The 55,676-nt window shown below is 64.7% G+C and carries 56 protein-coding genes (2 of these 56 cut by a window edge); 30 read left to right on the forward strand and 26 right to left on the reverse strand.

Annotated elements, in window-relative coordinates; translation table 11 throughout:
- A protein-coding gene (locus SPR01S_RS03255; RefSeq protein ID WP_066585020.1) for a GH92 family glycosyl hydrolase crosses the window boundary here: on the reverse strand, positions 1-605 show its 5' portion. Its footprint begins 1,687 nt before the window's first position; the window shows 605 of its 2,292 coding nt (coding positions 1-605); its start codon is at positions 603-605; its stop codon lies off the left edge, out of view.
- A 214-nt stretch (positions 606-819) separates the two neighbouring features.
- Here SPR01S_RS03255 and SPR01S_RS03260 point away from each other — a divergent pair, with 214 nt between their 5' ends.
- From SPR01S_RS03260 to SPR01S_RS03270, 3 genes are all read left to right on the forward strand, one after another.
- Entirely contained in the window at positions 820-1,218 is a 399-nt protein-coding gene (locus SPR01S_RS03260; RefSeq protein WP_084250905.1) for a cupin domain-containing protein, read from the forward strand.
- Positions 1,215-2,657 carry an MFS transporter gene (locus tag SPR01S_RS03265; RefSeq protein ID WP_066585023.1) on the forward strand — a complete coding sequence of 481 codons (1,443 nt, stop codon included), beginning with the start codon at positions 1,215-1,217 and terminating at the stop codon, positions 2,655-2,657. The genes SPR01S_RS03260 and SPR01S_RS03265 overlap by 4 nt, the downstream gene beginning before the upstream one ends.
- An 84-nt stretch (positions 2,658-2,741) precedes the next feature.
- On the forward strand, positions 2,742-4,247 hold the full coding sequence (locus SPR01S_RS03270; protein ID WP_066584862.1) for a tryptophan halogenase family protein: 1,506 nt from the start codon (positions 2,742-2,744) through the stop codon (positions 4,245-4,247).
- A gap of 172 nt (positions 4,248-4,419) precedes the next feature.
- Here the strand turns inward: SPR01S_RS03270 and SPR01S_RS03275 are convergent, their stop codons facing one another.
- The 3 genes from SPR01S_RS03275 to eno form a co-directional block, all read right to left on the reverse strand.
- Entirely contained in the window at positions 4,420-6,192 is a 1,773-nt protein-coding gene (locus SPR01S_RS03275) for a DUF885 domain-containing protein (RefSeq protein WP_066584864.1), read from the reverse strand.
- An 87-nt stretch (positions 6,193-6,279) separates the two neighbouring features.
- Positions 6,280-6,597, reverse strand: coding sequence for an FtsB family cell division protein (locus SPR01S_RS03280; protein WP_066584866.1), 318 nt, complete (start codon positions 6,595-6,597; stop codon positions 6,280-6,282).
- Positions 6,598-6,876: 279 nt separating this feature from the next.
- Entirely contained in the window at positions 6,877-8,157 is a 1,281-nt protein-coding gene (gene eno, locus SPR01S_RS03285) for a phosphopyruvate hydratase (protein ID WP_066584869.1), read from the reverse strand.
- Between the two features lie 188 nt (positions 8,158-8,345).
- Between eno and SPR01S_RS03290 the strand changes: the two genes are divergently transcribed.
- Genes SPR01S_RS03290 through SPR01S_RS03310 form a run of 5 tightly spaced genes read left to right on the forward strand, consistent with a single transcriptional unit; the run spans position 8,346 to position 10,258 of the window.
- Positions 8,346-8,834 carry a hypothetical protein gene (locus SPR01S_RS03290; protein ID WP_066584871.1) on the forward strand — a complete coding sequence of 163 codons (489 nt, stop codon included), beginning with the start codon at positions 8,346-8,348 and terminating at the stop codon, positions 8,832-8,834.
- A 51-nt stretch (positions 8,835-8,885) separates the two neighbouring features.
- Positions 8,886-9,203 (forward strand): phage holin family protein, encoded by a 318-nt coding sequence (locus SPR01S_RS03295; RefSeq protein ID WP_066584873.1) that lies wholly within the window; start codon positions 8,886-8,888, stop codon positions 9,201-9,203.
- Positions 9,200-9,487, forward strand: coding sequence for a DUF3618 domain-containing protein (locus SPR01S_RS03300; protein WP_066584874.1), 288 nt, complete (start codon positions 9,200-9,202; stop codon positions 9,485-9,487). The genes SPR01S_RS03295 and SPR01S_RS03300 overlap by 4 nt, the downstream gene beginning before the upstream one ends.
- 32 nt (positions 9,488-9,519) lie before the next feature.
- Positions 9,520-9,987 carry a hypothetical protein gene (locus tag SPR01S_RS03305; RefSeq protein ID WP_157081899.1) on the forward strand — a complete coding sequence of 156 codons (468 nt, stop codon included), beginning with the start codon at positions 9,520-9,522 and terminating at the stop codon, positions 9,985-9,987.
- A 40-nt stretch (positions 9,988-10,027) separates the two neighbouring features.
- The gene (locus tag SPR01S_RS03310) at positions 10,028-10,258 is read left to right on the forward strand and encodes a DUF4170 domain-containing protein (RefSeq protein WP_066584883.1); all 231 of its coding nucleotides are present in this window, start codon (positions 10,028-10,030) and stop codon (positions 10,256-10,258) included.
- Positions 10,259-10,420: 162 nt separating this feature from the next.
- Here SPR01S_RS03310 and SPR01S_RS03315 read toward each other — a convergent pair whose 3' ends face one another.
- From SPR01S_RS03315 to carA, 5 genes are all read right to left on the reverse strand, one after another.
- Positions 10,421-11,056: a rhomboid family intramembrane serine protease gene (locus SPR01S_RS03315; protein WP_066584885.1), complete on the reverse strand. Its 636-nt coding sequence runs from the start codon at positions 11,054-11,056 to the stop codon at positions 10,421-10,423.
- Positions 11,057-11,061: 5 nt separating this feature from the next.
- Entirely contained in the window at positions 11,062-11,538 is a 477-nt protein-coding gene (gene greA, locus SPR01S_RS03320) for a transcription elongation factor GreA (protein WP_066584887.1), read from the reverse strand.
- 82 nt (positions 11,539-11,620) lie between these two features.
- A complete protein-coding gene (gene carB / locus SPR01S_RS03325; protein WP_066584890.1) occupies positions 11,621-14,944 on the reverse strand; it encodes a carbamoyl-phosphate synthase large subunit in 3,324 nt (1,107 codons plus the stop codon).
- On the reverse strand, positions 14,944-15,192 hold the full coding sequence (locus SPR01S_RS03330; RefSeq protein WP_157081901.1) for a hypothetical protein: 249 nt from the start codon (positions 15,190-15,192) through the stop codon (positions 14,944-14,946). Before SPR01S_RS03330 ends, carB begins: the two co-directional genes overlap by 1 nt.
- Entirely contained in the window at positions 15,189-16,352 is a 1,164-nt protein-coding gene (gene carA / locus SPR01S_RS03335) for a glutamine-hydrolyzing carbamoyl-phosphate synthase small subunit (RefSeq protein WP_066584897.1), read from the reverse strand. Before carA ends, SPR01S_RS03330 begins: the two co-directional genes overlap by 4 nt.
- Positions 16,353-16,457: 105 nt before the next feature.
- Between carA and SPR01S_RS03340 the strand changes: the two genes are divergently transcribed.
- A complete protein-coding gene (locus SPR01S_RS03340; protein ID WP_066584899.1) occupies positions 16,458-16,910 on the forward strand; it encodes a GatB/YqeY domain-containing protein in 453 nt (150 codons plus the stop codon).
- A gap of 275 nt (positions 16,911-17,185) precedes the next feature.
- Here SPR01S_RS03340 and SPR01S_RS03345 read toward each other — a convergent pair whose 3' ends face one another.
- From SPR01S_RS03345 to SPR01S_RS03355, 3 genes are read right to left on the reverse strand one after another with little or no spacing between them, the layout of a single operon-like run.
- A complete protein-coding gene (locus SPR01S_RS03345; protein ID WP_066584902.1) occupies positions 17,186-17,812 on the reverse strand; it encodes an ATP-dependent Clp protease proteolytic subunit in 627 nt (208 codons plus the stop codon).
- A 44-nt stretch (positions 17,813-17,856) separates the two neighbouring features.
- Entirely contained in the window at positions 17,857-18,216 is a 360-nt protein-coding gene (locus SPR01S_RS03350) for an SRPBCC family protein (RefSeq protein WP_066584905.1), read from the reverse strand.
- Positions 18,213-18,545 (reverse strand): ArsR/SmtB family transcription factor, encoded by a 333-nt coding sequence (locus tag SPR01S_RS03355; RefSeq protein ID WP_218016694.1) that lies wholly within the window; start codon positions 18,543-18,545, stop codon positions 18,213-18,215. The genes SPR01S_RS03350 and SPR01S_RS03355 overlap by 4 nt, the downstream gene beginning before the upstream one ends.
- Before the next feature lie 89 nt (positions 18,546-18,634).
- Between SPR01S_RS03355 and dnaG the strand changes: the two genes are divergently transcribed.
- Both dnaG and rpoD read left to right on the forward strand, forming a co-directional pair.
- Positions 18,635-20,497 carry a DNA primase gene (gene dnaG, locus SPR01S_RS03360; protein ID WP_066584909.1) on the forward strand — a complete coding sequence of 621 codons (1,863 nt, stop codon included), beginning with the start codon at positions 18,635-18,637 and terminating at the stop codon, positions 20,495-20,497.
- Positions 20,498-20,531: 34 nt separating this feature from the next.
- Entirely contained in the window at positions 20,532-22,565 is a 2,034-nt protein-coding gene (gene rpoD / locus SPR01S_RS03365) for an RNA polymerase sigma factor RpoD (protein ID WP_066584911.1), read from the forward strand.
- Positions 22,566-22,651: 86 nt separating this feature from the next.
- On the opposite strand, the gene SPR01S_RS03370 is transcribed toward rpoD, so the two are convergent.
- From SPR01S_RS03370 to SPR01S_RS03385, 4 genes are all read right to left on the reverse strand, one after another.
- Positions 22,652-23,536 carry an AraC family transcriptional regulator gene (locus tag SPR01S_RS03370; protein WP_066584912.1) on the reverse strand — a complete coding sequence of 295 codons (885 nt, stop codon included), beginning with the start codon at positions 23,534-23,536 and terminating at the stop codon, positions 22,652-22,654.
- A 124-nt stretch (positions 23,537-23,660) separates the two neighbouring features.
- On the reverse strand, positions 23,661-25,016 hold the full coding sequence (locus SPR01S_RS03375) for a DUF3443 family protein (protein ID WP_066584917.1): 1,356 nt from the start codon (positions 25,014-25,016) through the stop codon (positions 23,661-23,663).
- Positions 25,013-25,492, reverse strand: coding sequence for a DUF2844 domain-containing protein (locus SPR01S_RS03380; RefSeq protein ID WP_169803366.1), 480 nt, complete (start codon positions 25,490-25,492; stop codon positions 25,013-25,015). The genes SPR01S_RS03375 and SPR01S_RS03380 overlap by 4 nt, the downstream gene beginning before the upstream one ends.
- Before the next feature lie 142 nt (positions 25,493-25,634).
- A complete protein-coding gene (locus tag SPR01S_RS03385) occupies positions 25,635-27,326 on the reverse strand; it encodes a M28 family peptidase (RefSeq protein WP_066584924.1) in 1,692 nt (563 codons plus the stop codon).
- A 204-nt stretch (positions 27,327-27,530) separates the two neighbouring features.
- On the opposite strand from SPR01S_RS03385, the gene SPR01S_RS03390 reads away from it, so the two are divergent.
- The 5 genes from SPR01S_RS03390 to SPR01S_RS03410 all read left to right on the forward strand — a co-directional run bounded on the left by SPR01S_RS03390 (position 27,531) and on the right by SPR01S_RS03410 (position 31,958).
- On the forward strand, positions 27,531-28,196 hold the full coding sequence (locus tag SPR01S_RS03390) for a DUF6975 family protein (RefSeq protein ID WP_066584927.1): 666 nt from the start codon (positions 27,531-27,533) through the stop codon (positions 28,194-28,196).
- Positions 28,197-28,294: 98 nt separating this feature from the next.
- The gene (locus SPR01S_RS03395; RefSeq protein ID WP_066585027.1) at positions 28,295-29,152 is read left to right on the forward strand and encodes an AAA family ATPase; all 858 of its coding nucleotides are present in this window, start codon (positions 28,295-28,297) and stop codon (positions 29,150-29,152) included.
- Positions 29,153-29,223: 71 nt separating this feature from the next.
- Positions 29,224-30,099: a DUF817 domain-containing protein gene (locus SPR01S_RS03400; protein ID WP_439646721.1), complete on the forward strand. Its 876-nt coding sequence runs from the start codon at positions 29,224-29,226 to the stop codon at positions 30,097-30,099.
- 50 nt (positions 30,100-30,149) lie between these two features.
- On the forward strand, positions 30,150-30,719 hold the full coding sequence (locus SPR01S_RS03405) for a CHAP domain-containing protein (protein ID WP_066584930.1): 570 nt from the start codon (positions 30,150-30,152) through the stop codon (positions 30,717-30,719).
- Positions 30,720-30,779: 60 nt separating this feature from the next.
- Entirely contained in the window at positions 30,780-31,958 is a 1,179-nt protein-coding gene (locus tag SPR01S_RS03410; RefSeq protein ID WP_066584934.1) for a vWA domain-containing protein, read from the forward strand.
- Between the two features lie 26 nt (positions 31,959-31,984).
- Here SPR01S_RS03410 and SPR01S_RS21435 read toward each other — a convergent pair whose 3' ends face one another.
- The 4 genes from SPR01S_RS21435 to SPR01S_RS03425 form a co-directional block, all read right to left on the reverse strand.
- Positions 31,985-32,131 carry a hypothetical protein gene (locus SPR01S_RS21435; RefSeq protein ID WP_157081903.1) on the reverse strand — a complete coding sequence of 49 codons (147 nt, stop codon included), beginning with the start codon at positions 32,129-32,131 and terminating at the stop codon, positions 31,985-31,987.
- Between the two features lie 138 nt (positions 32,132-32,269).
- Positions 32,270-33,466, reverse strand: coding sequence for an exo-beta-N-acetylmuramidase NamZ family protein (locus tag SPR01S_RS03415; protein ID WP_066584937.1), 1,197 nt, complete (start codon positions 33,464-33,466; stop codon positions 32,270-32,272).
- A 101-nt stretch (positions 33,467-33,567) separates the two neighbouring features.
- Positions 33,568-34,128: a DOMON-like domain-containing protein gene (locus SPR01S_RS03420; RefSeq protein WP_245661850.1), complete on the reverse strand. Its 561-nt coding sequence runs from the start codon at positions 34,126-34,128 to the stop codon at positions 33,568-33,570.
- Positions 34,125-34,421 (reverse strand): GIY-YIG nuclease family protein, encoded by a 297-nt coding sequence (locus SPR01S_RS03425; RefSeq protein WP_066584944.1) that lies wholly within the window; start codon positions 34,419-34,421, stop codon positions 34,125-34,127. Before SPR01S_RS03425 ends, SPR01S_RS03420 begins: the two co-directional genes overlap by 4 nt.
- A gap of 100 nt (positions 34,422-34,521) precedes the next feature.
- Here SPR01S_RS03425 and rimO point away from each other — a divergent pair, with 100 nt between their 5' ends.
- Complete coding sequence (rimO, locus tag SPR01S_RS03430) at positions 34,522-35,850, forward strand: 30S ribosomal protein S12 methylthiotransferase RimO (protein ID WP_066584946.1); 1,329 nt, start codon at positions 34,522-34,524, stop codon at positions 35,848-35,850.
- 84 nt (positions 35,851-35,934) lie between these two features.
- A complete protein-coding gene (locus tag SPR01S_RS03435) occupies positions 35,935-36,936 on the forward strand; it encodes a hypothetical protein (RefSeq protein WP_066584949.1) in 1,002 nt (333 codons plus the stop codon).
- On the opposite strand, the gene SPR01S_RS03440 is transcribed toward SPR01S_RS03435, so the two are convergent.
- Entirely contained in the window at positions 36,933-37,775 is an 843-nt protein-coding gene (locus SPR01S_RS03440) for a LysR family transcriptional regulator (protein ID WP_066584954.1), read from the reverse strand. The genes SPR01S_RS03435 and SPR01S_RS03440 overlap by 4 nt on opposite strands.
- 85 nt (positions 37,776-37,860) lie before the next feature.
- Here SPR01S_RS03440 and SPR01S_RS03445 point away from each other — a divergent pair, with 85 nt between their 5' ends.
- Genes SPR01S_RS03445 through SPR01S_RS03455 form a run of 3 tightly spaced genes read left to right on the forward strand, consistent with a single transcriptional unit; the run spans position 37,861 to position 41,415 of the window.
- Positions 37,861-38,520: a hypothetical protein gene (locus SPR01S_RS03445; protein ID WP_066584956.1), complete on the forward strand. Its 660-nt coding sequence runs from the start codon at positions 37,861-37,863 to the stop codon at positions 38,518-38,520.
- Positions 38,521-38,579: 59 nt separating this feature from the next.
- On the forward strand, positions 38,580-39,983 hold the full coding sequence (locus tag SPR01S_RS03450) for a serine hydrolase domain-containing protein (protein ID WP_066584958.1): 1,404 nt from the start codon (positions 38,580-38,582) through the stop codon (positions 39,981-39,983).
- Positions 39,984-40,026: 43 nt separating this feature from the next.
- Entirely contained in the window at positions 40,027-41,415 is a 1,389-nt protein-coding gene (locus SPR01S_RS03455; RefSeq protein ID WP_066584960.1) for a leucyl aminopeptidase family protein, read from the forward strand.
- 54 nt (positions 41,416-41,469) lie between these two features.
- Here the strand turns inward: SPR01S_RS03455 and SPR01S_RS03460 are convergent, their stop codons facing one another.
- The 3 genes from SPR01S_RS03460 to tpiA are packed head-to-tail and all read right to left on the reverse strand — an operon-like array spanning position 41,470 to position 43,430.
- Entirely contained in the window at positions 41,470-42,090 is a 621-nt protein-coding gene (locus SPR01S_RS03460) for a DUF937 domain-containing protein (RefSeq protein WP_066584961.1), read from the reverse strand.
- A 33-nt stretch (positions 42,091-42,123) separates the two neighbouring features.
- Positions 42,124-42,681, reverse strand: coding sequence for a cupin domain-containing protein (locus SPR01S_RS03465; protein WP_066584962.1), 558 nt, complete (start codon positions 42,679-42,681; stop codon positions 42,124-42,126).
- Positions 42,678-43,430 (reverse strand): triose-phosphate isomerase, encoded by a 753-nt coding sequence (gene tpiA, locus SPR01S_RS03470; RefSeq protein ID WP_066584964.1) that lies wholly within the window; start codon positions 43,428-43,430, stop codon positions 42,678-42,680. The genes SPR01S_RS03465 and tpiA overlap by 4 nt, the downstream gene beginning before the upstream one ends.
- Before the next feature lie 166 nt (positions 43,431-43,596).
- Here tpiA and SPR01S_RS03475 point away from each other — a divergent pair, with 166 nt between their 5' ends.
- Together SPR01S_RS03475 and SPR01S_RS03480 are read left to right on the forward strand one after the other, a co-directional pair.
- Entirely contained in the window at positions 43,597-45,573 is a 1,977-nt protein-coding gene (locus tag SPR01S_RS03475) for a peptidylprolyl isomerase (RefSeq protein ID WP_066584966.1), read from the forward strand.
- A 4-nt stretch (positions 45,574-45,577) separates the two neighbouring features.
- Complete coding sequence (locus tag SPR01S_RS03480) at positions 45,578-47,086, forward strand: anthranilate synthase component I family protein (RefSeq protein ID WP_066584968.1); 1,509 nt, start codon at positions 45,578-45,580, stop codon at positions 47,084-47,086.
- Between the two features lie 2 nt (positions 47,087-47,088).
- Here the strand turns inward: SPR01S_RS03480 and SPR01S_RS03485 are convergent, their stop codons facing one another.
- A complete protein-coding gene (locus tag SPR01S_RS03485; RefSeq protein WP_066584972.1) occupies positions 47,089-47,511 on the reverse strand; it encodes a hypothetical protein in 423 nt (140 codons plus the stop codon).
- 144 nt (positions 47,512-47,655) lie between these two features.
- Between SPR01S_RS03485 and SPR01S_RS03490 the strand changes: the two genes are divergently transcribed.
- The 6 genes from SPR01S_RS03490 to lexA all read left to right on the forward strand — a co-directional run bounded on the left by SPR01S_RS03490 (position 47,656) and on the right by lexA (position 52,683).
- Complete coding sequence (locus SPR01S_RS03490) at positions 47,656-48,240, forward strand: anthranilate synthase component II (RefSeq protein WP_066584975.1); 585 nt, start codon at positions 47,656-47,658, stop codon at positions 48,238-48,240.
- A gap of 115 nt (positions 48,241-48,355) precedes the next feature.
- Complete coding sequence (gene trpD, locus SPR01S_RS03495) at positions 48,356-49,351, forward strand: anthranilate phosphoribosyltransferase (RefSeq protein WP_066584977.1); 996 nt, start codon at positions 48,356-48,358, stop codon at positions 49,349-49,351.
- Positions 49,348-50,136, forward strand: coding sequence for an indole-3-glycerol phosphate synthase TrpC (trpC, locus tag SPR01S_RS03500; RefSeq protein ID WP_066584980.1), 789 nt, complete (start codon positions 49,348-49,350; stop codon positions 50,134-50,136). Before trpD ends, trpC begins: the two co-directional genes overlap by 4 nt.
- Positions 50,137-50,181: 45 nt before the next feature.
- Entirely contained in the window at positions 50,182-50,700 is a 519-nt protein-coding gene (gene moaC / locus SPR01S_RS03505) for a cyclic pyranopterin monophosphate synthase MoaC (protein WP_281178762.1), read from the forward strand.
- Positions 50,701-50,767: 67 nt separating this feature from the next.
- A complete protein-coding gene (locus SPR01S_RS03510; RefSeq protein WP_066584983.1) occupies positions 50,768-51,955 on the forward strand; it encodes a molybdopterin molybdotransferase MoeA in 1,188 nt (395 codons plus the stop codon).
- A gap of 56 nt (positions 51,956-52,011) precedes the next feature.
- Positions 52,012-52,683, forward strand: coding sequence for a transcriptional repressor LexA (lexA, locus tag SPR01S_RS03515; RefSeq protein WP_066584986.1), 672 nt, complete (start codon positions 52,012-52,014; stop codon positions 52,681-52,683).
- Here the strand turns inward: lexA and SPR01S_RS03520 are convergent.
- On the reverse strand, positions 52,574-54,910 hold the full coding sequence (locus SPR01S_RS03520; RefSeq protein WP_084250901.1) for a ComEC/Rec2 family competence protein: 2,337 nt from the start codon (positions 54,908-54,910) through the stop codon (positions 52,574-52,576). The genes lexA and SPR01S_RS03520 overlap by 110 nt on opposite strands.
- Positions 54,911-54,938: 28 nt before the next feature.
- Between SPR01S_RS03520 and gltX the strand changes: the two genes are divergently transcribed.
- A protein-coding gene (gene gltX / locus SPR01S_RS03525; protein ID WP_066585035.1) for a glutamate--tRNA ligase crosses the window boundary here: on the forward strand, positions 54,939-55,676 show its 5' portion. Its footprint extends 699 nt past the window's final position; the window shows 738 of its 1,437 coding nt (coding positions 1-738); its start codon is at positions 54,939-54,941; the stop codon falls past the right edge of the window.

Raw genomic sequence — 55,676 nt, forward strand, 5'->3', positions numbered from 1 at the left:
CCGCGCGTCTCGCGCCCGCCGGTCAGCGTGCCGTCGGCGCGGAGGCGGACCGACGACCAGGACACCTTGCCGGGATAATTGTACAGGCTGGAGCGCAGGTCGAGCACGAGGTGGGCGGGATTAACCCGCTCGAACGTATAGCGGTGGACGCCTATCCGTGTCCCGGCGGTCAGCTCGGCACGCACGCCGGCATCGGTCAAATTGACCGCATAATAGCCGGGCGACGCCACCTCGCCCTGATGGCTGAAGCGCGATCGGTAGCCGCTGCCCGGCTTGGCGGGATCGCCCGGTTCGAGCGGCACCGCGTCACCCGACACCGGCATGACCAGAAAGTCGCCCAAGTCGGAATGACCCGATCCCGAAAAATGCGTCTGGCTGAAACCCTGGATAGTCGGGTCGTCATAGCGATAGCCTGCAGCGTGGCCGTAACAGGTGCGGATCACGCACGTCGCGTCGGTGTCCGGCGATACCTGCATCATCCCGAACGGCGACACCGCGCCCGGGAACGTATGCCCTTCTCCCCCCGTCCCGATGAACGGATCGACCGCGGCGACGGCGCCCGACGGCGCGGCCTGGGCGATCGGGGAGAGGAGCAGCCCGCACATGGCGACCATGGCAGGAAGACGGCGGGGGAGGAGCATCGGCATGCTCAGCTTCAAGCACAGCGCGCGCCTCGCGCCAAGGTTGCCGGTGAAATCAGATCATTAGCACAAGCCCTCTCCCGTTTACGGGAGAGGGCAAGCGCATGCGACGTTTGCTCCCGACCAATAGCCATTTTGGGGTTGTCCTGACCCGATCCCCGGGAGCATGGACCGGCGCATGCCGCATCCGCTCGTCGCTCGCCTGAACCTCGCCCCGCATCCCGAGGGCGGGTGGTTCCGGGAGACGATGCGTACGTCCGATCCGCACGGCGGCCGCGATCTCGCCACGGCGATCCTGTTCCTGCTCGATTCCGGCGAACGCTCGCACTGGCACCGGGTCGACGCGGCCGAATTGTGGATCTGGAACGATGGCCAGCCGCTCACGTTGCTGATCCATGACGATGGCGAAACGCGCGACCACCACCTGGGCCCCGACAATCCGCAAGTGCTGGTTCCGGCCAATGCCTGGCAGGCGGCCGAGCCGCGCGACGGCTGGGCATTGGTCAGCTGCGTAGTGACGCCGGGCTTCGATTTCGCCGGGTTCGAGCTGGCGCCGCCCGGATGGAGCCCGGCATGAGCGAGCATATCGACCTCCACGACCCCGAAATAGAGCCCGCGCACAGCGATGGCGTCGCCCTGCCGCGGCGTTATCTCGCGATCGGCGCCCTATGCTGCGGGACCGCGCTGATCATCATCGACGGCGGCATCGCCAATGTCGCGCTGCCCTCGATCGCGCGCGACCTTAAGGTCGATTCGAGCTCAGTCGTCGCGATCGTCACCGTCTACCAATTGATGCTCGTCATGCTGCTCCTGCCCTTCGCCGGGCTCGGCGAACGGATCGGCCTGAAACGCATGTATCAGGTCGGGCAGCTGATCTTCACGGTCGCGACGTTGCTCTGCTTCTTCGCCAAGAGCCTGCCCTTCCTGCTCGTCGTCCGTGCAGCGCAGGCGATCGGCGCGGCGGGCGCGCTCAGCGTGTCATCGGCGCTGATCCGCTCGACCTATCCGTCGCAGCAATTGGGCCGTGGCTTGGGCATCAACTCGGTGATCGTGTCGAGCTCGGCGGCCGCCGCGCCGACGATCGGCGGGTTGGTGCTGGCCGTCGCGCCATGGCCCTGGGTATTCGCCTGCGCGATTCCGTTCGCTCTCCTCAGCTTGCTGCTTGGCCGCGCGCTGCCCGATCCGAAGCCGCGCCACGCCAATTTCGACCTGCTCGGCGCGGTGATGTGCGCGGCGATGTTCGGGCTGATCATTGGCGGCGCGGAAAGCGCGGTACACGGCGATAGCCCGATCGTGTCGGCGGCGATCGTCGCGACCGGCGCGCTGATCGGCTATTATTTCGTCCGGCGCGAACGCGGCGACGCCAATCCGATCCTGCCGCTCGATCTGCTCGACCGCCCGGTCATCGCGCTGTCAGTGATAGGCGCCTACACCGCGTTCATCGCGTCGATGACGTTGCTGTTGTCGACGCCGTTCCGCCTGACGCAGGAATTCGGCTTCAGCGCGGCAATGGTCGGCGCGGCGATCGCGCCCTGGCCGCTGACCAACATGATCGTGGCACCGATGGCCGGCTGGCTGTCGGATCGCATCCCTGCCGGGCTGCTCGGCGGCATTGGCATGTGCATCAGCATCACTGCATTGCTGCTGATCGCCTTCCTGCCTGCCCATCCCAGCTATTTCGACATCGCCTGGCGGATGGCCTTGTGCGGATCGGGGTTCGGTACCTTCATGCCTCCCAATGCGCGCCTGATCATCGGCAGCGCCCCACGCGAGCGCGCGGCAGCGGCGGGCGGGCTGATCTCGACCGTGCGTCTGACCGGGCAGACCACCGGAGCGACATTGGTAGCCCTCCTGCTGGCGCTGGGCGTCGGATCGGGCCGCGTCCCCCCGTTGGTGTCGGTCGGACTCGCCGCGGTCGCGGGGCTCTGCAGCATCGCGCGCCTACGCCCTTCGATCCGCAATCCTACGCGGACCGAAGTTCAGAGCGACGTGCCGACGCTCAAGACGACGCGCTGAAGACCTCACACTCCCACTCGAGTAGGCGGGTGAGGGGTCCCGGCGAACCATTGCGCAGACACGCAAAATCGGCATGACAGTGCAATGAGCGACACCCAGCGCAGCATCGTGATCCTTGGCGGCGGCACCGCCGGGTGGATGGCGGCCAATCTGATCGCGCACCATCTGGCACAGGCAGTCAAGATCACCGTGATCGAATCCCCGGAGATCGGGATCGTCGGCGTCGGCGAAGGTTCGACGCCACAATTGAAGGCCTTTTTCGACACGCTCGGCATCGCCGAAGCCGAATGGATGCCGCGCTGCAACGCGACGTATAAGACCGGGATCGGCTTTCGCGGCTGGTCCGAAGTGCCGGGGTTCGAGGGCTATTTCCACCCCTTCCCCACCGAACTCGACGGCTTCACCGCGCCAGCCTTTTTTATCAATGCCTATGCGCGGCGGCACAATGCCGATGTCTGGGCGCACCCCGATCGCTTCTTCCTGCCGGCGGCGCTCGCTGCCCGGCGACTGGCACCGCTCGTCCCTGAAAGCTTCCCGTTCGGGATTGGCTATGGCTATCATTTCGACGCGCATCTGGTCGGCGCTTTCCTGCGCGACCATGCGATCCGATTGGGCGTCCGCCACCTTCAGCATCGTGTCGTCGATGTCGCGGTTGCCGATGGCCAGGTCCGCCACCTCGTCGCCGAGGACGGTGTCATCATCGCCGGCGACTTCTTCGTCGACTGTAGCGGCTTCCGCTCGGTCATCGCGCAAGGAGCGCTGGGCGTCCCGTTTCTGCCGTTCGGCGCCAATTTGTACAACGACAGCGCAGTGGTGATGCCGACACCACGTGACGCATCCGGCACCAATTGCCAGACTCTCTCGACCGCGATGCGGCATGGCTGGGCTTGGGACATCCCGCTCACCAGCCGAACCGGTAACGGTTATGTCTACGCCAGCGATTATTGCTCGGCGGATGATGCGGAGACCGACTTGCGCGGGCATCTCGGACTGCTCGACTCACCCGTCGAGGCGCGCCACCTGAAGATGAAGGTTGGCCGCGTCGCCGAAAGTTGGGCGGGCAATTGTCTCGCGCTCGGCCTGGCGCAAGGGTTCATCGAACCGCTCGAGGCGACTGCGCTGCACATCGTGCAGGTGACGGTCGAAGGATTCCTCCACGCCTGGCGCGACAGCGATTTCACGCCCAGGCTTCGCGATGAGTTCAACCAGATGATCGCCGCGCGCTACGAAGGCATTCGCGATTATATCGTGTGCCATTATCGCATGAGCCGGCGCACCGACACGGACTATTGGCGCGACAACGCTACGAACCAGCATCTTTCGGACTCGCTCAAGGCGATCATCACCTGCTGGTTCACCGGCGGCGATCTCGAAAAGGAGATCACGCAGCAAGGCATCGCGGGCTATTACCCGCCACAGTCGTGGCATTGTCTGCTCGCCGGCTATGGGCAGTTTCCCGATCCGGCGTGGATCTCGTCGGACGTGCCGCGCCCGCCTACCGACATGGCAGCGATCGACGATTTCATCGCGAGATGCGCGCTGAATTTTTCGTCGCATGATGAGGCGCTGGCGGCGTTGGGCGTCGGCTAACGCCCCCGCTTAAGGGAGGGCGAAATCAGAAGCTGAGCAAAAAATCCGAACATCGCGTCCGACGCGGGAGTAAATCCCGCGTCGTCGGTCGGGTTGGTTTCACCAACCCGCCGACCGGACGGTCGCGTCGCTACGGCGACCGGCGAGCAGCGCTGCTGCTCGCCTCGCTCCGTCAGAACACCGACTTCGCTTCGGTCCCCATCATCGCGCCGCGCACCAGCGGGATCGGCGGGCCGCCATAGGACAGGAACTGATCGTGGAACTGCTTCCACGCCTTGCGGCCGCCGCGCGTAGCGGTCCAGTCGTCACGCAGCTTGCGGATCATCAGCTTGCCCAGCGTGTAGTTGAGGTACGCCGGATCATAGGTGCCGCGTGCCGCCTGCTGGTCCGAATTGCCTTCGTCCTGATAGCATTGCTCGCGGAACATCTTGAACGAATCCGCCTGGGTCATGCCGCGCGCATGCATGCTGATCGCCGACAGGAAGCGGCAATCGCGCAGCAAGGCGTTGGACAATTCGCCGATATGCGTCTCGGGGTCGCCATTCCCCAGCCCGGCATCCCACATCATTTCCTCGGCATAATGCGCCCAGCCCTCCGCATAAGCATAACCCACGAACAGCTGACCGAAGAGCGACGGTGAGCGATTGGCGTGGAGGAACTGGACGAAGTGCCCCGGCATCACTTCGTGGACCGAGGTGAATAGCAGGTCCATCTTGCCGGGCACGAAACCGAGCTGCTTGGCCTTGGGCCAGCTCGGGTCGGGCGGCGAGATGTAATAGACCGACGGGATGCCCTTATCGAACGGCCCGGGCGGATCGATATAGGCCGAATTCTGCCGATTATAGGGCGGGCTTTCCTCGACCAAAGCCTGTTCGGTGCCGGGGATCGAGACGATGTCGTGCGACACCACGAACTGGCGCAGCATCGGGATCTGGCGCCGCGCCTCGGCCACCGGATCGTTTCCGGCCGGCTTGTTCGCGGACATCTTGTCCATGCACGCCTGGATCGTCTTCTTCGGCGCGTATTTGGCGCAGGCTTGCTTTAGCGCTTCCTGGTTCTTGGCCAGGTCAACCTTGCCCGCGGCCTCAAGCTGGTCGAGCGGCGTGTCGACGCCCTCTGTCTCGGCGAGCATGCGCTGGAACTTCTCGGGTCCCAGGGCGAAATCCTTGGTCGCGGTCTTCTTCTGATTGCCAAGCCATTTGGCGAGGTCGCTGGTCACGATTGCGGCCGCTTCGGACGCGTCCTTCAGATCCTTCTGCATCTTCTTGTCGTGGACGCTGGCGAACGCCTTGCGCGCGTCGCCGCGGTAATAATCGGCGAATCCGTTGAACGCGGCGACACCATATTTGATGAAGCTCTCCGGCATCGGCGTGCGCAAATTGGTACGGATATTCCACACCGCCGACGGCACCTGGCGGAAGAACTTGATCAGTGCCTCCATCCGGACCTTCGCCGGCGCGTAAGGCCGCGCGATATAGGTGTTGGGATCGAGGCCGTTGCCGACATAATAAGCCGGATTGGTGTGCGGCTGGTCGGCATCTTCCAGCCAGAACAGTTTCCCGCGCGCGACCTGGATCAGATAATCGCGCTCGAATCCGTCCTCCTTGGACAGCTTGGCCTTGTCGAACGCCTGGGCATCGGTGATCGCCTTGTGCAGGAAATCGGCCTGCGCCTTCAGTCCGGCCGGACTCCAATCGGGCATCACCCCGTCAAATTCATGCTTGCCCTGATAGACCGCGAAGGCCGGGTCGAGCTTGAACCAACCGTTGATGAAGCCGTCGCGGAACTGCGCCCATTGCGGCGACGGTGTGGTCGGCGCCGCTGCATTCGTGTTGGCGACGGCGGTTTCGTTGACATTGGTCGCGTTGACGTTGGTGGAGTTGGTGGACGAATGACACGACGCCAGCGCGATACAGGCGACCGCGCCCAGCAGCTTGAACTTCATTGGACTCTCCGAACCTTATAGGAGGGAGTGCTGCCAGATTGCGCGGCACGACGCCAGTGCGCTTGCTTCAGATCAACGCGCGGCCGCTTATTTGAGCGGGACGACAACCTCGTTGGGATTAACCACGTTGAGCTGCTTGCGGGTCAATTCGTCGGCCATGTCCGGATCGACCTTGTTCGGATCGAGCAACTGAACGCGATTGGCGAGCACCGTCTGCTTCTGCTTGAGCTCGGCAAGCTGCTGCTGCTTTTTGGCGAGCAGCCGCTGGTAATCGCCATAGGCTAGCGCGCCGTTGCTGCCGACAATCGCATAGGTACCGAAAAACGCCATGATCCCCAGCGCGAGCGCGGGAAAGGCGGCACGACGAAAAACGGAACCAAAGGTGGTGCGGCGACGGGACGACATCTTGGGTTCGTCTTGTCGCGCACCACGACTCGCGGATCAACCCCGTATTTACCATGTGCCGCCGAATCGAATCGGATTGGCGATGAACTGAATCGCGCGTGGCAGGAGTGTCACAAGCTAGCCGGCACCTCGGCCTTGTGCCGCGTTCGAGCGTTGGCTTGCCCCCAGCAAGCCAAGATCGTGTCCGGGGACATGATCTCGCTCGAACACCAACTGTCCACGACTCCAGCCGTTGTTGCGCGTTGGATGCCGCGTCGAGCCCGGCATGACGGTCGAGAGCTACTTCCCGCGGATCACACTCCGCCCGGCGAACACCGCGACGTCGCCCAATTCCTCTTCGATCCGGATCAGCTGGTTGTACTTGGCCAACCGGTCCGACCGCGCCAGGCTGCCGGTCTTGATCTGTCCGCAATTGGTCGCAACCGCGAGGTCGGCGATCGTCGCATCCTCGGTCTCGCCCGAGCGGTGCGACATCACCGCGGTGTACGAGTTGCGCTGCGCCATCGACACCGCTGCCAGCGTCTCGGTCAGCGTGCCGATCTGGTTGACCTTGACCAGGATCGAATTGGCGAGGCCGCGTTCGATCCCGTCGGCCAGGCGCTTGGGATTGGTCACGAACAGATCGTCGCCGACCAGCTGGACCTTGTCGCCGACCATATCGGTCAACGCCTTCCAGCCCTCGAAATCGTCCTCGGCCATGCCGTCCTCGATCGAGATGATCGGGTATCTGGCGACGAGATCGGCATAATAAGCCGCCATTTCGTGCGGAGTCAGCACCTTGCCCTCAGCCGAGATGTGGTACTTGCCGTCCTTGAAGAATTCGGTCGAGGCCGGATCGAGCGCCAGCATCACGTCGTCGCCGGGCTTGTACCCTGCCCCTTCGATCGCCCGCATGATGAAGTCGAGCGCGTCGGTGGTGTTGGCGATATCGGGCGCGAACCCGCCTTCGTCGCCGACCCCGGTCGACAAGCCCTTTTCATGGAGCATCTTCTTCAGCGTGTGGAAGATTTCCGAGCCCGTCCGCACCGCCTCGAACAGCGACGAAGCGCCGACCGGCATGATCATGAATTCCTGGAAATCGATCGGATTGTCGGCATGCTCGCCGCCATTGATGATGTTCATCATCGGCACCGGAAGGACATGCGCGTTGACCCCGCCGACATAGCGATAGAGCGGCAGACCGCGCGCATCGGCTGCGGCCTTGGCGGTCGCCAGGCTGACGCCCAGGATCGCGTTCGCGCCCAATCGCCCCTTGTTGGGCGTGCCGTCGAGCGCGATCATCGCGGCGTCGACCTCGGCCTGATCCTCGGCATCATAACCGAGCAGAGTATCGGCAATCTCTCCATTCACCGCGTCGACCGCTTTCTGGACGCCCTTGCCCGACCAACGGCTCTTGTCGCCATCGCGCAATTCGACCGCTTCGTGCGCGCCGGTCGAGGCGCCGGACGGCACCGCGGCACGACCGAACGACCCGTCCTCGAGCATCACTTCGACCTCGACCGTCGGATTGCCGCGGCTGTCGATGATCTGGCGGCCGTGAATGTCGATGATTGCGGTCATGGAACGGTCTTCCTAGATTGGGGTAACAGGAATTGACTTGGGGCGTCGCGGCGGCGCTCTAACGGCTTCGCGCGCGGGCGGCAAATCGCTTGTCTCGCAGGACGGAACCGGCAGGCGCCGCCTTGGTTGTCGATATGGAACACAGATTGTCGACCCCCGTCGACAGCGAACCAGTAAGGAAGAGTATCATGGCCGATACCGCATCGAACGAGACGCCGAACGGCACCGCGACTGGCTCCACCTCCGGTGGCACGACCAGCGAGAAGCCGAACGCGACCCAGGCGCTCAAGGACAATGTGATCAAGTTCGCCAATGACGCGGGCGAAAAGGCGAAAGGCTATGCCGAGGACGGCAAGAGCCGCGCCGGCACCGCGCTCGATGAATTGGCGAAGATGCTGCAGGACGCGGCCGGCACGGTCGATGAAAAGGTCGGCGAGCAATATGGCCAATATGCCCGATCCGCCGCCGACGCGGTCGCCAACTTCTCCGGCGCGCTCAAGGAAAAGCAGGTCGACGACATTATCGACGATGCCCGCGAATTCGTGAAGAAGAGCCCGGCGGTGGCGATCGGCACGGCGGCGGCGATCGGTTTCGTCCTGGCGCGGCTGGTCAAGGCAGGACTCGACGGTCAGGCCGACAAAGAGTCGGACAAGCCGTCGACCGACACCAAAGCCTGATCCGAGCCGCGCGTGGAGGGGGAGCCGCAGCCTGAGGAAAGCATCCCGTCGTTGGTCAGCCGACTGATCGACGATGGCGAGAATTTCGTCCGGGCGGAGATCAAACTCTATCGCGCGCGGCTTTTTGCTCGGTTGGATGAGGCCCGCAACGCGATCCTCCTGGCAATCGGCGCGCTGGTGCTGGCGCAAGCGGTATTGGTGGCGGCGCTGGTCGGGTTGCTGATGACCTTGAACTGGCTGGTCGGGCCCGGCTGGGCGACGTTGATCGTCGTCGGCGGCGGCGTGCTGGTTACCGTGATCATGGGCTGGGGCGCTTGGCTGCTGATCAAGAAGGCGACCGAGATCAAGGACAAGGACGACCGGCCGTGAGCCTGATCGACACCGAACTGGCCAAGGCGGAAAACAACTCAGTCGATGCGCGTCGTCAATTGGCCAAGACCGTCGTCGCGCTGCAATCGAGGCTCAAACCCAGTGCCCTCGCTCGCGACGCGGTGGAGGAGTTGAAAGAGGTCGGTGGCGAAATGGCGCGGTCGGGGATCGAGTCGGTGAAGCGCAATCCCCTGCCCACCGTCGGCATCGCCGCGCTGTTGACCGCATTTATCGCGCGCAAACCGCTCGCGCGGCTGCTCCGAAGGCAACCGACCGACGTATGAAGAGTTCGACCCCATATAAGAGGGACATGGATATGACCGAGACAGCAACCCCACAGAACGCAGAAACCAACCAGACCGGCCGCATGGAAAGCGCCCTGGCGACCGCCCGCGGTGCGACCAGCGACGCGCTGCATGAAACGCGCAAGGTGGCGGAACGCGCCGGCAAGGCGATCGAGTCCAATCCGCTGGCGGTGGTCGCCGGTGGCATTGCGATTGGGCTCGCGGCGGGTGCCCTGCTGCCCAAGACCAAGCGCGAGAGCGAGTTGCTCGGCCCGGTGGGCAAGCGCTTGACCGGCGTCGCGGCCGGCGCCGCCGAAGCCGCGCGCGATGCCGCCAAGGCGGAGCTCGGCTCGCTGCCGCTCAGCAAGGACGCCGCCAAGGCGCAGGTGTCGAAGCTGATCGATCAGGTCGCCAAGGCGGTATCGAGCGCCGGAGAAGCCGCGCTCAACAGCAGCCCTGTCGCGGCGACGGAGATCAAGCCGGCAAAGAAGTCCAAATAGGAGCTTCAATGCCGCGGTGCGCCTCGTTATGGGGTGGGGCATGAGCAAGCTCCACCTCGTATTCGGCGGCCGCGTCAAGGATCCGCGCACGCTCGATTTCGATCAGACGACCATCGAGGTCGTCGGTATCTATCCCGATTACGCTTCGGCCGAAAAGGCTTGGCGCGCCGCGGCACAGCGCACGGTCGACGATGCCGAGATGAAGTTCGTGGTGGTTCACCTCCATCGCTTGCTCGAGCCGGACCCCGAGTTGCAGAAGCCGCACGGCTGAAGGGCGACCGGCGAGGCCAATCCTCATCATCGTCATCCTGGCCTTGTGCCGGGATCCGCATAGACTCGCCGGCTGAACCACGCCTCTTGTCTGACGAGTGTCTCCCGGCAGACCCCGGCACAAGGCCGGGGTGACGATAGGGCATAACGGCTAAAGCAACCTTCAAGCCTTGCGATAGCGCCACAACAACAGCGGGCGGGCCAGGATCAGGCCGACGACGAACCCGCCGATATGCGCGCCGATCGCGACCGGCTGGCCCATCATCGTCGTGACCCCGATCAGCAGGTTGATGCCGGTCCAGGCCAAACCCAGCCATAAAGCATGGACCAAGCCGGCGGGCAGCGGCCCAACGCCTTGCGTGCGGCTCCCGCCGTAGAGCATCGCATAAGCCGCCACGAGCGCGGAGATCGCGCCGCTCGCGCCTATCATCGGCATGACCCCAGTCGGATCCTGCGCCCATTGTCCGGCCGCAGCGGCATAAGCCCCGATCACATAGAGCGCCGCAACGCTGACCGACCCGATCGCACGCTCGGCCTCGCGTCCGCAATAGACCAGCATCACCATGTTGAAGAAGAGATGGAGCCACCCGCCATGGAGCAAGGTGGCGCTGAGCGGAGTCAGCCAGACGGGCACGAGCCAGCCAGCATAATTGGCGATCGGCACGTCGGGCACGCGGCCGGGAATGAACCCGCCGGTCACTGCGGCGACATCGGGCGCGACGAACAGGATCGCGCAGACCGACACGACGACGGTCAGGATCGCGATCCCGTACGTCGCCGGCGCGTCGCGGAGATGCATCGGGGTTAGATGAACTCGATCTTGGAGACGACGTAATAGCGGTCGCCTGCCGGCACCGACACTTCGACCTCGTCATCGACCTTGCGACCGATCAACGCACGGCCGAGCGGCGAGTTGTACGAGATACGGCCGCTCTTGGCGTCCGCCTCGGTCTGACCGACAATCTGGTATTTGACCGGCTTGTCGTCGTCGTCGAGCAAGGTCACCGTCGCGCCGAACACGACCTTGTCGCCCGACAATTCCTTCGGGTCGATGATCTGCGCGCGGCTGAGCTTGTCCTCGATGTCGGCGATTGACGCCTCGATCTGGCCCTGACGCTCCTTGGCGGCGTGATATTCGGCGTTTTCCGACAAATCGCCGTGCGCGCGGGCCTCCTCGATCGCATCGACGATCTGGGGCCGCTCGTCTTTGAGACGGCGCAGATCCGCAGTGAGCTTTTCATAGCCCTCTTGCAGCATCGGCATCTTCTCAACAGTCGCCATAACCCCTGGTCCCTCGTTCCAAATATTCATCCCCAAGCGGCCCGTTCCCGAACCGCCCGCACCTGTTTCTCTTGTGAGGGGATCAATTGTGCGAGTGCGAATGATAGGATTGCAACGGCCGAACTTCAAGGGACCGTGTTGCAAGCGCGACGATCGCCTTTGCCGCTTCGACCGATGCCGATGCCGTGGTGAAGTGTGGAATCTTCTGCGCGACCGCTGCTTGGCGGATCGGCTGCGAGTCCTTCAGCGACTGCCAGCCCTCGGTCGTGTTGAAGATCATGTCGATCCCGCCGTCCTTGATCCGGTCGACGATGTGCGGGCGGCCCTGCGCCACCTTGTTGACGCGTTCGACCAGCACGCCGTGCTCGCTGAGATAATCCGCGGTGCCGCCGGTCGCGACGACGGTGAAGCCGAAGTCGGCGAGCGCGCGGGCGCCCGGCAGGATCACCGGCTTGTCGCTGTCCTTGACGCTGATGAACACCGTACCGCTCTCGGGCAGGATGGTTCCCGCGCCGAGCTCGGCCTTGCCGAACGCCGCGGTGAAATCCTGATCGATTCCCATGACTTCGCCGGTCGATTTCATTTCCGGTGACAGGACGGGATCGATCCCCTGGAAGCGGTTGAACGGGAACACCGCTTCCTTGACCGCAAAATAGCCGATGTCGCGATCGATCTTCGGCAGATTTGCCAGTTTCTCGCCCGCCATCACGCGGCTTGCGATCTTGGCGATCGGCGATCCGATCGCCTTGGCGACGAACGGCACCGTGCGACTGGCGCGCGGATTGACCTCGATCAGATAGACCTTGCCGTCCTTGACCGCGAACTGGATGTTCATCAGGCCGACGACGTTGAGCGCGCGCGCCAGCAAGTCGGTCTGGCGCTCGATCTCGGCGATGATGGCGTCGGGCAGGCTGTAGGGCGGGATCGAGCAGGCGCTGTCGCCCGAATGGACTCCCGCTTCCTCGATATGCTGGAGCACGCCCGCGACCACGACGTCGGTGCCGTCGCCGATCGCGTCGACATCGACCTCGATCGCGTCGCGCAGATATTGGTCGATCAGCACCGGCGAGTCGCCCGACACCTGCACCGCCGTCTGGATATAATCGTCGAGCTGCTGAGTGCCGTCGACGATCTCCATCGCGCGACCGCCCAGCACATAACTCGGACGCATGAGGACGGGGTAACCGATGCGTTCCGCCACCGCGACAGCCTCGTCACGGCTGCGTGCGATGCCGTTGGCGGGCTGGTGCAGCTTGAGCTTGTTGACCAGGGCGGCAAAGCGCTCGCGATCCTCGGCCAGGTCGATCGCGTCGGGGCTGGTGCCGAGGATCGGAATGCCGGCCTTTTCCAATGCGCGCGCCAGGTTGAGCGGGGTTTGCCCGCCGAACTGGACGATCACACCGACCAGTTCGCCCGCCTGCTGCTCGGTATAGAGGATCTCGAGCACATCCTCGGCGGTCAGCGGCTCGAAATAGAGCCGGTCCGACGTGTCGTAATCGGTCGACACCGTCTCAGGATTGCAATTGATCATGATCGTCTCGAACCCGGCGTGAGCCAGCGCGAAACAGGCGTGACAGCAGCAATAGTCGAACTCGATCCCCTGCCCGATCCGGTTCGGACCGCCGCCCAGAATGACGATCTTGCGCCGCGTCGACGGCTGGCTCTCATCCTCGGGCGCGCCGAAGCTGGGCGCCTCATAGGTCGAGTACATGTAAGGCGTCTTGGCGTCGAACTCGGCGGCGCAGGTGTCGATGCGCTTGAACACCGGGCGTACGCCGAGCTTGTGCCGCAGCGCGCGGACCTCGTCCTCGTTGACCCCGCCGGCCATCGCCTTGACCGCTTCGTGGATCAGCCCGCTGCGCGCCGGGAAACGATCACGCAGACCGACCGACTGCACGGCGAGATAGGCCAGACGCTTGTCGCTGAAACCCATCGACTTGAGGCGACGCATGCCGGGTGCGTCCTGCGGCAGGCCGTTGGCGATCACTTCGTTTTCGGCGGCGATGATCTCGGCAATGCGTTCGAGGAACCACGGATCGTATTTGGCGATCGCATGGACTTCGGCGACGGTGAAACCTTCGCGCAGCGCTTGCGCCGCGACCAGCAGCCGGTCGGGAGTCGCCACGGCCAACGCCGCTTCGATCTCGTCACGCGGCGCGCCGACCAGCCGGTCGACCGTGTTGAACCCCGACAGCCCCGTCTCCAGCCCGCGCAGCGCCTTCTGCATCGATTCATGGATGTTGCGACCGATCGCCATCACCTCGCCGACCGACTTCATCGCGGTCGAGAGCACCGCCTCGGCCCCCTTGAACTTCTCGAACGCGAAGCGCGGGATCTTGGTGACGACATAATCGATCGTCGGCTCGAAGCTCGCGGGCGTGGCACCGGTAATGTCGTTGGTGATCTCGTCGAGCGTGTAGCCGACCGCCAGCTTGGCCGCGACCTTGGCGATCGGGAAGCCGGTCGCCTTCGACGCCAGCGCCGATGAGCGCGACACGCGCGGGTTCATCTCGATGACGACGAGGCGGCCGTCCTTCGGATTGACTGCGAACTGAACGTTCGAACCACCTGTTTCCACGCCGATTTCACGCAGCGTCGCAATCGACGCGTTGCGCATGATCTGATATTCCTTGTCGGTCAGCGTCAGCGCGGGCGCGACGGTGATCGAGTCGCCGGTATGGACGCCCATCGGATCGACATTCTCGATCGAGCAGACGATGATGGCATTGTCCTTGCGGTCGCGAACGACCTCCATCTCATATTCTTTCCAGCCGAGCAGCGATTCCTCGATCAGCACCTCGGTGGTCGGGCTGGCGTCGAGCCCCTTGCGGACGATGTCGATGAACTCGTCCTTGTTATAGGCAACACCGCCGCCGGTCCCGCCCAGCGTGAAGCTCGGGCGGATGATCGCCGGCAGGCCGACTTTCTCCAGTCCTTCCAGCGCCTCGGCTTCCGAATGCGCGATCGCCGATCGCGCGCTTTCGAGGCCGATCTTGGTCATCGCATCCTTGAATTTCAGGCGGTCCTCGGCCTTGTCGATCGCTTCGGCATCGGCACCGATCATGATCACGCCGAATTTCTCGAGCGTGCCGTCCTGCGCGAGCGCCAAAGCGGTGTTGAGCGCGGTCTGCCCGCCCATCGTCGGCAGCACCGCGTCGGGGCGCTCCTTCTCGATGATCTTGGCGACGACGCCGGGGGTGATCGGCTCGATATAGGTCGCGTCGGCCAGCTCGGGATCGGTCATGATCGTCGCCGGGTTCGAATTGACCAGGACGATGCGATAGCCCTCTTCCTTGAGCGCCTTGATCGCTTGCGTGCCCGAATAATCGAACTCGCACGCCTGGCCGATGACGATCGGCCCGGCGCCGATGACGAGGATCGAGGAAATGTCAGTGCGTTTGGGCATTATCGGGTTACCAGCAAACCTTGTTTATGCAGATCATTGTAAATGCAGTCTTCCTTGCGAGCGTGATCCGGCACGGTGTCCGGAACATATGCCGCCCAGGCATCGCCTGCTTTGGTCGGCTTCAGATCTTCGACCCCACATCGCTTCGCGGCGTCGATGATCTGCTTTTCGTCGGCCCAATTATACTCGCTCCCCCAAAAACAGCCTGATAGGAGCAGCATTCCCACCACGGCGGGAATGCGTTTCACTTCAGCCCGTCCACAAACCGCTCGAACAGATAGAAACTGTCCTGCGGGCCGGGGCTCGCCTCCGGGTGGTATTGCACGCTGAACGCGGGGCGGTCGGTCAGCTCCAGCCCGGCATTCGAGCCGTCGAACAGCGACACGTGCGTCTCGCGGGCATTGGCCGGCAGGCTGTCGCGTTCGACCGCGAAGCCGTGGTTCATGCTGGTGATCTCGACCCGGCCATCGCTGAGGCGCTTGACCGGATGGTTGGCGCCGCGATGGCCCTGGAACATCTTGGTCGTTGACGCGCCGACCGCCAGCCCGAGCAATTGGTGGCCAAGGCAGATGCCGAACAGCGGGATGTTGGTTTCGAGCAGCTGCTGGATCACCGGCACGGCATATTCGCCGGTCGCGGCGGGATCGCCCGGGCCGTTCGACAGGAAGATGCCGTCGGGCTTCAGCGCCATGACCTGATCGAAGGTCGCGGTCGCGGGAACCACGCTGACCTTGGCGCCGGCCTTGACCAAATTGCGGAAGATGTTGCGCTTGGAGCCGTAGTCGATGGCGACGACGTGGGGGCGGTCATCCTCGCGCCCTTCAGCACCATAGCCGAAGCCTAGCCGCCAGACGCCGCCTTCCCAGCCGTAATCCATCTCGGTGGTGACCGCGATCGCCAGGTCCATGCCTTCGAGCCCCGGCCAGGCGCGCGCCATGTCGAGCAACAGCGGCACATCGAACTTGCCGTCGGCGGCGTGCGCGATGATACCGTTGGGGGCGCCGCCGGTGCGAATCCGCTTGGTCAGCGCGCGCGTGTCGATGCCCGCCAGGCCGACCCGCGCATGGCGCTTCATCCAGTCGTCGAGCCGCTCGACCGAGCGGAAGTTGCTGGGCGCGGTCACGTCCTCGCGCACGATCATGCCGAGCGCATGCGGCATGTCGGCCTCCACGTCGTCGGGATTGGCGCCGACATTGCCGATATGCGGGAAGGTGAAGGTGATGATCTGACCGGCGAAGCTCGGATCGGTCATGATCTCTTGATAGCCGGTCATCGCGGTGTGGAAGCAGACCTCACCAACGGCTTGACCCTCGGCCCCGAATCCCCTGCCCCATAACACGTCGCCCGATGCTAGAACGAGGCATCCGGTCGCCCCAGCGGGCACGTCGAAAGGCTTGGCGTCGGCCATTGCGGGCGGGCACTCCGATTGGTTTGGGCAGCGATGTCGCTAAGACCCGGCAGCTAGACCCCTACCCCCCTCGCGTCAACCGGCTGCCGTCGCTATGTGGGCCTGATGATAAGAGATGACATCAAGAACGCGCTGATCACCGCCATGAAAGGCGGAGACAAGCAGGGAACCGCCGCGATCCGCCTGATCCAGAGCGCGATCAAGAACCGCGACATCGAGGAGCGCACCAAATCTCAGCCGACCGAGGACGATGTGCTGGTCACCGAAGTGCTGCAGAAAATGGTCAAGCAGCGCCGCGAATCGATCGAGATGTACGTGAAGGGCGGCCGCCAGGAGCTTGCCGATGTCGAGCAAGGCGAGATCGATGTGATCGAGCGGTTCTTGCCGGCGCAGATGAGCGAGGCGGAGACCAGCGCGGCGATCGAGGCGATCAAGGCCGAGCTGGGTGCCAGCGGCATGAAGGACATGGGCCGCGTGATGGCGGAACTGAAGGCCCGGCATGCGCAGAATCTCGATATGTCCAAGGCGAGCGGACTGGTGAAGGCGGCGTTGAGCTAGCAATCAATCTGGAAGGCAGATCGCGAACGATTCCCTGGCTCGTCATCCCCGCGGAATCCCTGCCGTCACCCCAGCGAAAGCTGGGGTCTCTGGCGGTGACTCGATGCGGCTTGAGATCCCAGCTTTCGCTGGGATGACGAGTTTTGGAAATGAATCGCTTTAAGAACAGGGCTTATTGGGGTTACTCGACCTAACCATCCCGAGCCCTTTTTCCGGAAAGTGGCGGAGTGACCCTAACCGAGTCTTCACGCCGGACCGCACGCAGGCCTCGCACTTCAGCCGCTTCCATCGCCCCCCATCGTACCAACCTCCCGCTCCGTCAGGATGCGGTCGATCAGTCCCCATTGCATCGCTTCCTCCGCGGTCATGAAGCGGTCGCGATCCATCGCGCGCTCGAACTCCTCAACGGTCCGCCCGCAATGCTCGGCATAGAGCCGGATCATGCGCCGCTTGGTGCGAAGGATTTCCTCGGCGTGGATCAGCATGTCCGACGCCTGCCCCTGGAAGCCGCCCGACGGCTGGTGGATGAGGATGCTGGCGTTGGGCAAGGCCGCGCGTTCGCCGGCTGCGCCCGCCATCAGCAGGAACGAGCCCATCGATCGCGCCGTCCCCATGCAGAGCGTGTGAACCGGTGCGCGGATATATTGCATGGTGTCGTACATCGCGAGGCCGCTGGTCACGACGCCGCCAGGCGAATTGACGTAAAGCTGGATCGGTTTGCGGGGATTTTCGGCCTCCAGGAACAGCAATTGGGCACAGACCAGCGCGGCCACGGCGTCGTTCACTTCTCCATTCAGGAAGATGATTCGCTCGCGCAGCAGGCGCGAATAGATATCGAAAGAGCGTTCGCCCCGGCTGGATTGCTCGATAACCATGGGGACGAGTTGCATCGCTTCGCGCATCGGCGAACTCCTATGTGCTGAAATTTCTGCGGTGATTCGCGGCGTCAGGCGGCGAGCATCATCCACGGGCCGTTATTGTTCGCCGCCCGCACCGTCCGCGGAACCAACCGCTTGTCTGTCAGGCCGTGAACCACTCTCAGGATCGCGCCGCCGTCCGCGCCGGGCCTGACCTGGAAGGTAACCACGCTTTCGAGGAACGGCGGTTCGCTGTCGCGAATCGCGTAGCGGATCTCCTCGCCCGGTGCCGAAAAGACCGGATCGGCATCGGCCAGATCCCCCGCAGGTAGCCATTTGTCGCGAAAGCCAGGGACGCTGATCGCGCGCCAGACCTTTTCCGGCGGGGCATCGAGCTCATATTCGAACACCAGATCCGCAGCCTGCTTTTCGGTCTCGGTATCGCTCATGGCTCCATGTCCTTCAGCAAGATCTTCAACGCATCGATCCGCGCGGGCCAGTAAGCGCGGTACTTGGTCAACCATGTGGCGATGAGCGCCAGCCCCTCCGGGTCGACCTCGTAGTTCACGAAACGCCCCTGCCGCTCTTCGCGGACGAGCCGTGCGGAGCGCAGCACGGCGAGGTGCTGCGACATTGCCGGCTGGCTGATCTTCATGCCGTCCCGCAAGGCGCTGGCATTCATGCTCCCGCTCGCCAGTTTCTCGAAGATCGCGCGGCGGGTCGGGTCGGCCAGAGCCTTGAACAGCTCATTCTCCATCATGCCAACAGATAAGCGCATACTTATCTGATTCGCAATGCCGAAATGGAGATTTCGCTGCGGTTGCCAAACCCCGCGGCCATGCGGCAATAGCGTGATATAATGCGCGGGTGAGTCTCACCCCCGCCTTTCTCGACGAACTCCGCGCACGGACCTTGCTGTCCGCGCTGATCGGCAAGACGGTCAAGCTGACCAAGGCGGGTCGCGAGTATAAGGGCTGCTGTCCGTTCCATAACGAGAAGACGCCGAGCTTTTACGTCAACGACGACAAGAGCTTCTATCACTGCTTCGGCTGCTCGGCACATGGCGACGCGATCCGCTGGATGACCGATCAGCAGGGTCTGCCGTTCATCGACGCGGTCAAGGAGCTCGCCCAGGCCGCCGGGATGGAAATGCCCGCGCAGGACCGCCAGTCGGTCGAACGCGCCGAGCGGGCCAAGGGCCTGCATGATCTGATGGCCGATGCCGCACAATTCTTCACCGATCAGCTGAACGGTATCGCCGGCGCCGAAGCGCGCGCGCTGCTGGAGCGGCGCGGCATCAAGGCGGAGACCGCGCGCACCTTCGGCATGGGGTATTCGCCGGATTCGCGCGGCAAGCTGCGCGAGGCGCTCAAAAGCTACGGCGATCCCGCGCTGATCGAAGCGGGCATGCTGATCAAGGTCGACGACAAGGATCCGTACGACCGCTTCCGCGGACGGCTGATGATCCCGATCCGCGACGCGCGCGGGCGCGTGATCGCGTTCGGCGGGCGCGTGATCGACGCCAAAGGAAATAGGGGGGGCGAGCCCAAATATCTCAACTCCCCCGACACGCCGCTCTTCGACAAGGGCCGTACGCTCTACAATCTCGATCGCGCGGCCCCCGCCAGCCGTAAATCCGGCCGCGTCATCGTGGTCGAAGGCTATATGGACGTGATCGCGCTCGCCCAGGCCGGGTTCGGCGAAGCGGTGGCGCCGCTCGGCACTGCCTTGACTGAGCATCAGCTCGAGCGGCTGTGGCGGTTGTCGGACGTGCCGATCCTGTGTTTCGACGGCGATGCGGCGGGACAGAAAGCCGCGATCCGCGCGGCATTGCGCGCGCTGCCCGGTCTCGCGCCGGGACGCAGCCTGCGTTTCGTGACCTTGCCCGAGGGACAGGATCCCGACGATCTTGTCCGCGCCCGCGGTCCTTCCGCGTTCGACGCATTGCTCGAAAAGCCTGAATCGCTGGTCGATCGGTTATGGGCGCACGAATACGCCGCCGAGCCGCTCGACACACCCGAGCAACGCGCGGGGCTCAAGCGCCGGTTGATGACCCATGCCGAGGCGATCGCCGATCCCGACGTGCGCCACGAATATCAGGCCGAATTCCGCCGCCGCATCGACGATCTATTCGCGCGCCCGCAGCGCGATTTCACGCCGCGCCAATTCACCCCGCGCCGGCCGGGCACCAAATGGGTGCCTCCCCTGCCGCCGGCTACGTCCCAGGCCAAGGCGGTGCGCGCCGCCGGGATCGACCGGCTACTCGCCAAGGCGGTACTTGCCGGACTGATCCGCCATCCTGCGGAAATCGCACGGCATATGGAAGTACTCGGTAGCCTCAAACTGGCCGACGGCGCGCTGGGGCGATTGTTCGAGGCCGTGGTCGATCTGGCGCTCGAGGACCGGGCGCTTGATAGCCAGCGCCTGATCACCATATTGGGCTCATCAGGACTTGGTCAGATAACAACCGATCTGCTGAGAGCCGATGCCACACCCTATTCCTTTACCCAGGATGGTGCAGAGCCCGAGCGGGCCAGCGCCGACCTGGACGAGGCGATAGCGATCATGGTGGCGCGGCCCGAAGTCGATGCGGCGCTGGCGCAGGCGACATCCGAACTGGAAATGTCCGCGTCGGATGAAGCTTTCCAACGGCAAATGGAACTGTTGCGCGAGCAACGAGCTTTGGAACTGCGGCTTGCAAATCTGATACAAGCGAACAATGACGCGTAAAATTACGCACAGCGCGTAAAACCGAGGGCAATTGATGGTGAAGACGACTATGGCGGAAGCGGCAGAACCGGCTGAGACGGGCGACGCTCCGCTGATCGATCTCAACGATGCGGATATCAAGAAGCTGGTCGCTCGCGCCAAGAAGCGCGGGTACATCACCGTCGATCAGCTCAACGAGATGCTGCCGCAGGACCAGATGTCGTCCGAGCAGATCGAGGACGTGATGTCCGCGCTCAACGAAATGGGCGTCAACGTCGTCGAGAATGAGGAAGGCGGCGAGGACGGCGAGGATCAGAAGGAAGAGGACGAGGATATCGACCCGGTCGATTCGTCCGAGGAAAACGCCCCCGCGCTCGAAACCAAGAAGAAGGAAACGATCGACCGCACCGACGATCCGGTGCGCATGTATTTGCGTGAGATGGGCGCGGTCGAATTGCTCAGCCGCGAAGGCGAAATCGCCATCGCCAAGCGGATCGAGGCCGGCCGCGACACGATGATTCTGGGCCTGTGCGAATCGCCGATCACCTTCAACGCGATCATCGACTGGTCGACCGCGCTCAACGAAGGCACGATGCAGTTGCGCGAGATCCTCGATCTCGACGCGATGCTGTCCAAGGGTCCGTCGGCCGAGCAGGTCGAGGGCGCCGAGGACGACGATTCGGGCGAGATCAGCGAGAAGACCGCCGGCACCAGCTTCAAGGAAGAGGAAGAGGTCGAGGAGGTCCAGTCGGCCGACGAGGACGAGGACGACATGACCGAGCGTCGTGCGCCACGCATCTCGGACGACGAGGAAGAGGACAACACGCTCAGCCTCGCGCAGATGGAAGAGCAGCTCAAGCCGATGGCGCTCGAGCGGTTCGCCAACATCACGTCGATCTACAAGAAATTCTCCAAGATGCAGGGGCAGCGCCTCGACGCGATGGGCGCCGGTGGCGAATTGTCTGCGGCGGAAGAGCGCAAATATCAGAAGCTGCGCGAAGATCTGACCGCCGAGGTCGAGAGCGTGCAGTTCCACCAGGCGAAGATCGAATATCTCGTCGACCAGCTGTACAGCTTCAACCGGCGCCTGACCGCGCTGGGCGGGCAGATGCTGCGCCTGGCCGAGCGTCACAAAGTAAGCCGCGCCGACTTCCTCAACCGCTATCAGGGTCACGAGCTCGACGATTCGTGGCTGGCGACGGTCGGCGGCCTCGACAAGAAGTGGACCGCTTTCGCCGCCAACGAGGCCGGATCGGTCGACCGTATCCGCGGTGAGATCAGCGAGATCTCGCAACAGACCGGCATGGCGCTCCCCGAATTCCGCCGCATCGTCAACATGGTGCAGAAGGGCGAGCGCGAGGCGCGCATTGCCAAGAAGGAGATGGTCGAGGCTAACTTGCGCCTCGTGATCTCGATCGCCAAGAAATACACCAATCGCGGTCTGCAGTTCCTGGACCTCATCCAGGAAGGCAATATCGGCCTGATGAAGGCGGTCGATAAGTTCGAATATCGCCGCGGTTACAAATTCTCGACCTATGCGACCTGGTGGATTCGTCAGGCGATCACGCGTTCGATCGCCGATCAGGCGCGGACCATCCGCATCCCGGTCCATATGATCGAGACGATCAACAAGTTGGTGCGGACCAGCCGCCAGTTCCTGCACGAGCAAGGCCGCGAGCCCACGCCCGAGGAAATGGCCGAGCGCCTGTCGATGCCGCTCGAAAAGGTCCGTAAGGTGATGAAGATCGCCAAGGAGCCGATCTCCCTCGAAACGCCGATCGGCGACGAGGAGGATTCGCACCTGGGCGATTTCATCGAGGACAAGAATGCGGTGATCCCGGTCGACGCCGCGATCCAGGCCAACCTGAAGGAAACGGTGACCCGCGTGCTGGCATCGCTCACCCCGCGCGAGGAACGCGTGCTGCGCATGCGCTTCGGCATCGGGATGAACACCGACCACACGCTGGAGGAAGTCGGCCAGCAGTTCTCGGTCACCCGCGAGCGTATCCGCCAGATCGAGGCGAAGGCGCTGAGGAAGCTCAAGCATCCGAGCCGGTCGCGGAAGATGCGCAGCTTCCTCGACCAGTAATCTCAATCGCCGAACGAAAAGAGGCCGCGACGGGAAACCGCCGCGGCCTTTTTTTCCCCTCTCCAGCTCGCGGGAAAGGGCTCTACCTATTTCAACGGCAGGAACAGTTCCGCGACCGCGTCATGGACCGGCGCATCCGGGGGAAAGGCAAGATATCGCCGACAATAGATCGGGAAATCGCGCACTTCCTCGCCGCTCGCCGGTAGCCAGTCACGATAGAGAAAGAGCGCGGCGGGCTCCAAATTGTTGGTGGCGCCAACCACGCGGAGCACCGCGCAGCGTCCGCCGGGGATGACGCCGGCTGTCATCCCCTCTTCGTTCGGCGCGATCGGCTGGTCGGTTCCGACGCACAGGTCCATGGCATAATCGGCCGCGACCGCGGGCGTTCGCTCGGATCGGAAGACGTTGATCGTCGGGCTGGTCGCGGGCGACAGACCGGCGGCCTTGCGCCAGGCGATGAACCGCTGGATCGTATTGCCCAGCGTCGCCCGGTCGCCCCGATGCTCCATGATCGCCACCGGCATCGGCGGCACGTCGCGGATCGTCACGGCGTCATGGGTAAAGGTATTCTGCATCAGCTTGCTCCTCGCAATGTCGAGAGGCCCGAAGGCCGCAAGCCACGGCTCCCAATCGGGAGATTTCCGGAACGATGACGGCGACTGCCCGAACCGTTGCCGAAAGGCGCGGGCAAAGGCATCGGGCGGGTCGTAACCGGCGTCCATCGCGATGTCCGTGACGCTGTCCGCGCCGCACTGAGCGAGCTGATGCGACGCCCGCTTCATCCGGGCGAGTTGGACATAGCGGTGCAGGGACAGTTCGAACGTCGCCATGAACTGCCGGTGGAAATGGAATTTCGAAAAAGCCGCGACGCGGCTCACAGTTTCCAGATCGAGATCGCCGTCGAGATGCTGGTCGATATAGTCCAGCACCCGCTGCATCCGGTCCTGATAGTTTCGAAGCGCCGCCTTCATCGTACTCCTCCGTGGCGGCGCCAGTTAGTCGGTCATGGCGACGGCTTGCTCGACCGATCTTGCGGTTTGGATGGATCGATCGCCGAGGCGCAACGAGCCCACATTGTCGCGATCGCGCCCGCTTTCAGAATGCCACGTATGGTCCACCAACGCCCCCGGCCGGTCGGCCCTCGATCGCAGTGAACACCGTCCGACCAAAGAAGAACGGAACACCGAAGTCGAAGCTGTTGGCGAACGGCAATGGCGGTTTGACGAGCGTAGGGTTGACGCCGAGCCCGGGCGCGACGGTCGATGATCCGGAGACGTTCAGCGGGCTGTACAGCTCGAACGCCCCACTGGCCGTCACGCCATTGGTCGCCGTCAGCAAAGGCGAAAGCGGCGTCGCCATCGGCGGGCAATAAAAGGCGATCAAGCTGGCATCGGTGCAGGGATTGAGGCTGGTATCGATGAAATAATAGTCGTTGCTGCCGCTATCGAGGAAGCTCTGCGTCAACTGCTTGCCGTTATAGGTCGCGGCGAGCGTCCCCGGCCCCAGCCTGCTCGTCGAGGTGGTCAACGGCAGTACATTGGCAGCGCTCAAGCTGTTATCGGCTTGCGTGCCGATGCCGAACGTGACGGTGCCGGTCAGCGATGTCGCCCCGGACTGCGCGACCGCCGGCAGCGAGACGATCGTTCCGTTATTGTCGGTAGCGAAGGCCGCGACCGGATTGGGCAATTGCTGGAACGGCGCGGTGACGTTGGCGGCGCGGGCGATGATGCTGCTGCAGCCGCTGCTCGGGCAATCATAATAGATCGCACCCGACGAGCCGCCATTGACCGTGCAATAACTGCCGCAATCGGTGGTCGTCGTACCGACGCCGATAATCCCGTTGGCGCCGAAATCCTGCACCGTCGTGATAGCGGTGCCGCCGCCTGAGGAGCAGCCGGATGGTATGCTGGCGAAGGTACCGCCGTCTCCGATCGCCTGGAAAGGCATGTTGGCGACCTTCTCCCCCGCGATCGAGAAGTCTGCCGTACGCACCGACCCGAACGCATAGGAATTCACGTACTGATAGCATTCGCCGACCGGATTGCTCGATGCGTCGGTCTCGGTCGGCAGCGCCGCGAGCAGGCCGGCGTTGAGCACGGGCTTGATAATACGCAGGCCGACCGAGCCGGTATCAAGGATGACATGGTCGATCGTCTGGCAATTGATGGTCGAACCCGGCGCGCAGATTGTGACCGACACATAAGGCTCGTTGAACGCTGTATAGGCCCCGGCGCCGGTATTGAGCGCGGCCGGGCCCGCATCGAGCGTGACCATCGCCGTGTTTGCCGTCGGAGTCGGTGTTGGCGCAGGGGTCGGCGTTGGCGTCGGCGAGGGGGTTGGAGTCGGCGCCGGCGCCACGGCGATCGGGCCCGAGGATCCGGTCCCGCCGCCGCCACACGCGGCGAGCGCCAATGCGATCATCATCCCGCCGAGATGCTTGCAGACCTTCATGGTTGCTCCGCAAGATCGCCGGGCGAAAATCCGACGGGCGCCAGCGAAGGGATGAACGCCACCCCGTGGAACCACCCCATATGGCCGCCGGCCTGGATCTGGAGGTCGGGCTGCGCGACTTGCGGCGGCCGGCGCAGCGAGTGCATCTGTCGCGCTGTCGCTATGCTATTTGCCTGAAACGTCGAGAAATAGGATCCGAGCAGCGTCTTGAGGTCGGGCTTACCCGGCCCCGACCAAGTTACCGCGAAAACCACTCCCGCGGCGTTTGTGAACTCCCGTACCGAACCACCGTTTGGGCGCATGAGCTCGTGGCGCGTGTAGCGACCCATCGCGACCGAGTTCATGCTGACCGCAATTCGCCCGCGATCGACGGCTACGCTGGAAACCGAGCCCCCGAGCTTGGCCGACGCGGCGGTGGAGAAACACAGGCAGCATGCCGCGAGGCCAAGTGCACCAGCGCGATGGATCAGAGACACGGGCGAGCAACCCTCCAAACGCTACGCGGTTTCGAACTCGCCGCGACGGATCGGCAGCCTATTCCTCGACGGAGGCAAGTCAACGCCTGTTCGGAAGGCGGCGATCGGCGACGCCACGCGAACGTCTTCCGCCTCTGCCTGCCTATTTCTTCGTGTCGCTGTACACCGCGACGCTCGGCGCGACGGGATCTAGCAGGACCCAGAGGGCAATACCCGTGGCAACGGCCAGCAATGCCGCTACCACCATCAGTGCCCGTCGCGGTTCGGGCATCAGCGGCAAGAGCAAAACCGCGCTGATCGCCAGCGGAATCGCGGCCGCCATCGGCATGCCGGGACCGACCGCCTGCATCAGGAAAAAGCCGAGCCCCATCATATAGCCGACGCCCAGCATCGCGGCGACGATGGTCGTGGCAATGCCAACGCCCCTCCCCGCAAAGCGATCGATCGCCAGCGCCGCGCCGCCGAGCATCACCGGCACAACGAACGGATAGGAGGCGGTTGGCGCCACTGCCTGCATGATTGCGCCCAGCACCAGCAACGGGACCGCGGCACCGGCAATGCTGCCCACGCGCGACGGCAGCCAATGGCGGATCATCAGAAAGGCGGCGAGGCAGACGAGAAGCGCCTGAACCTGAAGCCGGGGAATCGCCGCGAGCCGATCGTAATAATTGACCTTGCCCCACGCGCCCGAAATCCCGTTGACGATGTAGAGCCCTGCCATCGCGACAAGGATCAGCGCGAGCAGCATGGCCGCTCCCTTCGCAACCTCTCCGACCGTCGCCCGCCGCCACGCCGCAGCGCCGTAACCGACCGCGCCGATCGCCAGGAACACCCAGCCCAGCGCCGCCGGATAGCTGATGAAGACCAGCCCGTAAGCGTCGAAAAAGGTGCGATCGGCCGCCCTGCCCGGCAGCGCCGGCGCGTCAGCCAGCGCAAGCGTCAAATCGAGCGTCTGACGCCCCATGTCCTGTAACGCGCCCTGGTCGAGCGCATCGGGAGTCGCCAACGGCGAATGGTAGAGCCCCGAGCGGCCGATGAACGCGAAATTGAATCCGGGATAGCCACTTTGCTTGGCCACCGTCAGGTCGGTGGAATTGGGCAGCTTCTTGTAGATGAACACGCTGAGGGAGGTGGAGACCGGCCGGCGCACGGCCCGGCCGAACAGGTCCATCATCGCGCCATTGTCGCTGCCGGTCTCGAACATCGTCGCCCGCCCGCCACCGCCGCGCGTCTCCAGATTGACGATCACGCCGACATGTCCGCGGCGAGGGTCACCAGCGAAGAATGATTTGGCGCCCTCCAGCCCCAGTTCCTCGCCATCGGTGAACAGGACCATCACATCTCGCCGTGGTTGGCCGCCTGCCCTGATCGCGCGGATCGTCTCGAGCACCGATGCCACGCCCGCGCCGTCATCGGCCGCGGCGGGCGATCCCCAGACGCTGTCGTGATGCGCCATCAGCAGGACGGCCGGTTGTGCGCGATCGTGCCCGGGCAGGATCGCGACGATATTGGTGAGCGGCGGCGCCGGCTCGACCGCCCCGCGCCAACCATCGAGGCGTTTTTTGGCCGGTGGGCTCATCGTGCCGGTAGCCGTGGCGACTTCCATCTCCATGCTTTTGAGACGGGAGATCAGATAATCGCGCACCTGCGCGTCCCCGGCGCTGCCGGTCGGGTGCGGCGCGCGGCCGATCACGCGGACGTCCGCCATCGCCCGAGTCGCCGAGAAAGCCGTGGCGGGAGCATCGGCCGCCGCCGGACCCGGCGGCGTCGTCGCCACGATCGCCAGGATTACCGCACCGGCCAGCGCGATCAGCGCTCCCCACCATCTCGTCATGGTGTTCCTCCCCCCGTCTCACGCCAGTTGCTACAGGCGATAGGCGGGACCGGCAAGGACGCGCGCCCAGAAGGCGCTGCGGCGAAACGCCCGATTTATGTGTCGGTTGCGACATACTTAAGTCCGCATAAACCGCGTCTTTACGTGGTTCGGTATATCCCTTTGTCCCAGAGTGCGCGGAGTCACATTGGACATTGGGGAACCATGTCAGTCGAAACACTATCATTTGATCGCCGCGGTGGCGGATGGAGCGTGCTCGCCACGCTCGCCGACGCCGATGGCAGCGCACGCCACCCGTTCATCCGCGCCATGTGCGCTCCGGGTGCTCCGACGCGCGACCTCGCTGATGCGATCCACCTGCTGTGCGCCTTGCACGGGCGCCATCCGGGCGTGATCGATCATGCGGTCGGCCATGGGCACAGCCAGACGGCCCAGCCGTGGCTGGAAGCCGCGTCCGAAGCGTTCGCCGACGAACGCGCCTTGCTCGCACGTCTGACCGCCGCGGCGGGACCGATCCCCTCCACCCCCGGCCAGGCCGAATCGGAAGCCGCCGTCAATGCGCAACGCCACGCGCTGGACATGCTGGCACAGTCCGATCGCGTCGGGTGCGCGGTCGGCGCCTCGATTGCCTTGGTCCTCGACTGGCACGCGGTGCGCGCGCTGATGGGAGCCGCCGCCGATCGCGCCGGCTTCGCCCCGCTGCCGTCGAACCTGCCGATCGATGCGGAGACGCAGACGATCGCGGTGACATTGGCGGCCGAGGCGCCGGTCGAGCGCGCGATGAGCTTTGGCGCGCAACAGCTGCTCGCCCAGCATCGCGCGCTGTGGGACCTGGCCGAAGCGCGCAAGAGCGCCCGCGACCGCAGCTGAGGGTGCCGCAATAGGGGTCGTGAGTCCCCAAGCTTGCGTTTCCGAGCACACCCGCCTTAAGCAAACCCGAGTTTCGAAAAATTTCGGGGACAGCAATGATTCGCTTCGAAGGCACCCAGAGCTATGTCGCGACCGAGGACCTGAAGGTCGCGGTCAACGCCGCGGTGACTCTGCGCCGTCCATTGCTGGTCAAGGGCGAGCCGGGCACCGGCAAGACGGTGCTCGCCTATGAGATCGCCAAGGCGGTCAACGCGCCGTTGATCGAGTGGAACGTCAAGTCGACGACCAAGGCGCAGCAGGGCCTGTATGAGTATGACGCGGTCGCCCGGCTGCGCGACGGCCAGCTCGGTGACGAGCGCGTCCACGACATTTCGAACTACATCCGCAAGGGCAAATTGTGGGAGGCGTTCACCGCGCCCCAGGTCCCCGTGCTGCTGATCGACGAGATCGACAAGGCTGATATCGAATTCCCCAACGACCTGCTCCAGGAACTCGATCGCATGGAATTCCATGTCTACGAGACCAAGGAGACGGTGCGCGCAGCCGAGCGTCCAATCGTCGTCATCACCTCGAACAACGAGAAGGAACTGCCCGACGCATTCCTGCGCCGGTGCTTTTTCCACTATATCAAATTCCCCGACCGCGACACGATGCAGGCGATCGTCGACGTCCACTTCCCCGGCATCCAGAAGATCCTGGTGTCGAAGGCGATGGACATTTTCTACGACGTTCGCGACGTGCCCGGCCTCAAGAAGAAGCCATCGACCAGCGAATTGCTCGACTGGCTGAAGCTGCTGCTACATGAGGACATGCCGCTCGACGTGCTGCAGAATCGCGACCCGACCAAAGCGATCCCGCCGCTCCACGGCGCACTGCTCAAGAACGAGCAGGACGTAATGCTGTTCGAACGGCTGGCCTTCATGGCCAAGCGCCAGCAAGGCGGCGGTCCGCGCTGATTTCTCGCGCGTAGCCGCCAAGCCAGCCGGGACATCTTGACGGCCGGCGGCAAATCGCGCCGATACGACTGGTGATCGAGCCTCCCCAACTGCGCGGTGCCACCCGTTTCGCCCGCGTTCGTGCTCGGCTCGAGGCGGCGCAGCCGACCAGCGGGTGGAAGTCGTGGGTCTACGAATTCCTGCTGTTCGGGTTCAAGCAAGGCTGGGCCTGCCTGTTCGGTGCGCTGATGCTTGCGCTGCTGCTCGGCGCGCACCTTTTCTATCCCGATGACGCGCCGCTCGCTCGCAACGATTTCGTGACGCTGGCGGCGATCGCGATTCAAATCGGCATGCTCGCCTTCCGGCTGGAGAATTGGGAAGAGGCACGGGTGATCCTGGCGTTCCACGTCACCGGAACGATCATGGAGCAGTTCAAAACCCAGGCTGGCTCGTGGAATTATCCGGCGGGCGGCGTGCTCCATATCGGGCTGGTCCCGTTATACTCGGGATTCATGTACGCCGCGGTGGGCAGCTATATTGCACGCATCTGGCGCATCTTCGGAATCCATTTCGATCACTGGCCATCGAGGCGCGCGCTGATCGCGCTCGCCGTCGCGATCTATATCAATTTCTTCTCCCACCACTGGCTTCCTGACATCCGCTGGCTGCTGTTCGCAGTGATCGTGTTGATGTTCTGGCGCTCGCGCTTCTATTTCACGCCGTTCCGCCGCGAACGCTGGATGCCAGTGCTGCTCGGTTTCTTCCTGGTCGCCCTGTTCATCTGGTTCGCCGAGAACATCAGCACCTTCGCCCATGCCTGGTCGTATCCCAATCAGCGCCATGGTTGGGCGATGGTCAGTCCGGCCAAGCTCGGCTCCTGGTATCTGCTGATGATCATCTCGGTCGTGATGGTGTCGCTGATCCATCATAACGCAGACGAAACAAATATACGGTCACCGGCGGATTAACCCCGTCCGCCAACCATCCGGTCAGGCAACCGTCCCTATGGCGGTCCGGCATGAGGAGATACCCCCCCCATCTCCGCGTGCCGGCGGCTGCTCTTGCCCTGTTGGCGGGCGTAGCCGCCCCAGCGCGCGCCGGAACATTGCTCGACTATGTCGGGCAGTGCGTGCCGTTCGCACGAGCGGCATCCGGCATCCAGATCTACGGCGATGCCTGGACCTGGTGGGGTCAAGCCGAGGGTCGATATCGCCGCGGCCAGACCCCGCGCGCTGGCGCGGTGGTTGTCTTTCGTAAGACGGCGCGGCTGCCGCTAGGCCACGTCGCGGTGATCAGCCGCGTGGTCGACAACCGGGTGGCGATGGTCACCCACGCCAATTGGTCGCGGATGAATGGCGAGCGCGGCCATGCCGAACAGGACGTCACGCTGACCGACGTCAGCCCCGACAACGACTGGAGCGAAGTGCGCGTATGGTATCGCGATGCCGAGGGGTTGGGATCGACCAGCTTTCCGCTCTACGGTTTCATCTATCCCGTCTTGACCGACGGTGAGAAAGTGAAAGCGGCGCCGGAATTGACCGGCCGCGATCCCGATTATGTCGGTGCGCTGATCGACGCCTATCGCTGAAACCTGGTCGTCGCCGCTGGGCTATTGAGTACCGCACTCGGGGTGCGTAAGACCATACCCATGTTTCTGAACTTCCTCGACGAGCTTCGCGCCGCCGGCATTCCGGCAAGCATGAAGGAGCACCTCATCCTGCTCGAAGCGCTCGACAGGGACGTGATCGATCGCACGCCGGAGGATTTCTATTATCTCAGCCGCGCAGTCTATGTGAAGGACGAAGGCCTGCTCGACCGCTTCGATCAGGTCTTTGCCAAGGTCTTCAAGGGCATCGCCACGACCTATGGCACCCAGCCTGCGGAAATCCCCGCCGACTGGCTGAAGGCGATCGCCGAGAAATATCTCTCGCCCGAGGAGATGGAGCAGATCAAGTCGCTCGGCTCGTGGGACGAGATCATGGAAACGCTCAAGAAGCGCCTGGAGGAACAGGAAAAGCGCCATCAGGGCGGCAACAAATGGATCGGCACCGGCGGCACCAGCCCCTATGGCAATTCGGGCTACAATCCGGAAGGCGTGCGGATCGGCGGCGAATCGAAGCACGGGCGCGCGATCAAGGTGTGGGACCAGCGCGAGTTCAAGAATCTCGACAGCACGCGCGAGCTGGGCACCCGTAACATCAAGATCGCGCTCCGCCGCCTGCGCCGCTTCGCTCGCGAGGGATCGGCCGACGAACTCGATCTCGACGCGACGATCGAGGGCACCGCGCGGCAGGGCTGGCTCGACATCCATATGCGGCCTGAGCGGCACAATGCCGTCAAATTGCTGCTGTTCCTCGACGTCGGCGGATCGATGGATCCGTGGGTCAAGCTCTGCGAGGAATTGTTCTCGGCGGCGACGTCCGAGTTCAAGAACATGGAGTTCTTCTACTTCCACAATTGCCCCTATGAAGGCGTGTGGAAGGACAATCGCCGCCGCTTCACCGAGCGCACGCCGACCTGGGACGTGCTGCACAAATTCGGTCACGATTATAAGCTCGTGATCGTCGGCGACGGATCGATGAGCCCCTACGAGATCACGCACCCTGGCGGCTCGGTCGAACATTTCAACGAGGAATCGGGCGCGGTGTGGCTGCACCGGCTGAACACCACATATCCCGCCGCGGTCTGGCTCAACCCGATCAAGGAGGAGCAATGGGGGTATTCGCAATCGATCAAGATCGTCCGCGAACTGATGAACGACCGCATGTACCCGCTGACACTCGCGGGACTCGATGATGCGATGCGCGAGCTGACGCGCAAGAGGTAAGACTGAAGTCTAGAACAAGTCGAGCGTTAGCACGCCTCGAGCTGCGTGAGTTTTTCCTGAAACTTCTCGGCGAGCTCCAGCCTGCGGGCGCGCGCTTCTGCGGTCACCGCATTCTTCGCGGCGATGCGCTCCTGCGCGACCCGGCGCGCATAAAAACGAATATCTGATTCCATTGGTGCGATCCCGATCCCCGCGATTCGGTTATCCACAGACCATGTCACGCTAATGACGCGATGCACCCGTTTTGGGATCAAAGGGGAGCGACTCGCGATAGAATGCGGTTTTGAGGGCGTTTTCGGCCTATCCGATGGTCAATAGAGCAGGTGTGGGCGCCGCGCTTCGGCCCAGACTGCCTCATCGGGAACGGTGAGCGAATCGAGATCGCCCGGCAGCGCCGCCGCATCGTCGACCCATTCGCGCAGATCGGGACCGCCGTTGATGACGTCGATCGCCAGTTTGTCGAAGACATATTCATACGCGAAATCGCGCCAGAGATCGTAATCGCCGTACAGCGTACGGATCGCCTTGAATGCCAGCGCTTGCACCCGCCACGGGCGGAACGCGTCGTGATCGTACGCGGCACCCTCTGCGTGGATGAACACGCCGCTGCACAACCGACCGACATGCTTGTGAAAAGTCGGCTGAAACCAGATGTCGCGCAGCGTGCAGCCTTCGAGCCATTGCGGCGCGAATCGTCGCATCTCCGCGATCAAGGCGCGGGCGTCGATATCGGGCGCACCGAACAGTTCGAGCGGGCGTGTGGTCCCCCGCCCCTCGCTCAAATTCGTGCCTTCGAGCATCACCGTCCCTGCATAAGCGCGGGCCATATTGACGTTGGCGGCATTGGGGCTGGGATTGATCCAGGGCCGCTCGGGGGGCCAACCGAAACCGGGCGCGGCATCGGGTTGCCAGCCCTCCATCGCGATTACGCGATAGTCCACATCGAGCTTGTAATTGTCGATGAACCAATGCCCCATCTCGCCCAGGGTCATGCCGTGCCGCATCGGCATCGGCCCCGCCCCGACGAAGCTTTCCCAGCCGGGCCGCAGGGTCAGTCCCTCGATCGGGCGGCCCGCGGGATTGGGGCGATCGAGCACCCAGACCGATTTGCCATGCGTCGCCGCTGCTTCGAGCACGTAGAGCAAGGTCGTGACGAACGTGTAGATGCGGCAGCCGACATCCTGAAGGTCGATCAGAATCGTATCGAACGTGCCCATCGACTGGCCAGTTGGCCGACGTACCTCGCCGTATAAACTGAACACCGGCATGCCGTAGGTCGGATCGGTGAAGTCGGGCGACTCCATCATATTGTCCTGCAGGTCGCCGCGCACGCCGTGCTGCGGGCCAAACACCGCCGAGACGTTGAGCCCCGTTGCGACCAGCGCGTCGAGCGAATGCGTCAGGTCCGCGGTGACCGAAGCGGGGTGCGCAAGCAAGGCGACACGCTTGCCCTCGAGCGGTTTGCAAAGGTCAGGCTCAGCGAGGAGCCGGTCGATACCGAATTTCACGATGCAACGCCCCTTACTCTACGCCTTCCCGGCGAAGGCCGGGGCCCAGCCTCGGCCCGATCGTAACTGGGCCCCGGCCTTCGCCGGGGAAGCGTAAGGGGTCAAGCCCGATCAGGCGCAGCCAAGTGCGCGAGGAAGCAATTCGCGTTGTGGAAGTCAGGTGGGCCGTCAGGATGTTGGAGCGCCCAATAGGATTTGGTTCCATCGGTAGCTTCGATGACCACTGTCAGGCCGAGAAGCCAGTCGGCATCGGCGATGTCGTTCAGCTCAACGTCCGCGGCCAGCGTCGGCGATTGCCAGGACAAGTGGGGAACCGCCGCGGCGTTCCGCATGCCCGCGCGATGGCCGGTGAACTGATAGGACGCCCACCGACCCGACGGCGAGAGATTGATTTCGACGTAACCCACCTGCCCCGCGGGCTGGACGAAGGCCTCGAAACAGGTGTGCATCCACAGCTCATCGGTCCGCGCCGGCGGCCTCGGCTCGGGCCACAGTACGCGATCGAGCGCGCCATCTACTGTGTAGCGCAGCGACAGGATCGCGCCGTTTCGAGCGATTTCGACTCCAATCGCCGTTACAGCGAGACTTGGAAAAGCAGGATGCGGGACCAGCCGCTCACGCATCCCCGGCGAAGGCCGGGGCCCAGTTGCGACGTCAATCATGGCAGCGCGATCCGATCAAACAAATCTTCCCACTCCGGGTTCATGCCCTCGATCTCGCGCAGCTTCCAGGCGCGTTGCCATTCCTTCATCTGCCGCTCGCGGAGCCGAGCGGCCGCGAGTTCTGAATGTTCCTCGTACCAAACTAGGATCTTGCAGCCATATCGTTTGGTGAAGCCGTCGATCACACCGTTGCGATGTTCGTAGGCGCGGCGAACGAGGTCGTCCGTCGATCCCATATAGATCGTGCCGTTCCGCCCACTCGCCATGATGTAAACATAGGACGGCATTTCCATCGCAAGGTTCCCGACGCTGGGCCCCGGCCTCCGCCGGGGAGGCGTATTTGTTGCTGCTCTAGTAAAATTAGCGGATGTCGCCTATGTGCGCGGCCTTCCAATGGCTACTATTCTCCCCTCCCCGCCCCGCGTGGGCATGGTCTCGCTCGGCTGTCCCAAGAACCTGGTCGACAGCGAGCGCATCCTGACCAAGCTGCGCAGCGACGGCTATCAGATTTCGCCGGACTATGCCGGCGCGGACGTCGTATTGGTCAATACGTGCGGCTTCCTCGATTCCGCCAAGGAGGAAAGCCTGGAAGCGATCGGGGAGGCGATTGCCGAGAATGGCCGCGTCATCGTCACCGGCTGCATGGGCAAGGAAGCCGAGGTCATCCGCACCCGCTTCCCCGACGTACTCGCGATCACCGGCGCGCACGAATATGAGCAGGTCGTGGGCGCGGTGCACGACGCGGCGCCGATGCCGCCCAACGCCTTTCTCAACCTTGTGCCCGAAAGCGGACTCAAGCTCACCCCGCGCCATTACAGCTATCTGAAAATCTCCGAGGGCTGCAACCATCGCTGCGCCTTCTGCATCATCCCGTCACTGCGCGGCGACCTGGTCAGCCGGCGTCCCGATGCGATCCTGCGTGAGGCTGAAAAGCTGGTCGAAGCGGGGACCAAGGAACTGCTGGTCATCAGCCAGGACACCTCTGCTTACGGTGTCGACATCAAGCACCATCCGCGCATGTGGCACGGCCAGGAAGTCCGCGCCCACATGACCGACCTGGCGCGCGAGCTCGGCAAGATCGCGCCCTGGGTGCGGCTGCACTATGTCTATCCTTACCCGCATGTCGATCAGGTCATCCCGCTGATGGCCGAGGGGTTGGTGCTGCCCTATCTCGACATTCCGTTCCAGCATGCCAGCCGCAACGTGCTCAAGCTGATGCGCCGCCCGGCAAATGAGGCGAAAGTGCTCGAGCGGATCAAGTCGTGGCGCGCGATCGCCCCCGACATCGCGATCCGCTCGACCTTCGTGGTCGGCTTCCCTGGCGAGACCGACGAAGATTTCGAGTATCTGCTCGATTGGCTCGACGAGGCTCAGCTCGATCGCGTCGGCGCGTTCCGCTTCGAGCCGGTCGAGGGCGCCGCGGCGAACGCCCTGCCCAATCCGGTGCCCGAAGAGGTCAAGGAAGAGCGCTACGCCCGGATCATGGAAAAGACCGCGGCGATCAGCGCGGCCAAGCTCGCCGCCAAGGTCGGTCGCACTCTGCCGGTGATCATCGACGCGGTCGATGAGGATGGCGGTGCCACTGGCCGCAGCCAAGCCGACGCACCCGAGATCGACGGTGAGGTGTTCCTGCGCGATGCCGGACATCTCGCGGTCGGCGATATCACCCCGGTACTGATCGAGGACGCCGATGAGCACGATTTGTACGGCGTGCCGGCCTGATTTGTCGGGTATGTCGGGCTGATCTGTCCCGATCTCGGACAGGGCTATTGCCAGATGCCGCGCGCCACCTAACAGAGTGGCGTCATGAAGATATCGGCTATCCTGTTCGGGCTGATAGTGGCGCTGATCGCGCCCGCGGCGTCGGCGCAAGTCGTGTCCGCGCCGTTGCAGAAGATCGTCACGCCGGTCGATCCGATGACGATGGGCACCGACGATTTCGCCCGGCTGGCAAATCCCGCGATCTGGGACGGGCTGTCGGTCAACCGCATCGAGTTCCGCGAGGATCGCGCGTTCTGGCGGCTCTATCGCATCGTCAATCTGCGCCATCCTGACGGCCCGTTGTGGTTCGTTCCGCACGACAACGAGAATGCCGCATTCCAGGCGGCGGTGTTCGCGGTGCGATCCTATGGCGGCGTCGTTATCGCGATCGAGGAAGCGCGCTCGGTCGACGGGCCCGACAGCCGAATGAATCCCGATGTTGCTTATGGCCGCGCAATCGACCCGAACCGCAATTTCCGCGACGATACGCCCAATTACGCTGCCACCGTCCTGGCGGACCTGGGCGCTCCGCCGCGGCTGATCGTCGCGCTCCACACCAACGAGCCCGGGTACAGCGCTTCGGAATCGACCTGCACGCCGCCCGACGCGGGCTATACCGGCAAGGGCGAGATTTCTGTCCTGTTGTGCAGCGACCTCTATTCGCCGCGGCCATCGATCAGCGCCGCCTGGCCGTTCGACGATACCGACAGCGTCGCCATCGTCTCCTATCTTGGCGACCGTAGCCCATCGAGCGGCTTCTGCGCGCGGCCGCTGTCCGATGCCGACATGAACATCATGTTCGAGCATGTCGTACAGAGCGACGGATCGCTGTCCAACTACGCTTTGTTCCGCGGCCTGCCCTATGTGAATCTGGAGACCCAGGATCGTGGCACCGATCCGATCGGACTTGGTGATGCGCGATCGCGGCTGCTCGCAATGATCGGCACGGTGATGAGGCGTTGCGCGCCGGTCCAAGGCATCGCGCTACGGCTACCAGCTCCGCCGGTCCGCACGCAGCCTTCCGCCAAGCGCAAGAAGCATCATTAAGCGAGCAATTCGCGGATCGTTGCTGCCTCGGGCAAGGCTAACGCTCCCCCGATGCCGCAAAGATACAGCGTATTCGGAGCCCGTCCCGCGTTTGCGGGCTCAAGCCCGGCGGCAAGGCAGGCGTCGAGCGGAGCGATCGTCGCCCCCCGTCCGGCGCGGACGCTGATCAGGGCTTCTTCCAGTTCGCTGCAATGGTCGTGACGGATCAGTGACCCGGGCTGGCAGCCGAACACGCGGTCGAACCAATGACCGAACACATAATCATATTCGTCATAAGTGACGAAGCGTAGCCGCTCGATCGCATCGAGACTGCTGACATCACCGACAGCGCCCACCAGCACGGCTTCTTCGCCGGCAAGCTCGACCGATTCGACCGGTACCGCGGTCACCGCGCGATACGTGACGGCCAGGTCGATCTCCCCTGCCAGCAACGCCGCAAGCAGATCGTCGTGCGATCCGGTGCGAAACAGGATCGGCCGCTCACCCGGCATGGTTGCGAACAGACGCGGCGCGAGCCGGTAGCGGCCGAAGCCGGTCACCGCACCGATCCTGAGCGGCGTGACGAACCCTTCGTCGCGATTGAGATAGACTCGCACCCGGTCGATCTCGTCGAGCGCGCGGCCGATCGTATCGAACAGCACCCGTCCTTGCGGCGTCAGCCGAAGCGAGCGGCCCGATCGCTCCATCAGCGTCACCCCGACATCGCGCTCGAACCGGCGGAGATCGGCATGGACCGCCGGTGCCGACTTGCCGATAGCGCGTGCCGCCGCGGCGATCCCGCCGGCGCGCGCAACCGCGTGGAATATCGCCGCCCGTCGCAGATCCGCACCCTCGAACATTCCGCTTTACCTAACGATTATCTCCTATCTTTCGAATTACGGAATTATCGATGCGAGTCTAGATTGCGAGCGAAGGAGAAATCCGATGCTTGTCCGAACGTTGCTCGCCTGTCTGCCGATCGCCATCCCCGCCGTCGCGGCCGCGCAATCGGGCGGCACTGCGCATCTCTATGCATACACGGTGAAGGACCGGGCGGCGTTCGAAGCCGGCTATCGTCAACATCTGCGCTGGCATGCGGCGCATGCAGATAGGCTCGCCTGGTTTGCGTGGGACGTGACGCACGGCGATCGCGCGGGCGTCTTTGTCGATGGCACGTTCGGGACGACACCCGACGGTCTCGCGGGCCGCCCCGATCCCAAGGGCGACGTTGCCGACTTCCGGGCCAATGCCGGCCCCTATGTTTCCGCGACCGGCGATGAAGGTTGGGAATTGTGGCGCGAAGCGAGCCGCGTGACGCCGCTCGAACAGCGGCGACCGTTGGCCTATGCGCACGTCTATATGATTGCGGCGGAGGATAAGGCCGCCTTCGAGGCCGCGGTTGCCGCTCAACAGCTGCAAGGCGCGACCTGGTATCGCAGCCTCGATGGCGCGCCAGGACGCTATCTGCTGATGCTCCCGGCACGGTCGCGCGGCGCTCCGCCGCCTTTGTCGCTGAGCGGCGGCCCGGTGCGCACGCTCCGCGCCGAAACCTGGCAGTACGTGCCGCGCCTCGCGCTCATGCCTGGCGCGCCGCTGCTCCCCTGATTGCGCGCGGCGAATGGCGGCTTATAGCGAGCGGGCCACTCATTCGGAGCGACCCGTCGATGCGCTTTCTGCCGCTTGCCCTGCTTCTCGTTGCCACGCCCGCCATCGCGCAGGACCTCGCCCCAGCCGACACCACCAAGGTCGATGCGATCGTCACCGACACCTTGGCGCGCAACGGCGTGCCCTCGGCGTCGATCGCGATCGTGCGCGGCGGACGGATCGTCTATGCCAAGGCCTATGGCAAGCAATCGGAGACGGTCGCGACGCCGCGCAGCGAGGCGCCGTACCAGATCGCCTCGATCTCCAAGCAATTCACTGCCGCCGCGATCCTGATGCTGGAGGATGAGGGCAAGATCAGCCTCGACGATACTGTCGCCAAATGGGTGCCCGGCATCACCGACGGCGACAAGATCACTATCCGCCAGCTGCTCAGCCACACGTCGGGCCTGCAGGATTACTGGCCGCAGGATTACAGCTTCGCGGCGATGGAAAAGCCGGTCACGCCGCAGCAGATCGTCGACCGCTGGGCGAAGAAGCCGCTCGATTTCGCGCCGGGCACGCAATGGCAATATTCGAATACCGGCTATGTCGTCGCCGGGATGATCGTCGAAAAGGCGGCAGGCAAGCCGCTCCTCGCCTATCTGCAGGACAAGGTGTTCAAACCGTTGGGCATGAAGGTGATCGACCAGGATCTGGCGGTCGGCAAAGGCTTTCCGCAAGGCTATCACCGCTATGCGCTCGGCCCCGTTCGGGTAGAAAAGCCGGCGGCACGCGGTTGGCTCTTTGCCGCGGGCGAACTCGCCATGTCGGCAAGCGATCTCGCCAAATGGGATATCGCGCGACTGAACCGCAGCGTGATGCCGGCGGATGACTGGCAGACGCAGGAAACGCCGGTCCTGCTAACCAGCGGCAAGTCGACCAATTACGGCCTGGGGGTCTTCACGGGCACCGCCAAGGGGCATCGTTACGTCGAACATACCGGCGAGGCGGTCGGCTTTCTGTCCGAGAATATCGTCTATCCCGATGACAAGGCGGCCGTCGTGGTGCTGGTCAATTCGGACTTTTCCGACGCCTTTACCGGCATTGCGAGCCAGATTTCCGAGCTGATACTGCCGCCGGCCAGCGGACCTGCGGCCGCCGGCGACGCCGAGACGGCGAAGACCGCGCAGGCGCGCGCGATCTTCGACCAATTGCGCACGGGCAAACTCGATCGGGCAACGATGACCGAGGATGCCAATTACTATTTCGACGCCACCGCGATCGGCGATTACCGCGACAGCCTGGGCAAGCTCGGTGACCCGACGTCATTCACGCTGGCGCGGCCCGCGCGGCTGCGCGGCGGCTTCGTCAACCGCAATTACAGCGTCACTTACCCGAACGGTACCAAGCTGTCGGTGGTGACCTATGCCGAGCCCGAGGGGGCCGGACGCTACGAACAGTTCATCGTGATGCCGGCCGATTGAGCCGCGTTTCTCCGATCGACCCGCTTACCAACGAGACACTCGCATGACCGACTTTGCCGCCCTCCTCCAACCAGACCGCGGCCAGTCCGCGCGCACGATCGAGGTCGTCCATCCCGACGGATTTGCCGACTGGCTGGCCGCGCAACCGCCGCGCGTGCGTGCGATGGTCGCCGCCGCCCGCGTGACGGGCAAGGCGGGCAACAAGGCGATCCTGCCCGGCGAGGGCGTCGAGGACTGGTCGGTGCTGCACCTCTGTGACGAGGATGCCAACTCGCCATGGCGGATCGCATCCCAGCCCGATTTCCTGCCGGAGGGAACCTATCGACTGAAGGGCGGCGATGTCGGACCCGCCGGCCTCGGCTGGCTGCTCGCGCAGCATCGTTTCGATAAATATACCAAGCCTGACAAGGACAGTGCGCCACGCGTCCTGTTGAGCAGCGATCCTGCCGCGATCGACGAGACAGTCAGGCTGGCGCAGGCGACCGCTCTGGTTCGCGACCTGGTCAATCTCGGCTCGTCCGACATGGGACCTGCCGAGCTCGAGGCCGAGGCGGCGAAGCTGGCCAAGACATTCGACGCCACGCTGACGGTCACGCGCGGCGATGCGCTAGCGACGGGCTATCCGATGATCGACGCCGTCGGACGCGCCGCCGCCAAGCACCGCGCGCCGCGGTTGATCGAGATCGAATGGGGCAATCCCAAACATCCGCGCGTTGCGGTGCTCGGCAAGGGCGTCTGCTTCGATTCGGGCGGTCTCGATATCAAGCCAGCGAGCGGCATGCGCCTGATGAAGAAGGACATGGGTGGTGCCGCCCACGCGCTGGCGCTGGCCAATTTGATCATGGGAGCGCGGCTGCCCATCCGCCTGCACGTGCTGATCCCGGCGGTCGAGAATGCGATTTCGGCCGATGCCTTCCGCCCCGGCGACGTGCTGAAGACGCGCAAAGGATTGACCGTCGAGAACACCAACACCGATGCCGAGGGGCGGCTGGTGCTCGGCGATGCGCTGACCAAGGCGGGTGAAGCGAAGCCCGAGCTGGTGATCGACTATGCCACGCTGACCGGCGCGGCCCGCGTCGCGCTCGGCCCCGATCTGCCCGCAACCTTTATCAGCGACGACGCGCTGGCGTCCGACCTGATCGGGGCCGGCACCGCGGTCCACGACCCGTTGTGGCGGCTGCCGCTATGGGACGGTTATGACGAATATCTCAAATCCGACATCGCCGACCTGATCAACGCGCCCGACAATGGCTATGCCGGCGCGGTCACCGCTGCCCTGTTCCTGCGCCGCTTCGCGCCCGAGGGCGTGCCCTGGGCGCACCTCGACACCTTCGCGTGGCGGCCGACCGCCAAGCCGGGACGTCCCAAGGGCGGCGATGCTCTGGGCGTGCGCGCCGCCTGGGCGATGCTGAAGAAGCGCTACGCAAGCTAAGCTGAGCCATGCGCCTCCCCAGCGAAGGTCGGGGAGGCGTTAATAGAAAACCGGTCAAGCCGACCGACCGCCGCCGCGCACCATGCCGAGGATGTCGTCGAGCGGATTGCCGTCGTGATTGGCGTCGAGCATCGACGCCAGCCCGCCGAGGCTGCCGAAGATGCCGCCGGTCGGCGCGGCAGGTGCCGCCGGGGCGGCGGGCGCGGCGCTCGCGCCGCTGCCGGCAATCATCGAGGTGAGCACGCTCGCGGCGATGCCGCCGAGCATGCCGCCGCCCATCTTTTTCGCTACCTGTTGCGCGACCAGCCCGGCGACGATCGGCAGCATCGCCTTCAGGACCGTGTCGCTGATCCCGGTTTGCGCCGAGGCGGCCGTGGCGACCGAGCGGCTGACATCCTTCGACCCGAAAATCTGGCCGAGCACGGCATTGCCGGCATCGGTGTCGGTGGCGGGGGAAGTGGTCGTGGCAGCAATACCGGCGACCGATCCAAGGCCGCCGCCCTGTTCGACCTTCTTCAATCCGCCAAGCACGGCCGGTAGCAGGGCGCCGACCGCGGCATTGGCCTGATCTGGCGTCAGCCCGAATTGCTGCGCGAGCGCACCGACATCGACTTGCGGTGCTGCCCCGGCGTCACCGCCGGTCGCCTGCTGTAGAAGCTGTCCCAGGATATCCATGACTGCGACTCCTTGAACGCGAACCGCCCGCGATCAGGCGGCGGTCGAGCGTACCGCGTCGATCAGGACGAAGGCAATGCGCGCGAGGTGATCCGACCTGTTTTCCCACCCATGCGGCGTTCCCCGCTGGATCAGGATGTCGCCCGCGTGCAGAACCGTCTCGTCGCGGTCCATCACCGCGACGATCTCGCCCTGCAGCACGATCGCGTAATCGACCGTGTCGGTAGTGTGCATGCTCGCCGAGCGCGTGCTGCCCTCGTGGTGATCGGCATCGGGATAGAGCGCGGCGAACACCGCCTTGACCATCGCCGCGCGCTGTTCGGGCGTCGCGTCGCCGATCGGCGGGAAGTCGATCACACGGAGCACCGTGCCGCGATTTGGCGGCAGCACGCCGCGATGCTCGGCAATGTCGTCGGGCGCGTCGATCGCGCTCGGTGCCGCATGCGTGAGCCACATATTGGTGCTGCGATAGGTCGAACCCGGCAGGACGAACTCGGCTGGGCTGGGTCCGTCCTGGACGATGTAAGACTGGCCGTCCGCATCGATCGCGGTAACGACGCGGTGTGGCGCCGGCAGAGGTCCGTCGGTCATGCCGACAGCGCCTTGGCCGCCTGGATGATCGGGACGAATTTGTCCGCGGTCAGGCTGGCGCCGCCGACCAGCGCGCCGTCGACATTCTCGAGCGCCAGGATTTCCGCGGCGTTGGCGGGGTTGGCCGATCCGCCGTAGAGAATGCGCATGTCGGATGCGCCGTCGCCGATCATTTGCTGCAGCTTGGCACGTATGATCGCGTGAATCGCCGCGATCTCGTCCATCGTCGGGGTCCGACCGGTGCCGATCGCCCAGCACGGCTCATAGGCAACCGTCAGCCAGTCGCCATGCGCATCGTCGGGCAAGGATTCCTCGGTCTGCGCCCGCACGATATGCGCCGCGCGGCCGGCATCGCGCTCTTGCTGCGTTTCGCCGACGCAGAGGATGACCTTCAAGCCATGGCGATGCGCTGTCGCCGCCTTGAGATAAACGTCATGGCTGGTTTCGTGCTGATCGCTGCGGCGTTCGGAATGGCCGACGATGGTGAAAGCGGCGCCCGCTTCCCTGACCATGCCAGCCGAAACGCAGCCGGTATGTGCGCCATCGTCGTCCTGATGCACGTCCTCCGCGCCGATCGCCAGATTCGGCGCGCGGGCATGAGCCGGCGCGATCAGCGTCGCCGGCACCGCGACCGCGACGTCGATCCCCGGCGCCGCGGCGGCGGCGGCCGCGATGCCGTCGAGTTCGGCCAGTGCCGCAAGGCTGCCGTTCATCTTCCAATTGCCTGCGATCAGCTTGCGCCGTGTCATGTGTCCTCCCGTTTTATGTATCCCCCGATAACGCCCACAAGAGCGTGCGCAAGCGTCGTGCTCGATGCTCGGCACAGCGTTGCCAGGCATGATCTCAGGGCATTGCCGGTTATGAGCACACGTCCTAAAGCGTCCGCTCGTTTTTCAGGACCAACGATCGGGCCCCATGCTCACTTTCTTTCGCAAGATCATCTTTTCGCGCATCGGCGCGCTCGTCACGCTGGTCGTCGTCGGCCTGATCGGCGTAGCATTCGGGCTGGGCGACGTCACGGGCCTGAGGTCCAACTCGCTAGGCGGACAGAGCGCCGCGACCGCGGCGACCGTCGGCAGCGACACCGTTTCGGTGACCGATCTGCGCAATACCACCGACGGCATGCTCAACATGTATCGCAACCAGGCGCCGCAGCTCACCATGGCCGAATTCATCAGCCGTGGCGGACTCGACGGTCCGTTCGAAAGCCGCCTGACCTCGATGGCGATGGAACAGTTCGGCCACAGCCAGGGCATCCGCGTCGGCAAGTCGTTGATCGACAACCAGATCGCGAACATTCCCGGCGTTCGAGGGCTGGACGGCAAGTTCGACAAGGACAATTACAACCGCCTGCTGGCGATGCTGAAGTCCAACGACCAGCAATTTCACGAGCAAATGGGCCGCGACCTGATGACCCAGTTGATGCTCGGCCCGATCGCGGCCAATGCGACGGACAAGTTCAAGGGTCCGGCAGGCGTAGCGACGTTCTACGCATCGATGCTGCTCGAAAAGCGCAACGGCACCGTCGCCTTTGTCGACACCAAGAAGATGCCGGCGGGCGCGCCGGTCACCGATGCCGAGGCGCAAGCTTATTACACCCGCAACGCGCCGCGCTACACGATCCCCGAACGCCGCTCGGCCCGCTACGCGCTGATCACGCTCGACGAACTCAAGAAGCGCGCCACGCCGACCGACGACGAGATCGCCAAGGCTTATCAAGCGCAGAAGGCGAAGTTCGACGCGGGTGAAAACCGCTCGCTCAAGCAGGTCGTGTTGCAGGACCAGAAAGCCGCCACCGATCTCGCGGCGAAGGTCCGCGCCGGCACGGCGATCGAAGCCGCCGCCAAGGCGCTGGGCCTCGAGGCAGCGGCGATCAACGACGTCAACAAGACGGCTTATGCCGGCCAGGCGACGCCCGCCTTGGCCGATCAGGTGTTCGGCGCCGCGCAAGGTGCGGTGATCGGCCCGGTCAAGACGCCGCTCGGCTGGGTGGTCGCGCATCTCGACAAGATCACCAAGGTCGCGGGCAAGACGCTCGACCAGGCCAAGCCCGATCTGGTCAAGGAACTCACCGACCAGAAACTGGCGACCATTGCGCAGGCCCTGCGCGATCAGATCGAGGATGCGATCACCAATCGCCAGACGCTCGACCAGATCGCGGCCAAGCTCAGCCTGACCGTCCAGACGACGGCGCCGCTGACCGCCAACGGCACCGATCCGACGGCTGCGACTCCGGTCAAGCCCGATCTCAACCAAGCGGCGCTCTACCAACTCGCCTTCCAGTCGGAGACCGATGACGATCCTCAGCTGGTGCCCTATGGCCAGGACGGCAGCTTTGCGGTCGCGAAGCTCGACAAGGTGATCCCGGCGGCGGCACGGCCGTTCACAACGATTGCCGACCAGGTGAAGAAGGACGTGGTCGTCGACCGCCAGGTCAAGGCCGCGCGCGATGTCGCCAACGCGATCACCGGCAAGGTCAACAAGGGCGTCCCGCTCGCCCAGGCGATGGCCGATTCGGGCATCAAGCTCGATGCGACCAAGCCGATATCGGCCAATCGCGCGCAACTTTTCGCGTCCAAGCAGCCGCCCGCCCCGCTCGTCCTGCTCTTCAGCAAGCCCAAGGGCAGCGCGTCGCTGGTGGAGGCGCCTTATAAGGGCGGATGGTTCGTCATCGTCGTCGACTCGGTCGAAAAGGGCAACGCGGCCGGCAATGCGCAATTGGTCGACAAGATGCGCGGCGATCTGGGCGCGAGCCTGGGCGACGAATATCGCCAGCAATTCGCCCGCGCGGTACGCGACAAGATCGGCGTGAAGAAGAACGACGCCGCGATCGCCGCATTGCGCCGCGACCTGCTCGGTCAGGGCAGCGACGGCAGCGACCAGCAGCAATAAAGCGATGGTCGAAGGAGCCGACGCTGCGCTGACCGCACTCGCGGCCGGGCGCCCCGCGCTCGTCTGGCGGCGCCAGGTCGCGGATACCGAGACGCCGGTCGCCGCCGCACTGAAACTGATCGAGCCCGAGCGGGGCGACTTCCTGCTTGAGTCGGTCGAAGGCGGCGCGGTGCGCGGGCGTCACAGCCTGTTGGGGCTCGCGCCCGATCTGGTGTTCCGCGCGGACGGCGAGCGGGCGGCGATCAATCGCCATTGGCTGACCGATCGCACCGCGTTCGAGCCTTGCGCCGAACCGACGCTGGCCGCGTTCCGCTCGCTCGTCGCCTCGTGCCGGATGGACGACGTTCCGCCCGAACTGCCGCGCGCATTGGCCTGCCTGGTCGGCTATTTCGGCTATGAGACGGTCGGACTGGTCGAGGACCTGCCCCGGCCCGCGGATCCCGGGCTTGGCCTGCCGGACATGATCTTCGTGCGGCCGACAACAGTGTTGATCTTCGATCGGCTGGCCGATCAATTGTTCCTGGTGGCGCCACTCTGGCCCGATAGTGGCATCTCCCCCGAGGCGGCGCTTGCGCTTGCCGAGGAACGGATCGACGGCGTCGCCGCCAAGCTGGCGAGCGCCCCGATCCCGGCGGCGCCGCGCAGCGACCCGAGCGACATCGCGCTGACCCCGGTCCTGCCGGACGGCGCGTATCGCGAGATGGTGCTGAGAGCGAAGGACTATATCGCTGCCGGCGATATCTTTCAGGTCGTCCTGGCGCAGCGTTTCACCGCACCTTTCGCCCTGCCGCCGATCGAACTCTATCGCGCGCTTCGCCGCGTAAACCCCTCGCCATTCCTCTATTTCCTCGACTTGCCCGACTTCGCGCTGTCGGGATCCAGTCCCGAGATCCTGGTGCGCGTGCGCGACGGCGAGGTAACGATCCGCCCGATCGCCGGCACGCGCCCGCGTGGCAAATCGGCGACCGAGGACGAGGAGAATCGCCGCTCGCTGCTCGCCGATCCCAAGGAACGCGCCGAGCATCTGATGCTGCTCGACCTCGGCCGCAACGATGCCGGGCGCGTCGCCGCGCCCGGTACAGTCAAGGTGACCGACAGCTATACGATCGAGATGTACAGCCATGTGATGCACATCGTCTCGAACGTGGTCGCCGAACTCGATGGCAACAAGGACGCGGTCGACGCTCTCTTCGCAGGGTTTCCGGCCGGGACGGTTTCAGGCGCGCCGAAGGTTCGCGCTTGCCAGGTCATCGCCGAGTTGGAGCCCGAAGCACGCGGCGCCTATGCCGGCGGGGTCGGCTATTTCTCCCCGGACGGATCGATGGATTCGTGCATCGTGCTGAGGACGGCAGTGGTCAAGGACGGCGTCATGCATGTCCAAGCCGGTGCCGGGATCGTCGCCGACAGCGACCCGGTCTACGAACAGCGTGAGTGCGAGGCCAAAGCGGGCGCGCTGCTCGCCGCAGCCCGCGAGGCGATCGCCCGGGCGGGCGACGCCCGCTTCGGGCAATAGCTTTACTGGTCGTCCGACTGACCGTTGGCCTTGGCGCGGCGCTCAGCCGCCCAGGCCCGCGCCGCCGAGCGCGCGCAGCCGGTCTGGCCACCCGATCCCACTGGTGAGCAAGTATCGGGAAGGCCCGCAGCCTCTCGGCTGGTCTGTTCGTCGGCAGCGACGCGATTGACCCAGCTTTGCCGTGCGGGCGGGATCGGGCCGGCGCCGCGCAATGCCTTCGGGATGCGATAGGGATCGTCCACGGTCGTGCACACGACGATTTCGTCGCCAGTGGATGGCGGGCATTTCTGATCGGGCTCGACGATCACGGACCGGATTCGCTTGACGGGCTGGCCGGTATCGGCCTGCTTATCGGTCTTATCCTGTGCCATCGCACCGACGGGGACGGTCAGTAGAGCCAAAGCGGCAAACGCAGTACGAATCATCGATGCGACCTTTCCTTGGGCACTTGAACGCGCCCTAGATAGGATCGATCCCGTATCATTCCAGCGCTGGGCAGGCCGAAACACGGCAAAACGAGGGCGTGACGACGATTGTCGCGGTGCAGCGAAAGCGCTAGCGGGGCGGCAATGATTTTGGTGATCGACAATTACGACAGCTTCACCTGGAACCTGGTCCATTATCTGATGGAGCTCGGGCAGGACGTGCAGGTCGTGCGAAACGACGCGCTGACCGCGCGCGACGCCCTGGCGAGCAATGCCGAGGCGTTCCTGATCTCGCCCGGCCCCTGCACTCCCAACGAAGCCGGAGTCAGCCTGGACCTGGTCGCCGCCGCTGCCGAGGCGGGGCGGCCGCTGCTTGGCGTGTGCCTGGGGCACCAGTCGATCGGCCAGCATTTCGGCGGCCATGTCGTGCGCGGCGGGCTGATGCACGGCAAGACGTCCGCGATCACGCATGACGCGACCGGCGTGTTCAAGGGCGTCCCCTCGCCATTCCAGGCGACCCGCTACCATTCGCTGGTGGTCGAGGATGTCCCCGCCGAGTTGATCGTCAATGCCCGCGCCGAGGATGGCTTCGTAATGGGCTTCCGTCACGCGAGCCTGCCGATCCATGGCGTGCAATTCCATCCCGAAAGCATCGCTACCGAGCACGGGCATCAATTGCTCGCCAATTTCCTCGAGCTTGCCGGTCTGAAGGCGAAGGCGCTGGCGTGATGGTGGGACACCATTCTCCCCTCCCGTTTACGGGAGGGGTCGGGGGAGGGTCTGTTATCCAGGCCGACCTTGGAACACGCCCTCCCCTAGCCCCTCCCACAAGCGGGAGGGGAATATGACGACCTTGGCCCCCCTCCCCGATCCCTCGACTCCCCTGTCACGCGAATCGGCGGCACAGGCATTCGCTGACATCCTCGACGCCAAGACCTCCGAAGAGGCGATCGCTGAATTCCTGATCGCGCTGACCGATCGTGGGGAGACCAGCATCGAGATCGCCGAGGCGGCCCGCGCCTTGCGCGATCGACTGATCCCGATCGACGCGCCTGCCAATGCGATCGATGTCTGCGGCACCGGCGGCGATGGCCATCACACGCTCAACGTCTCGACCGCGGTGAGTCTGGTGGTCGCGGCGAGCGGCATCCCCGTCGCCAAGCACGGAAATCGAGCGGCAAGCTCGAAGGCAGGCGCCGCCGATACGCTGGAGGCGCTGGGGCTCGACATGGAACGCGCCGGCGCGCTCGCCCAGGCGACGCTCAACGATCTCGGCATCTGCTTTCTGTTCGCCGCCAACCATCATCCGGCAATGAAGCGCATCACGCCGATCCGCCGCCGCATCGGTCGCCGCACGATCTTCAACCTGATGGGTCCGCTCGCCAATCCGGCGCATGTCACGCGCCAGCTGATCGGCATCGCGCGGCCCGATTACACCACAACCTATGCCGAGGCGCTCGAGCAGCTCGGCACCGAAGCGGCGCTCGTCGTGTCGGGCGAGGAAGGGCTCGACGAGGTATCCGGCGCGGGCCCGACCGTCGCCGTCAGCGTCGGCCGACTGTCGCTGCCGGGGCACATCACGCCTGAAGATGCCGGGCTGCCGCGGCATCCTATCGCCGCGATCCATGGCGGCGACCCTGCGTATAACGCCGCGGCACTGCGCCGATTGTTGCAGGGCGAGCATGGCGCCTATCGCGATGCCGTGCTGATCAACGCCGCCGCGGCGTTGGTCGTCGCGGGCGCCGCCGACACGCTCGCAGAAGGTGCCGAGGAAGCCGCCGAGACGCTCGACAAGGGCCTCGCCAATGCGCTGCTCGATTGCTGGATCGCTTATAAATGACCAATATCCTCGACCGTATTCTCGAAACCAAGCGTGCCGAAGTCGCCGCGAAGAAGGCCACGACGTCGCTCGCCAGCCTGGAAGCGATGATCAGCCGGCGCGACACGCCGCGCGGGTTCAGAAAGGCGCTCGACAAGAAGGCGAAGGCCGGCCCGGCACTGATTGCCGAGGTCAAGAAAGCTAGCCCCTCCAAAGGCGTGATCCGCGAAAATTTCGATCCGTCGGCGCACGCGCTCGCGTACCTCAAGGGCGGGGCCACCTGCCTGTCAGTGCTGACCGACGAACGATATTTCCAGGGGGACGATTCCTATCTCGCGCTGATCCACCAGACCGTGCCACTGCCCCTGCTACGCAAGGATTTCATGATAGATCCGTGGCAAGCGCACGAAAGCCGCGCGCTCGGCGCCGATGCGATCTTGATCATCGTCGCGGCGCTCGACGACGCGCGCATGGCCGAGATCGAGGCGGCGGCGACCGATTGCGGGCTCGACGTCCTGGTCGAAGTCCATGACGAGAAGGAACTCGACCGCGCGCTCAAGCTCAAGTCGCGGCTGATCGGGGTCAACAATCGCGATCTGCGCGATTTCACGGTCAGCTTCGATCGGACGTACGAGTTGGTCGGCCAGGCACCGAAGGATTGCACGTTCGTCGCCGAAAGCGGCCTGTCCTCGCGCGCCGATCTCGACGCGATGCGCGCCCATGGGGTGAACTGCTTCCTGGTCGGCGAGAGCCTGATGCGCGCGGAAAATATTGCTGCGGCGACAAGGGAGTTGCTGGGGGCCTAATCTCCCCTCCCGCTTGCGGGAGGGGTCGGGGGAGGGCATGTCTCGATGATGCCTGAGGTTGACACCCCCTCCCCTAGCCCCTCCCGCAAGCGGGAAGGGAATCTGACTCACCTCGACGATGCCGGCGCAGCACGGATGGTCGACGTGTCCGGCAAGCTGGAAACCGAGCGCCGCGCGATCGCGACCGGACGCATATCGATGTTGCGCGAAGCCGCGGCCGCGATCGGTGCCGGCGACGTTCCGAAAGGCGACGTCCTCGCCGCCGCGCGCATCGCCGGCATCATGGCGGCGAAGCGCACCGGCGAGCTGATCCCGCTGTGCCATCCGTTGCCGATCACCAGCGCCGCGATCGATCTGAATGTCGAGGAAGACGGCGTGACCGCGACCGCGACGATCACCACCACCGGCCGCACCGGGGTCGAGATGGAGGCCATGACGGCGGTCTCGGTCGCGCTGCTGACGATCTACGATATGGCCAAAGCGATCGACAAAAGCATGGTGATCGGCGCGGTCCGCTTGCTGTCGAAGACCGGCGGCAAGTCGGGCGACTGGACAGCGCCCTGATCCTTTGATCAGCTTGGCGCGGCACAGCGCTGGCGGTGGAGCGATGCGCTGTGGCATGGCGTAAACGATGAACCCGCTACTCTCCGTCGCCGATGCCCAGGCCCGTTTGTTCGCGCTGGCGCCGTGCGTCGCCAGCGAGCGCGTGCCACTCGCCGCGGCAGCGGGGCGCTGGACCGCCGAACCAGTGATCGCCCTGCGCGCCCAGCCCGGCGCCGACCTGTCGTCGATGGATGGCTATGCGATCCGGTTCGACGACTTGCCAGGACCCTGGCGCGTGATCGGCGAGAGTGCCGCGGGACGTGCCTTTGGCGGCTCGATCGGGCGCGGAGAGGCGGTGCGGATCTTCACCGGCGCGGCCATGCCCGCGGGCGCCGACAGCGTGCTCGTCCAGGAGGAGGCCGACCACGATGGCGATACTTTAACCCTTGCCGGCGAGGGACCGCCACGTCGCGGTGCGAGCGTGCGGCGCAGGGGACTAGATTTTGACCAAGACACGGAGCTGATCGCGGCCGGCACTCGCCTCACCCCCGCCGCGATCGCGCTCGCGGCCACCGGCGGGCATGGGGCGCTCAAGGTCAACCGTCGCTTGCGCATCGTCGTCCTGGCAACCGGCGATGAGCTTGTCGCGCCCGGCACGGCGAGCGACGATCCGTTGGCGCTTCCTGAGGGCAATAGCGCGATGCTGGCGGCGATGCTCGCCGACCTGCCCGTCGATGTAACCGTGGCCGGGATCGTTCCCGATCAACTCGACGCGTTGGTCGCCGCGTTCTCCGGCGCCAGCGCCGATATCGTCGTCACCACGGGTGGGGCATCGGTCGGCGATCACGACCTCGTCCGCCCCGCGCTCGAGGCGGCGGGCGGAGCCGTGGATTTCTGGCGCATCGCAGTCCGGCCGGGAAAACCGATGCTCGCGGGTCGCCTGACGAACGCCATGGTGCTGGGCCTGCCGGGCAATCCGGTATCGGCCTTCGTCACCGCCACTCTGTTCCTGCGTCCGCTGATCGCGGCGATGGCCGGCGCAGCCGATCCGTTGCCGCACCCGCTCCGCGCGGAGCTCGCCGAACCCCTTCCCGCCAACGACCACCGCCAGGATTATCTGCGTGGAACGTTCGTCGACGGCCGGGTCTCGGCTGCCGCCATGCAGGACAGTTCGATGCTCGCGACGCTGGCGCGCGCGATGTGTCTGATCGTCCGGCCGCCACACGCACCGCCCGCCGCCATCGGCGATACAGTGGACATCCTGCCGCTCGCTTGACTTGGTCCGTAACGTTCCGTAAAAGTTCCGCGTCTGTTCTGGACGGAGGAACGTCGATGCTCACCAAGAAGCAGCATGAGCTGATCTGCTTCATCAACGATCGCTTGAACGAAACCGGCGTGTCGCCGTCGTTCGAGGAGATGAAGGAGGCGCTCGACCTCAAGTCGAAGTCTGGCGTGCATCGCCTGATCTCGGCGCTCGAGGAGCGGCAGTTCCTGCGGCGCCTGCCCAACCGGGCGCGCGCGCTCGAGGTGTTGAAGATGCCGGAGCGTGCCGACAGCAAGCGTCCGGCTGCGGCTCAGCCCAAACCGAACAATTTCCGCCCCGCCCCAGAACCCGCCAATGACGTGATCGAGATTCCGCTGCACGGCCGGATCGCGGCCGGTGTGCCGATCGAGGCGTTCGAGGGATCGTCGATGCTCCCCGTCCCCGCCGCCCTGCTTGGCAGCGGCGAGCATTATGCGCTGGAAGTCGCCGGTGACTCGATGGTCGAGGCCGGCATCCTCGACGGCGATTACGCGCTGATCCGCCGCACCGACGTGGCGCGCGACGGTGAGATCGTCGTCGCGCTGATCGAGGACAGCGAGGCGACGCTCAAATATTTCCGCCGCGAAGGCGCTATGGTGCGGCTTGATCCGGCCAATCGCTCCTACGACCCGCAGCGTTATGCGCCTCAGCAGGTGCGAATCCAGGGCCGCCTGGCCGGCCTGTTGCGCCGCTACGACTGATTGTCGACCGACGATTGATCCAGGGGTGACGATCACCGGGCTGACGGACAGTGACGATCCGCCCGCTGGCCAGGCTGATCGCCATTCCGCCGGTGCGGCGCAGGAACGGCGCATCGAGCTTTAGCCATGTCGGCCGGCACGCTGACGGCAATCGCCGGTCGCTGACGACGATGTCCGCCGCGCGGCACGCGGCGATCAACTGGTCGGACGGCAATTGGTACAGGCTGCGTGTCGCCAGCACGCGGAATGTCCGTCCTCCCGATTGCACCAGAGCGAGGCATGCGTCCGGCGTGCACGTGGCGAAGGGCTGATCGGACAGCAGCAGCGCTTCCCCATCCACGCCCGCATTCTGGGTCATTGTGTCGCGGGTGTAATCCCCGGCCTTGTCGCGCAGGATCGCGACCCCGCCATCCGGCGTCCGTACCGCGAGATGCTGGCCGTCGCCCGAGATCAGCAGATCAGGTGCCGGGATCGTCAGCGCCCAGACCGCGCCCATCGCCATCGGCGCAAGTCCGGCAAAACGCACCCGTGAGCGCCACAGCATCAGCCACAGCAATCCCAGGATCATCAGCCCGAACGCGCCTGCCGGCATGCCGGGCAGCATCGCCACCGACCCAGGCGCTTTGGCCGCGGTGCGCGCGATCCAAAGCAACAGGTCGAGCGCGTGCGCGGTCACCCACCAGAAGGGTGCGCCCAGGCCGATCGCGTCACCGGCAAGCGCCAGCGCCTCGGCCGGCATGATGACGAACGTCGTCAGCGGGATGGCGATGATATTGGCGACGACGCCGTACATGCCCTCCTTATGGAAATGATAGAGCGCGATAGGCGCCAGCGCGGCTTCCACGACCAGACCTGTAAGCAGTAACGATCCGACTTCGCGGGCGACGCGGCGGCGCCAGGCCTCGTCTCGTTTCTCGAACAATCGCTTGATCCGCGGCTGCTCGTGGAAAGCGATCAGCGATCCGACTGCGGCGAAGCTGAGCTGGAAGCTCGGCCCGGCGAGCGCCTCGGGCCAGATCAGCAGAACGATGAAGGCGCCGGCCGCGACCAGCCGCAAGGTTATCGCCTCGCGTCCCATCGCCAGCGCCGCCAAGACCAACAACGCCGCGATGCACGACCGCGCCGTCGGCACCTGGCTCCCCGTGAGCAACGTGTATCCGATCGCGGCGATCGCACCCGCGCCGGCAGCGACCACCGGAATCCGGACCCGCAATGCCAACCACGGCCATAAGGCGAGCAGGCGCGTGACCGCCCAGATCGTCGCGACGACCACTGCGGTGATATGCAATCCGCTTACCGATAACAGATGCGCAAGGCCCGAGCGTCGCATCGCGTCCGCATCGTCCAGCGAAATCGCGCCTTCGTCGCCCGCGGCAAGCGCGGCGGCGATCCCGCCAGCGCTGCCTTCCACCTTACTCTGGATATGCGCCGCCAATGCCGCGCGCAGGCCGTTCGACTCCTTACCAGCTGCGATCACCTTCACCGGCGCGTTCCCCTTGCCGGTCGCGCCTAGCCCGGCGAACCACGCGACTTGCCGAAAGTCGTAAGCGCCGGGCACCGTTGCTTCGTCGGGCGGCATCAGTCGTGTCTGCAGCTTGATGATCGCGCCCGGTCCAAGCCCGACCGGCACGTCCGTGTTGGCGATATTCACCCGCACGTGCGGCGGCAGCTGGAGCGGCGGCCGCGGCCGATCGTCGCATCGCCGCCCTCCGGCGCCATGAGGCGCGCCGCGTTCCTTGCTGCAATTCGGACGTTTCGGACTGGCGACTGCCTGCGCCGAGATCGGCGTTAAGCTCACCCGAACGAGCTCGCGCGCCGGCAGCGGCTCGATATTCTCAACCCGCGCGGCCAGCATGACGATCGCGGGTCGCGCTAGGACCGGTTGCGCGACATAGCTGGCGCGCCACCACGCCAGCCCGACACCCATGGCCGCCAGCGCGGCGGCGAGCGCCACCGCACGACTGGCCCGCCCGCCTTGCCCGATCGCGACCGCCGCCAACGCGACGCCGGCCAGCGCGAGCATGGCGGCGGTCCATTGCACCGGATCATCGAGCACGAACCACAAGGCGATACCGCCGCCCAACGCGACCGGCAGCCACAAAGGGAGTTGATCGCGCTCCCCCTCCAACCCATGTTCGAGTGCAAGGCGTGCACGCGTACATCGTGCCGCCAGCGTTTGAAGCGGCCGGAACCGCGTGCTAGGGCGCGCGGCGGCGACGGTCGCCATCAGTCATCCAGCCTGGGAGCATGCGCGGTTGAGCGCCAGTTCTGACTCCGGGGCGCCCACAGCCGGCGCACCCGTCACCAACGTCGTCACCCGGTTCGCGCCTTCGCCAACCGGCTTTCTGCATATTGGCGGCGCGCGCACCGCGTTGTTCAATCTGCTGTTCGCGCGACACCACGGGGGCAAATTCCTCCTGCGCATCGAGGATACCGATCGCGCGCGATCGACACAGCCCGCAATTGACGCCATTTTGGCGGGGATGCGCTGGCTCGACCTAGAATGGGACGGGCCCGAAATCTATCAATTCTCGCGCGCCGCCCGTCATGCGGAAGTCGCGCACCAAATGGTGGAAAAGGGCGCAGCGTATCGCTGCTACCTGACCCAGGAAGAGCTCGCCCAGATGCGCGCCGAGGCGGAAGCGGCGAAGAAGCCGCTCCGGATCCGCTCGCCCTGGCGCGACCGCGTACCCAATGATCCGCAAGCCCCGCACGTCATTCGCCTGAAGGCGCCAAATGAGGGTGCGACGACTATCCAAGATCGCGTCCAGGGCGAGGTCACCGTCCAGAACAGCGAAATCGACGATCTCGTCCTGCTGCGATCGGACGGTACGCCTACCTATATGCTGGCCGTCGTCGTCGACGACCACGACATGGGCGTGACGCACGTCATCCGCGGGGACGATCACCTCAACAACGCGTTCCGTCAGTTGCCGATCTATCGTGCGATGGGTTGGCCGGACCCCATCTACGCCCATATCCCGCTGATCCAT

It is taken from the genome of Sphingomonas pruni NBRC 15498 (genome assembly GCF_001598455.1).
GTDB classification, from domain to species: domain Bacteria; phylum Pseudomonadota; class Alphaproteobacteria; order Sphingomonadales; family Sphingomonadaceae; genus Sphingomonas; species Sphingomonas pruni.

What these genes read in the sequence shown, in the direction of transcription:
- SPR01S_RS03260 (WP_084250905.1), top strand. Translation starts at nt 820, where the DNA reads ATGCCGCATCCGCTCGTCGCTCGCCTGAACCTCGCCCCGCATCCCGAG.
- SPR01S_RS03265 (WP_066585023.1), top strand. Translation starts at nt 1,215, where the DNA reads ATGAGCGAGCATATCGACCTCCACGACCCCGAAATAGAGCCCGCGCAC.
- SPR01S_RS03270 (WP_066584862.1), top strand. Translation starts at nt 2,742, where the DNA reads ATGAGCGACACCCAGCGCAGCATCGTGATCCTTGGCGGCGGCACCGCC.
- SPR01S_RS03275 (WP_066584864.1), bottom strand. Translation starts at nt 6,192, where the DNA reads ATGAAGTTCAAGCTGCTGGGCGCGGTCGCCTGTATCGCGCTGGCGTCG.
- SPR01S_RS03280 (WP_066584866.1), bottom strand. Translation starts at nt 6,597, where the DNA reads ATGTCGTCCCGTCGCCGCACCACCTTTGGTTCCGTTTTTCGTCGTGCC.
- eno (WP_066584869.1), bottom strand. Translation starts at nt 8,157, where the DNA reads ATGACCGCAATCATCGACATTCACGGCCGCCAGATCATCGACAGCCGC.
- SPR01S_RS03290 (WP_066584871.1), top strand. Translation starts at nt 8,346, where the DNA reads ATGGCCGATACCGCATCGAACGAGACGCCGAACGGCACCGCGACTGGC.
- SPR01S_RS03305 (WP_157081899.1), top strand. Translation starts at nt 9,520, where the DNA reads ATGACCGAGACAGCAACCCCACAGAACGCAGAAACCAACCAGACCGGC.
- SPR01S_RS03310 (WP_066584883.1), top strand. Translation starts at nt 10,028, where the DNA reads ATGAGCAAGCTCCACCTCGTATTCGGCGGCCGCGTCAAGGATCCGCGC.
- SPR01S_RS03315 (WP_066584885.1), bottom strand. Translation starts at nt 11,056, where the DNA reads ATGCATCTCCGCGACGCGCCGGCGACGTACGGGATCGCGATCCTGACC.
- greA (WP_066584887.1), bottom strand. Translation starts at nt 11,538, where the DNA reads ATGGCGACTGTTGAGAAGATGCCGATGCTGCAAGAGGGCTATGAAAAG.
- carB (WP_066584890.1), bottom strand. Translation starts at nt 14,944, where the DNA reads ATGCCCAAACGCACTGACATTTCCTCGATCCTCGTCATCGGCGCCGGG.
- carA (WP_066584897.1), bottom strand. Translation starts at nt 16,352, where the DNA reads ATGGCCGACGCCAAGCCTTTCGACGTGCCCGCTGGGGCGACCGGATGC.
- SPR01S_RS03340 (WP_066584899.1), top strand. Translation starts at nt 16,458, where the DNA reads ATGATAAGAGATGACATCAAGAACGCGCTGATCACCGCCATGAAAGGC.
- SPR01S_RS03345 (WP_066584902.1), bottom strand. Translation starts at nt 17,812, where the DNA reads ATGCGCGAAGCGATGCAACTCGTCCCCATGGTTATCGAGCAATCCAGC.
- SPR01S_RS03350 (WP_066584905.1), bottom strand. Translation starts at nt 18,216, where the DNA reads ATGAGCGATACCGAGACCGAAAAGCAGGCTGCGGATCTGGTGTTCGAA.
- SPR01S_RS03355 (WP_218016694.1), bottom strand. Translation starts at nt 18,545, where the DNA reads ATGCGCTTATCTGTTGGCATGATGGAGAATGAGCTGTTCAAGGCTCTG.
- rpoD (WP_066584911.1), top strand. Translation starts at nt 20,532, where the DNA reads ATGGTGAAGACGACTATGGCGGAAGCGGCAGAACCGGCTGAGACGGGC.
- SPR01S_RS03370 (WP_066584912.1), bottom strand. Translation starts at nt 23,536, where the DNA reads ATGAAGGCGGCGCTTCGAAACTATCAGGACCGGATGCAGCGGGTGCTG.
- SPR01S_RS03375 (WP_066584917.1), bottom strand. Translation starts at nt 25,016, where the DNA reads ATGAAGGTCTGCAAGCATCTCGGCGGGATGATGATCGCATTGGCGCTC.
- SPR01S_RS03385 (WP_066584924.1), bottom strand. Translation starts at nt 27,326, where the DNA reads ATGACGAGATGGTGGGGAGCGCTGATCGCGCTGGCCGGTGCGGTAATC.
- SPR01S_RS03390 (WP_066584927.1), top strand. Translation starts at nt 27,531, where the DNA reads ATGTCAGTCGAAACACTATCATTTGATCGCCGCGGTGGCGGATGGAGC.
- SPR01S_RS03405 (WP_066584930.1), top strand. Translation starts at nt 30,150, where the DNA reads ATGAGGAGATACCCCCCCCATCTCCGCGTGCCGGCGGCTGCTCTTGCC.
- SPR01S_RS03410 (WP_066584934.1), top strand. Translation starts at nt 30,780, where the DNA reads ATGTTTCTGAACTTCCTCGACGAGCTTCGCGCCGCCGGCATTCCGGCA.
- SPR01S_RS21435 (WP_157081903.1), bottom strand. Translation starts at nt 32,131, where the DNA reads ATGGAATCAGATATTCGTTTTTATGCGCGCCGGGTCGCGCAGGAGCGC.
- SPR01S_RS03420 (WP_245661850.1), bottom strand. Translation starts at nt 34,128, where the DNA reads ATGATTGACGTCGCAACTGGGCCCCGGCCTTCGCCGGGGATGCGTGAG.
- SPR01S_RS03425 (WP_066584944.1), bottom strand. Translation starts at nt 34,421, where the DNA reads ATGGAAATGCCGTCCTATGTTTACATCATGGCGAGTGGGCGGAACGGC.
- rimO (WP_066584946.1), top strand. Translation starts at nt 34,522, where the DNA reads ATGGCTACTATTCTCCCCTCCCCGCCCCGCGTGGGCATGGTCTCGCTC.
- SPR01S_RS03435 (WP_066584949.1), top strand. Translation starts at nt 35,935, where the DNA reads ATGAAGATATCGGCTATCCTGTTCGGGCTGATAGTGGCGCTGATCGCG.
- SPR01S_RS03440 (WP_066584954.1), bottom strand. Translation starts at nt 37,775, where the DNA reads ATGTTCGAGGGTGCGGATCTGCGACGGGCGGCGATATTCCACGCGGTT.
- SPR01S_RS03445 (WP_066584956.1), top strand. Translation starts at nt 37,861, where the DNA reads ATGCTTGTCCGAACGTTGCTCGCCTGTCTGCCGATCGCCATCCCCGCC.
- SPR01S_RS03450 (WP_066584958.1), top strand. Translation starts at nt 38,580, where the DNA reads ATGCGCTTTCTGCCGCTTGCCCTGCTTCTCGTTGCCACGCCCGCCATC.
- SPR01S_RS03455 (WP_066584960.1), top strand. Translation starts at nt 40,027, where the DNA reads ATGACCGACTTTGCCGCCCTCCTCCAACCAGACCGCGGCCAGTCCGCG.
- SPR01S_RS03460 (WP_066584961.1), bottom strand. Translation starts at nt 42,090, where the DNA reads ATGGATATCCTGGGACAGCTTCTACAGCAGGCGACCGGCGGTGACGCC.
- SPR01S_RS03465 (WP_066584962.1), bottom strand. Translation starts at nt 42,681, where the DNA reads ATGACCGACGGACCTCTGCCGGCGCCACACCGCGTCGTTACCGCGATC.
- tpiA (WP_066584964.1), bottom strand. Translation starts at nt 43,430, where the DNA reads ATGACACGGCGCAAGCTGATCGCAGGCAATTGGAAGATGAACGGCAGC.
- SPR01S_RS03475 (WP_066584966.1), top strand. Translation starts at nt 43,597, where the DNA reads ATGCTCACTTTCTTTCGCAAGATCATCTTTTCGCGCATCGGCGCGCTC.
- SPR01S_RS03480 (WP_066584968.1), top strand. Translation starts at nt 45,578, where the DNA reads ATGGTCGAAGGAGCCGACGCTGCGCTGACCGCACTCGCGGCCGGGCGC.
- SPR01S_RS03485 (WP_066584972.1), bottom strand. Translation starts at nt 47,511, where the DNA reads ATGATTCGTACTGCGTTTGCCGCTTTGGCTCTACTGACCGTCCCCGTC.
- SPR01S_RS03490 (WP_066584975.1), top strand. Translation starts at nt 47,656, where the DNA reads ATGATTTTGGTGATCGACAATTACGACAGCTTCACCTGGAACCTGGTC.
- trpD (WP_066584977.1), top strand. Translation starts at nt 48,356, where the DNA reads ATGACGACCTTGGCCCCCCTCCCCGATCCCTCGACTCCCCTGTCACGC.
- trpC (WP_066584980.1), top strand. Translation starts at nt 49,348, where the DNA reads ATGACCAATATCCTCGACCGTATTCTCGAAACCAAGCGTGCCGAAGTC.
- moaC (WP_281178762.1), top strand. Translation starts at nt 50,182, where the DNA reads ATGATGCCTGAGGTTGACACCCCCTCCCCTAGCCCCTCCCGCAAGCGG.
- SPR01S_RS03510 (WP_066584983.1), top strand. Translation starts at nt 50,768, where the DNA reads ATGAACCCGCTACTCTCCGTCGCCGATGCCCAGGCCCGTTTGTTCGCG.
- lexA (WP_066584986.1), top strand. Translation starts at nt 52,012, where the DNA reads ATGCTCACCAAGAAGCAGCATGAGCTGATCTGCTTCATCAACGATCGC.
- SPR01S_RS03520 (WP_084250901.1), bottom strand. Translation starts at nt 54,910, where the DNA reads ATGGCGACCGTCGCCGCCGCGCGCCCTAGCACGCGGTTCCGGCCGCTT.